The sequence below is a fragment of the Streptomyces sp. NPDC031274 genome, from assembly GCF_055570235.1.
This window is the reverse complement of the sequence record NZ_JBVIHP010000002.1, coordinates 184,968-242,638: the sequence shown is the minus strand read 5'-3', so window position 1 is coordinate 242,638 and position 57,671 is coordinate 184,968. Positions and strand designations below refer to the sequence as shown.

The following is a 57,671-nucleotide window of genomic DNA, read 5'->3' as shown; positions in this document are numbered from 1 at the left end:
CGATCTCCTGCTCCACCGGCAGGAAAAGGCCGCCGAGCCGGTCGGGGTGGCGGGAGACCAGGTACAGGTAGCGCAGACATTCGCGCACCTGGTGCTCGACATGGGTGCGTTGGTGTCCCGTCTTCGCGGTGAAGTACGCGACGACCTCCCCGTGCAGCGCGCTGCCCAGGAGGTCTTCAGCGGTGGGGGCGGGAACTGCTGACGTGGCTGAGGTGGTCACGAGGCGGAGTCCTGTTCGGGCGTGAGGGGGACGGTAGTCGGTGGAGGCGGATCGGAGGGACCGGTCTGCCCGGTGCGGGCGGCCGCACCGCGTCCCTCCTGACCGCCGCCGGTCAGGAGGGACGCGCCAGCCAGACATATTTGCCGGAACGGCCGATCGGCAGGTCGGTCCGGTGCTCCAGGGTGCAGGGGCGACCGGTGAGTTCCCCGACGAGCCCTTCGAGGTGCTCGGCCGGAGCCGCGTCGAGCGGGGTGCCGTCGAAGGTCGAGTAGCGCAGGGTGACGTCGTCGGACGTCTCGGACAGGCGCAGTTGGGCGAGGAAGACGCGGTCGGACGCGTCGTGGACGCGGGCGTCGAGGTCGGCTTGGGCGACCGGTCCGCCCGGCGCGTCGAGCAGTTCCTTCTCCCGGCCGCAGAAGGCCGCGATGCGCTCGGGGTCGGTGGAGCCGTCGAAGGTGCGCACACAGTCGCCGGAGCGGTAGCGCACGAGCGGCATGAAGGGGTTGCGCAGGCTGGTGACGATGAGGCAGTGGATGCCGCTGCCGGGGGCGACGGGGATGAGCTCGACGCTCATGTCGTCCAGGTGCGGCCGGTAGCGGCCGGTCTCGGGGTCGCTGGAGAAGAGATAGCCCAGTTCGGTGCTGCCGAAGAGGTCCACGACGGGGCAGTCGAAGTGCCGGTGCAGCAGGGCCCGTACGTTCAGCGGCGTGTACTCGTAGGCGTGGACGATGCTGCCCGGCTGCGGGAACTCGTCCCAGAGCCCCCAGGCGTCCACCTTCTGTACGAGGTGGGCGAGGTGATAGCCCGAGCAGTCCAGATGGTAGGTGCCGGTGGGGTGGGCGTCGCTGACCTCGCGGATCTCGGCGAGCATGCGGCGGACCTCTACCCGGTCCCAGTCGGCCGGGTCGAGGGTGTTGTTGAGGTAGAGCGTGCGGTCGTCGAGCCAGCGCTCTCCCGGGGTGGCGCCCGGGTTCTTGGCGTTGACGCGGGCGACGTGCTCGGTGGCGAGCACGGTGGTCAGGGAGATGCGCTTGGCGCCCGCCTCCCAGGTGGCGCGCAGGTCGGGGTGTTCGCTCCAGAGCCGGTAGTACGAGCGGAGCAGGAAGTACGGCGGCCGGATCAGCTGCATCCTGGCGTGGTTGGTGCCGGTCGACAGGACGAACTCCGCCTCGCCCGACTCCAGGGCCGCGGCGAGGTCCGGCGTCATCCAGTTGTCCGGGAAGCCACGGGCGATCTCGGGCTTCTCCAGGATCGGGAAATCCCGCCGGGCGACGGACGCGCGGTAGATCGGGATGTCCCGGACCCGGTCGACGACGTGCGGGCTTGGCAGCGGGCTCATGTGTTCTCCGTGAGGGCGGGAGGGCCGGGGCCGCCGCCGAGAAGGGACGGCGGCGACCCCGGCGTGGGGGGATGCGGGTCAGGAGATACAGCCGCTCTTGCCGGCGACGCTGATGCAGCCGGCCTTCGGGGTGGCGCTGATGCAGCCGTCCTTGGCGCCCTGCGCCGAGTTGGCGGCCACCCACTTCGACCAGTTGGTGTCCTGGGTCATCTGCTTGATCAGCTTGTCCATGACGGACCTCCTCAAGTGCCTGGGAAATGCGGAACGGGCAACGAAATGGATCTTCATCGACCGTCGATCGAAGGTAAAGACATGGTCAATCGCGTGTCAAGGGATGGTCAAGCCGAGTGGCGCGAAATGGTTACTCGAATCTCTCGAACGAATAGGGGAACAGCGAGGCGATCCGTCGCGAGCGACCTCCCGACGCGCCTTTCACCTGCGATTTCGAACTCCGGAGTGCGGTAATCCTGAGATCGGTCGCGTCTTCCGTCAGATCGATCCGCCGGATCGACGTGGCTTGACTGCCTGCGTCCGGCCGCCGGATGGGCAGTCGCGAGCAGTTGTCAGCAGTCGCGAGCACCGCGCAGATACTCGCGTCGGCAGAGCCCGCGTCGCCTGACCACGCCGACCGGGCGGAGGGCCCTCGGCAGCACGGCGCTCACGCTCCCGCTCGGCTCAGACCGGCTCGGACCGGACCGGCTCGGACGGGACAGGCCTGGCTCGGACGGGACAGGCCCGGCTCGGAGGTCGATCCAATCCATCCGATCCACCCCGCCGTCTCGTTCCCATGCTCTCTATGTGAGACGGCGTTCCAGGATCTCTGCGGGATGCCTAAGGTGATGCGCATGTTCGGACCCGCACGTCAGCTCGCTCTCGCGCTCTTCGCGGCCACGCCGTGGAGCGTCGACGACGCGCTCTGTCGCCGCTGACGCCTCGCTCCGCGCTCACGCGAGCACCGCCTGTCCGATCCCCTCTGCCGTTCCCGGAGACCCCCTTGACCACCGCTGCCGATGCCGGGGCGCCGCCCCGGTCCGCCCTGCTCGCCCCTGCCCCCACCTCTGCCCCGGCCCCTCCGAGCGAGGCCTTGCCACCGGTCCGGCGGATACCGCTGGCGGTCGCGGGCGCCATCGGCGTCGCGCTCACCGGCTACGTCTTCGCGGAGCACGGGGCCAAGCCCGGCGTCCTGCTGCTGCTCGGCATCGGACTCGGGTTCGCCCTGTTCCACTCCCGGTTCGGCTTCACCTCCGCCTGGCGGCAGCTGGTGGCCGTCGGCAACGGCACCGGACTGCGCGCCCACACCCTGCTGCTCGGCACCACCGCGACGCTCTTCGCCCTGATCATCGGCACCGGCAGCGGCCTGTTCGGTTCGGTACCCGCACCCAGTGCGGGGCCGATCGGAGTGGCGCTGCTCATCGGCGCCTTCCTCTTCGCCATCGGCATGCAGCTCGGCGGCGCCTGCGCCTCCGGGACCCTCTTCGCCGTCGGTTCCGGCCAGGGCACCATCGTGCTCACCCTCCTCGGCTTCATCACCGGCTCCACGCTCGCCGCCTGGCAGTTCGGCCTCTGGAACGATCTGCCCGCGCTCGATCCGTATGTGCTCTCCGACCACGTCGGCTGGTTCGGCTCCTGGGCGGTGACGATCGTGGCGCTCGCCGTGATCTGGTTCATCGCCCGCGCCGTGCAGGCCCGCCGCACTCCCCCGCCGGTCGGCACACCGCCGTCGGCGCGCGGTGCCCTGCGCCGTACGGTGCGGGGCTCCTGGCCGCTGGCCGCGGGCGCCGTGGTCCTTGCGGTGCTCGGCGCCGGCGTGCTGCTCGTATCGGGCGGCGCCTGGGGCGTCACCAGCGCGTTCGCCCTGTGGGGCTCGAAGGTCGTGGGCGTACTCGGCGGCGCCCCTGAGGCCTGGGCTTTCTGGCAGAAGCCCGATAGCGCGGCCCAGCTGTCGGGGCCGGTCCTCGCCGACAAGAACAGCCTCACCGACATCGGCATCATGGTCGGCGCGGCCGTCGCCGCGGCCGCCGGCGGCGTGTGGCAGCTGCACCGCGACATCCCCGCCCGCACCGCGCTCGCCGCGGTCATCGGCGGCATTCTGATGGGCGTCGGCGCCCGTCTCGCGGGTGGCTGCAACATCGGCGCCTACCTCGCCGGCATCGCCTCCGGCTCCCTGCACGGCTGGATCTGGGCCGTCGTAGCCATCCTCGGCACCTGGGCCGGCCTGCGCCTGCGCCCGCTGTTCGGCCTGGGCAACCCGAAGCCGACGGACAGCGTCTGCTGACTCTTCGACGCACCCCACCTCGTGGGGTGCGTACGCGGTGGACCGGGCTGAGTTCGTACGCGGTGGGGACCGGGCTGAGCACGTACACGGTGGACCAGGCCACGGGTTCGAGCGACCCGGACCACCTGCCTCGGCTCAGCCCAGAGCGTCCATCAGAGCGGTGACATAGGCATCCAGCCGCTCCCCCACGGCGCGTGTCGTCAGCTCTGCCCTGCCTGCCTCACGCCACGGCCGCGCCACCCACTGCACTTCTTCCGAGAACGCCAACGCGTCCCGCACCTGCCAGTACAGCCGCTCGCTCGCGGCCGCGGCCAGCACCCCGCCGGCCTCCTCATACGCCTCAGCGAACCGTAGACCCCACGCCGGGCCGTGCAGCAGCGCCAGATTGGTGGAGCAGTGCGCCACATCGAGATCCGCGGGGCCCCAGGAGGTCGCCGCCCAGTCGACGACTCCGGCGATCCGGGCACCGCCCGGCTCTGAAGGCGGCACGTCGAACAGCACGTTGCCGGGCTGGAAGTCCCGGTGCAGGAATCGCCCTTCGTAGGGCGGTGTGGGCTTGCGGATCACCTCGATCGCCGAGGCCCATGCCGCCGCGTCGGCGCCCTTCGGCACCACGACCGTGTCGGCAGTCGTCAACGCCACATACTTCCGGGGCCGTGTCGCGGGCCGCAGCGCGTGGATCGCCACGAGCTGACGAGCCAGCGCAGGAACGCGTCTCTCCACTCCCTCGTCATCGAGGACCGTCCGGCCCTCCAGATGTGTCATCAGAAGCGACGGATACTCGCAATGCGCGGCGGTCAGGTCAACCGCGATCAGCCCAGGAGCCGACACACCGCTCCCCGCGAGCAGGGTCAGCGCGCCCGCCTCCCGGTTCAGCCAGTCCTCGGCCTGCCTCACGTAGAACGGGTCGACGAAGCTCCGCAGCACCACGTACCGGGTGCCACCGTCCCGTGTGGCGACGGTCAGCCGTCGCATTTCGGCCGTGATGCCTCCGTGCAGGGCCTCGGTTCTGACGACCCGTTCACCGACCTCCAGGTGCCGACTCACCCAAGCCAGGGTCAACGGCCGGACAGCCACCGCCTCATCGTGGTTGCTCACGGTGCCACCTCATCATCCGGACAGCTGCGCACGAAAGTCATTTAGGAGGCGGCACCAGCGCCGAGGTCCTGGCGGAGGAAGCCCGCGAAGCCGGGCACCCGGTCCAGCGATCCAACCGAGGCCGCCTTGCGATGACAGGATGTCCGTCGGGGAATCGGGGAGCCGGGAGTCGGGTATCCGATTCGCGAGATCATGGGGGCATGAGTGGCGGGAACAGCGCTTGAGGCGTTGGACGATCTGCCGTGGGAGCGGCTGGAGTCGGCGCTCGCGCACCACCCTCCCAAAGAGGTGCGGAGAGCGCTGCGTGGCCTGGCACTCAAGGGCGCGGCGGCGACCGAGGAAGACTGCTATTCCCTGTACGACTGCTTCGCGCTGGGCACCGGACGCGTGACTTCCGTCGCAACTGCCTTGCTGCCGTTCGTCGTTGCCCTCGTCGGCGATCCGGACATGGGCGCCCGGGTCACACTCGTCCAGCTACTGACGAGCTTGTCCGAGACGGCGGCCGAAGCCGACCCGGACCTGGTGGACGCGGGGTGGCACGAGCAATGGCGGCTCCAGCGCCCCCAGGTCAGTGCGCTGCTCGCGGACCCCCTGCCCGAGGCGCGCAGGGAAGCCCTGCCCCTCGCAGAGAATGTCGGCGTGCTGCTGGAGCGGTGGCACACCGAGACGGACCCGACGGTGCGGCTGCCCGTGCTGCTCGCGCTGGGGACCGCCGCAGCCGGCTCCGCCCACACCGGGCAGGTGGACCGGGTGCGGGCGGTGGTGGCCGAGGCCCTGCGGACGGACGGTCCCGTCATGCGGGTCGCGGCCGTGCACGCCTGGGCAGCGTTCGATCCCCAGGCGGCGGTCCGTGAACTGGACCTGCTGGTGGAGGCTCTGTCCGACCCAGCCACGCGTCCGCAGTTCGAGGCGATCTGGTACGTGCCGGACGTCGACGCTGTCTTCACCCGTGAGGATGTCGTCTCCTGGACGGCCCACCTGTTCGAGGGCGCTCCGCGGACGGCACTCGCCTTCGTCGTGCGGCTCATCGGTGCGGCGCGCCACAACGGGGACACCCTGCTGTGCCGCGCCGCGTTGGACGAGGGGTGGCAGCTGCTGGTGGTCCGTCCGTCCGCGGCGTCCGCGCTGTTGCCGCTCGCGGGCGCGCTGCTCGCGGAGCCGGACGACGGCGTACGGTACCGGGCAGCACATCTGCTGGCCGTACTGGGTGCGCGGGCGGCTCCGTACGCGGACGAGTTGGCCGCGCTCCTCGACGACCCGGGCGAGGCCGAGTTCCTTGAGGGGACCGTCGGCGACCACGCTCGCTGGGCCCTGACCCGCATCGGCGACGAGCGCGCCCTGCCCGGCCTTGTCGAGCGGCTGTACGCGCCCTACCGGGGCCAGTACTCACGCGCGTACGTCTTGGGCGAACCCCGCCTGCCAGAGGTCGAGGACGTCCTGACCCCACTGCGGGGGCACGCGCGGGCCCTGCTGCCCGCGGTGCGGAAGCTGCTCCGGGACGACGGCGTGGACGGCTTGCTGACCTGCTGCTTCCTGGCCGTCCTCACCGCGTGGGGGCCACCCGCGGCGCCCGCGCTGCCGGAAGTGGTGGCCCTGCTGGACGACACCCGTTACTCGCTGCACGCCGTCGACGCGCTGGTGGCGATGGGACCGGCTGCCGAGTCAGCCGAGCCCGCGGTGCGCCGCTGCACGGTCCTTGACCACCCAGGCAATCACCACAAGGTGGCGTGGGCGGCCTGGCGCCTGGGCGGCGACCGCGACGAGGCACTTCAACTCATCGGTGAGGCGGTGCTGACCGCGGAGGGACCGCTGTACGGTCCCGTGGGCTTCCTCGGCGATTTCGGACCGGCGGCCGCGCGCCATGCCGACCGGGTGCGGCATGTGATGGAGCACGGTGACAGCTGGCTGCGGCTGCGTGCGGCGGTGGCACTGTGGTCGATCACCGGCGAGCCGGAGCCGACTCGATCCGTCATCGAGGAGTACCTCCTTCCTCTCGCCGATGGCGGCGACGCCTACGGCTCGTACTTCCTCGACGCGCTGCGCGCCCTCGCCAGGATCGGCACAGTCTCGCCGGTGGCGCGGGCAACTCTGCGTACGGCGCGGGGATCCGACCGGCGGCTGTCGACGCACCGGGACTACCGCGCGTTCATGCGGGACGAGGAGATCCGGTCCGCGATCGACGACGTCCTCGCCCTGCCCTGACGACCGGGCCGGAGGGACGCCCCGTACACCTCGCCCGCGTGTCGACACGCGGGGCGGGATGCCTGCGTCGCGGTCGCCACATACGTGGAGGAGAGGCAGGCCGGGGCCCGCCCCGCCCGGCGCGAGCGGTGGCCGCGCGAAACCGGGCGGCCACGCCGGGAACATCCGGTCCGGCCCACACGGTTGCATCGACCGAGGCACCGGCGCCGCACGGGCGGGAGTACGGAGACCGCCAGGTCGTCCGCCCGCCGGGATCCGGGCTCTCGCTACACCCGCCACGCACTCGGACCAAGACGTATTCCTGCAGGAGGACTGTTTTATGACTGACCGGCCCTTGACGCTCATGGCAGTACACGCCCACCCCGACGACGAGGCCACCGGAACCGGAGGAATCCTCGCGCGGTACGCCGCGGAAGGAATCCGTACGGTTCTCGTGACGTGTACCGACGGCGGTTGCGGTGACGGACCGGGAGGTGTCAAGCCGGGCGAGCCCGGGCATGATCCGGCGGCCGTCGCCTTGATGCGCCGTCAGGAACTCGAGGCGAGCTGTGAGGTCCTGAAGGTCAGCGATCTGGAGATGCTGGACTACGCCGACTCCGGGATGATCGGCTGGCCGAGCAATGACGCCCCCGGATCTTTCTGGCGTACCCCCGTGGAGGAAGGCGCCGCCCGACTCGCCGAACTCATGCGGCACTACCGGCCCGATGTGGTCGTCACCTACGACGAGAACGGCTTTTACGGCCACCCCGACCACATCCAGGCCCACCGCATCACGATGGCGGCGCTGGAGATGACCGCGCTGACACCGAAGGTGTACTGGACGACGATGCCCCGCTCGGCGATGCAGAAGTTCGGGGAGACCATGCGCGAGCTCGGGGACATGCCGGAACCGGATCCTGCCGAGGCCGCCGCGCTGGCCGAGATCGGCCTCCCCGACGACGAGATCACCACGTGGGTGGACACCACCGCGTTCAGCGGTCAGAAGTTCGATGCGCTGGCCGCACACGCCAGCCAGGGCGAGAACATCTTCTTCCTCAAGATGGGCAAGGAGAGGTTCGGCGAGTTGATGGGCATGGAGACCTTCGTACGGGTCAAGGACGCCACCGGCGCGCCCGCGTCCGAGGACGATCTCTTCGCCGGACTGCGCTGAGCCGCCGCCCGTCAGGCCGGGGCCCGGGACTGCTCATCGGCCGCACGGGCGCGATCCAGCGGGCCGCACGCCCGAGGGTGCATGCGGCGATGTACTTCCGGTTCGACGGCGGCCTCATCGACCGCATCGGGGAATACTTCAACGTCGTGCCGCTCGGCGAATCCATGCCGCCGTCCGGATCGCCCGACCGGCGCTGACCGCGGCCGCTCCGGGCCAGTGCGTGACGTCGGCCTTCAGGACCTGATCGTGGTCCTGAAGGCCGACGCTGTCGTACGGCCGGGGGCGCCCCGGTAGGGCTTCGCACTGTTGCTCAGTCCTTGTTATTCAGTCCTTGTTGTTCAGTCTTTCGAGGTGGCTGCCCGGTTCCGCCGACCTGCGGGACGTCGGGCCGTACACGGGGTAGCCGGTGGTCGAAAGGTGGGGGTAGCACTGTCGCCGCGAGCTGTCGGACGCCGCTAGCTTCATGGCTGACCGCCACCGTTCAAGGACTTGGAGTCACCGACATGACGATGCGCCTACGCCCACTCTGGGTTGTCCTCGCAGGCGGGTTGGCTGCAACAGGGCTCAGCGCTTGCGGGCCCGGGGAGACCTTCGAAGACGACGCGTCGCTGAAGGAGCGGATCACATCGGTGCGGCTGGACACGGGCACCGGCAGCGTCACACTCCGCGGCCGAAAGGGCCTCGACAAGATCTCCGTGCACCGCGAGATCACGTATCACGGGGACAAACCCGATGGCTCGACCCATCGGGTCGATGGGGGGCGGTTGACCCTTGAGGGCTGCGGCGACGACTGCAAGGTGGACTACACGGTGGAGGTGCCCGCCAAGGTGGCGGTCGACGGAGAGACGTCGAGGGGCGACGCCGATCTGTCCGACGTGGGACCAGTGGACCTGAGGACCGACTCGGGCGACATCACGTTGGAAGGAGCAGCGGGAGAGGTGAAGGCCCGGACCTCCAACGGAAACATCAACGGGAAGGACCTTCGGGGCAGCCGGATCGACGCAGAGACCTCCAACGGCGAGATCGACCTGGCCCCCGGAAAGGCGCAGGACATCCGCGCCAAGACCTCAAATGGAGAGTTGACACTCAATCTGCCCGACAGCAGCTACCGGATCTCGGTGAAGACCGGCAACGGGGACAAGGACATCGGCGTCCGCAGCAATCCGTCCGGCGACCACCGGATCGAACTGACCAGCGGCAACGGAGACATCTCCGTCAATCCCTCGTGAGCGCCCAGGCGGTGCCTGACTCTCCCGGATGGCTCGCCGCGGCATGGTGATGAAGCGCCCCGTCCCCGCACGCGAACGGCGGGTGCCCCGGCCGGGACACCCGCCGCCCATGTGCAGGGTGGGCCGCCACGCTCGCGGAAGATCAGGCAGCGAGCCCGTTGTCCACGGCAGCGGAGAAGCCGAGCTTGTCCACCGCCTGGTAGTACGTCCAGGCGGTCGCGTCGCACGACGTCTTCTTCGCGCCGCTGTAGGCCGCGCACACTCTCTTCAGGTCCGCGTAGAAGGCGCTGTCGATGCGTGCCTTGTTCGCGTCGAAGGTGCCCGCCTCCTTGTAGTTGCGGTAGCCGAAGTCGTGCCGCGCACAGGATGTCTGGAAGGGGAAGCCGAAGGGGTTGTCGGGGGACGAGGAGCAGTAGTCCGTGGACCAGTTGAACTTGTACTCGCTCCACGCGCCCTGGTTGGCACGGGCCGCGACCCAGGCGTTGTAGCTGCCCGCGTCGGTCTGGGACCAGCTGCTGAGCACCTTCGCTTTGTCGGCCGGCACGGCGGCAGCCGGCGCGGCAGCGACTCCGAGCGCGAGGGTGAGGGAAGCGGCGCTCACGGTGAGAGCGGAGAGTAGACGACGCATGAGGTTTCCTCCGGTGGGAGTTGTCGGTAGTGATCGGTAGCGCTACGGACAGCGAAGGGGTGTGTTAACTCACCTGAGTTCAGGGCGAGTTCGAGAGGTTCAGGGACAGTTGTGTTCTTGCCATACGACGGACACGACACACCCGGACTGCCGGGGCGTGTCGACGTACCGAACAGCCCGTGCCACACCGGCCGTTCGCGGCTCGGCGCACGGACCGCGGGCGAGAGCCCCGGCAGCCGCCGCGAGCCGGGCCGGCTTGTGGGCAGCCAGCAGCGCCTCACGGCCGTGTCCGGCGGGAATCGCGAGGCCGAGGCCGACCGGGGTCTCCGCCAGCGCGTGGACCGCCAGATCGCCGTGCGCGACGGACGCGAAGTGGACGGGAGTCGCATGGCCGCCACGCCGCACGGCCGCCGTGCGGCCATGGACGACACCGCAGTACGGGCACGGTCCGTCGTCGATCACGACGCATTCCGGCCCGGCGGCCCCCAGCGCACCGGCCAGCAGCAGCCGCAGTCCGGCGCGGCTGTCCCGCTCCCTCCCGGGCGGGAGCGGGTCGAGCCACTGGGTGCGCAGCTCGACCACGGCGATGGGGCGGGTCACCGCGGGTGGCGGCGCCATGAGGTCGAGCGCGGGCGCGGGCAGCAACGTATGCGCACGTGCCCAGCCGCCGTCGGGGTTGGTGGACGGCAACCGGCATCCGCTCTCGTCCATGGCGTCGCACCTCCAGTCGTGCCGTGGAATCAGGGCCGATCAGGGCCGGGCGGCGGCCATCTGCTCCATGAGCGCGACGAACTCACCCGTCCTCGCGTCGAAGCGCGGGGACGCCATGAAGCCCCGGGTGTCGGACATGCTGTTGAGGCCGCCGATGTAGCCGGATCCGGTGTCGTAGTCGTAGTCGAGAAGCCAGGGCGAACCGCTGGAGCCCGGCGTCATGTTGGCGCACTCCACCTGCCACAGGTTCAGCGGCGGGACGGTGGGTTCGATCAAGTCCGCGCAGAATTCCTGGTGTTCACCGTCGTAGGGCGGGCCCGAGTAGCCCATGACGGAGACCTCCTCGCCCGTGCGGGCGTCAGGCACGATCTGGTAGCCGCCCGCCGCGTCGACCACCGTCTGGCCCTTGGCGTTGTCGTTGGTGATGACCATGCCGTAGTCGTGCTCCCAGTCCGGCTCGGTACCGCTGCTCCACAGCGGCGACGTGGCGATGTTCCAGGCCGTGAACCTGCCGAACGGCTCGCCGCCGTCCTGGCGCGCCGGAATGAAGACGACGTTCTTCATCCATGTGCCGCCCGGCCCTTCGTGGAGGCAGTGGGCGGCCGTCAGGACGAGGAACTCGGAATCGCTGTCCACAGCGGTCGCGGTGCAGTAGTCCGGCTTCCCGTTGGCATGCTCGAAGACGAGCTTGCCGACGGCGGTGGAGTACGGGCCGTCCACGGCGGCGCTGATGCGCGGATCGGCGCGTTCGCCGGTGGCCGCCGCCTGCGGCCCGTCCTTCTCCTCGCCGGTGGCGCGGCGCACCCGCTCCGGCGTCCAGTAGTCGAGGAGGGCCTGTTGCTTCCGCGCGGCGGTGCCGCCGTGCGCGCCGGGTACATCGATCACAGCGGCACGGCTGACGACGCCCGGGTCGCCGGGGGTCGACGCCTGGGCCGGCGAGCCGACCACGAGCCCGGAGGCGGCGACGGCCAAGGCCGCCAGCAAGGCCCTCAGGCGGGTTCTTCGGCGGGGGCCGGGCCGGGGCCGGGCACTGCTGTGACCCTCAGACACAGTTGAGTTCCTTTCGTGGCGTGTCGTGGACGAACCGCTCGGCGGACAGCGCCGAGACGTCGACGAACGGCTCGCGCCCCAGGTAGAGATCGCGCATCACCTCGCCCACCGCCGGTCCCTGCAGGAAGCCGTGGCCGGAGAAGCCGGTCGCGTACAGGAACCGGCCCGGCCCCGGAGCCTCGCCGATGAGCGCGTTGTGGTCGGGGGTGACTTCGTAGAGTCCGGCCCACCCGGTGGCGATGTCCGCGTCGAGGAGCTGCGGGGCTCGGACGGACATGGCCTCGGAGAGCCGGGGAAACCAGGTGTCCGAACGGGACAGGTCGAACCCCGGGGCCTGATCGGGGTCGGACATGCCGATCAGCACGCCCGGCCCCTCTCCGTGGAAGTAGAAGCTGGTCGAGAAGTCGATCGTCATGGGGATGCGCGAGGGTGCGTCCGGCAACGGCGCGGTGACGAGGATCTGGCGCCGGTAGGGCACCACGGGAAGGTCGACCCCGGCCATCGTCCCGAGCGCCGCCGACCAGGCACCGGCCGCGCAGATCACGGTGTCCGCCGTGACCGTGCCACGGTCGGTGACTACCCGGGTGGCTTCTGAAGCAGTCACTCCCCGTTCCACGCCAGTGACCTGACACCCCGTCACCAAACGGGCGCCGAGCCGTCGAGCGGCCGTCGCGTACCCGAGCACCACCGACTCCGGTGAGCAGTAGCCGTCGTCGGGCGAGTACGCCGCGGCCAGCACGCCGTCCGTGGAGATCAGCGGGGACAGCTCGCGGGCTTCGGCGGCGTCCAGCATGCGGCTGGGCACGCCGAGTCCGTTCTGCACGGCTACGTTGCGTTCGAACGCGACGACGTCCTCCGCTCGCGTGAGCAGGAAGAGATAGCCCTCCCGGTGCAGGTCGATCTCCTGGCCCGGGCGGCGCCCGAAGTCCTGGAACAACTCCAGACTCCGGGCCCCGAGGCGGATGTTGACGGCATCCGAGAACTGGGCGCGGACACCGCCCGCCGCTTTGCTCGTGGACCCCGATCCCAACGCGTCCCGCTCAAGGAGCAGCACGTCGTGGACACCGGCCTCAGCGAGGTGGAAGGCGATGCTGGTGCCCATGACGCCGCCGCCGACGATCACCACCTCCGCGGCGGAGGGGAGTTCCGGCGCGCGCTCTGCGACCCCCATCAGCTGGCCAGCCCTGCGGTGGCGTCCGGGGCGAAGACAGGCATGTGGCGTGGCAACGCGCCCCATACCTGCGGCGTGAAGAAGTGCCCGCCGGGCAGGACCTCCTGTGAGAACGGCCCGTCCGTCAGGTCCGCCCAGCCCTCGTGCAAGGGGCTCAACTCGGCCTCGCCCACCATGAAGTGGATGCCGGCCCGCAGCCGCTCCCCGGACTCGTACCGGTAGGAGGCGTAGGCAGCCATGTCCATGCGCAGCAGATCGACGGCCAGAGACCGCAGATCCGGGTCGGCGAGCACGGCGCGCGGGGCGCCGCCCGTCGCCTCGAGCCAGGACCCCAGATCGTCGTCCGGGGCGGCGGCCAGGGCGGCCGAGCGGGTTCCGGTCCAGTTCTGCGGGGCGATGTGCCCGGAGAGGACCAGGCTCTCCGGCCCTTCGGCGCCCCGGGCCTGGAGCGCGCGGGCAGCCTCGTAGGCGACCAGCGCACCCATGCTGTGCCCATAGAGCACGTAGGGCGCACGCACCTCGTTCTGGAGAGCCGAAACGCAGTCGTCGACCAGGCCCTGCCAGCCGCCGACGATCTGGTCGCCGAACCGGGACTCGCGGCCCGGGTAGCACAAGGCGCGCAGCTCTATGTCGACCGGCAATTTCCGGGCCCAGGGCCGGAATCCGACGGTGCCGCCACCCGCGAAACTGAGGCAGATCAGCCGACGCGATGCCCAGGGGCGCGGGTGCGGCCGGGTTATTCGGTTCATGATCGCTCCTCAGCTGCCGACTCTTCCTTGAGTACGTCGCGCAGCGCCTCCAGGGCGGTGGCGAGTTCGGTCTCCGACACCGAAAGCGGCGGCCGCAGACGCAGTTCGCGCTCGCCGGACCCGAGGAAGATCACCCCGTGCTTGTCGAAGGCCCGCGCGAGGATCCGGTTGCGCACCTCCTGGTCCGGCAGGGTGATGGCGCACATCAGGCCGCGACCGCGCGGGGCGCTGACGAGTTCCGGAAGGTCGGCGGCGAGTTCGCGCAGCCCCTTGAGCAGATACGCGCCGGTGGTGCGGGCCGCGGTGAAGAGCCCCTCACGCTCGACGACTTCCAGGATCCGGGTGGCCCTGACCATGTCGGTCAGGTTGCCGCCCCAGGTGGAGCTGAGGCGGCTCGATGCGCGGAAGGCGTTGTTCTCGACCTCCAGGACACGTCGGCCGCCGAGGACGCCGCACACCTGGGTCTTCTTGCCGAAGGCGATCAGGTCGGGCTGCAGGCCGAGGGTGTCGCAGGCCCAGCGGTCCCCGGTGAGGCCGAAGCCGGACTGCACCTCGTCCGCGACGAAGAGGGCGTCGTGGGTGCGGCACAGCTCGGCCATGGCGGTCAGGAACTGCGGGCGCAGATGACGGTCGCCCCCCTCGCCCTGGATGGGCTCGAAGATGAAGCAGGCGATCTCGTCGCGGTAGCGGCGGAAGGCGGCCCCGGCGGCGGCGAGCGCCTGCAACTCCTCGTCCAGGAGGTCCGGCTCGTCCCAGCGGTCCATGTCGTTCACGGCCGGGCTGGGGATGCGCGGCCAGTCGAAGACCGGGAAGTCCCGGATCTTGGACGGGTCGGTGTTGGTCAGCGACATGGTGTAGCCGGTGCGGCCGTGGAAGGCGAGTTCCAGGTGCAGGGCGCGCGATCCGCGCACCGCGATGCCGCGTGCCGCGTTGTGCTGGGTCTTCCAGTCGAAGGCGACCTTCAGGGCGTTCTCGACGGCGAGCGCGCCGCCGTCGATGAAGAAGACGTACGGCATGTCGTCCGCGGCGAGCGCCTTCATGAAGGCGGTGGCGAACCTGATCTGCTCGCCGGTGCCGAAGTCGGGGTTGGCCGGCTTCATGCGGGAGGCGGCGAGCAGAGCCTCGTCGAGTGCCGAGTCGCCGTGCAGTCCTGGATGGTTGTGGCCCAGCGGAGCGGACGCGTAGAACATCGACATGTCGAGGTAGCGGGAGCCGTCCCGCTCGTCCACCAGCCAGCAGCCGTTGCTGGCACGGACGTCCACGAGGACATCGGCGAAATCACCGGTGACATGAGTGCGGAGATAGTCGAGCGTGGTGTTGCTCATGGGGTGTTTCTCCCTAGGAGTGTCGGGTAGCCGGCTGGATGTCATGCGTGACGGGCATGGCGCTCGCGGACGCTGAGCGGGCGGATGTCGGTCCAGACCCGGTCGATGTGCGTGAGGCACTCCTCGCGGGTGCCCCGGGTTCCCTCCCGGTGCCAACCGGCCGGGAGTTCACGCTCGGCGTCCCACAGGGAGTACTGCTCCTCGTCGTTGCGGACGACGTCGTAGAGAGTGGCCTCGGACATGGCTGTGCTCCTCAAGGTGTGCGGACGTGGTTCGGGCAGGTGCTGGTGGCGCGAGGTGCTGTGCGGGTTCAGGAGGCGGCGGGTGCCGCCACGGCCGCGGGGTCGACGACCATGCCGCGGTCGAGTTTGAGAATCCGGTCGGCGACGTCGAAGAAGCGGTCGTCGTGGGTGATGGCGATCACTGTCTTGCCCTGTTTGCGCAGGGCGGGCAGGACTTCGGTGTAGAAGAACTCCCGGAATTCCGGGTCCTGGTCGGCGGCCCACTCGTCGAAGAGCAGCACGGGCCGCTCGGAGAGCAGGGCGCAGACCAGGGCGAGGCGTTTGCGTTGGCCGGTGGAGAGCGCGATGGTCGAGAACTCCCCGTCGCGCACGGTTACTTTGCTCTCCATGCCGAGCTGCGCGAGCAGCCGGTTGGCCTCGCTGTCGGCGTTCGGGTGGGCCGGCAGGGTGCGGAAGAGGTGGACGTCGGAGAAGACCCCGGCGACGCTCTGCCGCAGCTCCGCGATCCGGTCCCCCTCCACCGGTGTGCCGTTGAGGCTGATCTCGCCGCCGCTGGGCGGGTAGAGCCCGCAGATCATCTTGGCCAGCGTGGTCTTGCCGCTGCCGTTCCCTCCGACCAGGCAGGTGATGGTGCCCGGCGTGAAGTCGGCGTCGATCGGGCCGACCCGGAATGCGGTGTCGTCAGCGCCGGAGTCGTAGTGGAAGACCGCACCGCGCAGCCGCACCTCCGCACCGGCGGCCCGCTCGCCACCGCGCGGTTCGGGTACCCGCAGGCCGCTCTCGTCGCCCAGGTCGAGGGCGTTGAGCGAGCGCAGTGCCGTTCCCGCCCGGCCGATCGCCGGGATCAGGTTGAGCACGGTGACCAGCGGCGTGTTGATGTAGGTGACGGCGAGGGTGAATCCGGTCAGGTCGTCCGCGGGGATGTCGAAGCGGGGACCGGCGAACAGCATGATGCCGATGCAGGCGAGAAAGAGCAACTGCCCCCAGGAACCCGCGACGGTGTACAGGGAAACACCCCGGGTGGTGTCCCGCACGAGGAGCCTGCCGGTGGCACCGACCCCGCCGTCGAGGACCGCCGCGCGGCGCTCACGGTCGAGCTTCAGCTCCTTGGCGCCGCGGGTGACGCTCTCCAGGTGGGCGTGCATGACGTCCTGGTGCTCGCGGGCCCGGCGCAGATGGGCGCCTGCCCGGCGCACCGGGAGTTGGTAGAGCACCAGGCCGACGGCGAGCACCGCGACCATGCCCAGCAGCATCTTGAGTGAGAGCACCCCGATGTACACGAAGGCGCCGATCACGATCGCGCCGTTCATGGACAGCAGGGGCACGCTGCTGACCGCGCTCGTGATCACTTGTACGTCGTCGGTGAGGGCGGACTGGAGGCGGGCGGGGCCGATGCTCTCGATCCGCCGCATCCCGCTGTCCAGGATCCGACGGCACAGCTCCATCCGCAGCTCCTGGATGGAGCGTTGTGCGAGCCGGATCAGCAGGACGGAGGAGAGCGCCCCGGCGAGCAGGACCGTGACCGCCGCCGCGGCGAAGGCTGCGATCAGCCGGACACCCGGGTCGTCGAGCCGCTCCAGGACCCGTTGGAGCACGGCGATCAGGCCCACGGTGGCGGCGCCGGACACCAGTCCGGCGACCAGCGCCGCGATCACTGTCGCCCGCGACCGGCTCACGAGCAGGGAGAGGAACTTCATCGCCGCCCTTCCTGCGTCGCCGTGGTGTCGGGGGCCGCGGTGGCGGGCGCCGTGGCGGTCTCCTGGGACGCCTCCCTGATCAGGTCGGCGAGCCCGGCCACGGTGAAGTCCGCCATGGCCTGCTGCACCCGCAGCGCCACCCCGAACTGACGCCGGATGCGCAGCAGCAGCCTGGTGGCGAGCAGCGAGTGGCCGCCGGCCTCGTAGAAGTGGTCCCGGACACCGAGCCCTTCCAGGCCGAGCAGTTCCTGCCAGAGCCCGAGCAGCGCCCGTTCGGTGTCGTCCCTGGCGGACTGTGTGCTCCCCGAAGTGCCCAGGAAGTCGTCGGCCGTGGGCGCGGGCAGGCGGCGCCGGTCCAGTTTGCCGCTGGCGGTCTGCGGGATCTGCTCGATCAGTCTGATCGCCGCGGGCAGCGCGTACCGCGGCAGCCGTCCGGCCGCTCGGGTCCGCAGCTCCGTGCGGTCCAGGTCAGGCCCTTCGGGCACCACGTAGGCGACCAGGCGGGGCGAGGCTCCCGCGGCCCCGTGCACCACGACGATGCAGTCGGCCACGCCCGGGTGGTCGAGCAGTACGGACTCGACCTCGCCGAGTTCGATGCGGTGGCCGCGGAGTTTGATCTGGTTGTCGAAGCGGCCGAGGAACTCCAGCTGGCCGTCGGCCCGGTGGCGGGCGCGGTCGCCCGTCCTGTAGAGACGCGCACCGGGCAGGCCGGAGAACGGGTCGGGCACGAAACTCTCGGCGGTGAGGCCGGGGCGCCGCCAGTAGCCCCGCGCCACTTGGACGCCGCCGATGAACAGCTCGCCCGCGGCGCCGGGCGGCACCGGTCGCATCTGCTCGTCGAGGACCCAGATGGTGGAGCCTGGCACCGGCCCGCCGATGGGCGCGCGCTGCCTGCGGGTGACGTCGACGGTGAGTTCGGCGACGGTCATCAGGACGGTGGCCTCGGTCGGCCCGTACCAGTTCAGGACCCGGCAGTCGCGTGCGGAAGGCCCCGCGAACCAGTCGGCGAACCGAGCAGGCACCACCTCCTCGCCGGCCAGGAGCAGCGCCCGCAGCCCGATCGGGGCGCCACCCGTGTCGGGAGTGCCGTCCACCGCGGCCAGCTCCTGCGCGATGGTCGGCGTGGTGGCCAGCATGGTGACGCCCGCGGCGCGGAGGTGGGCGTGGAGCTGTTGTGCGTCGGCCGCCACGTCGCCCGGTACGAGGTCGATGCGGGCGCCGGCCACCAGACCGGCGAACAGCTCCCAGACCGACAGGTCGAAGGTGAAGGTGGAGCGGACCGCGACCACGTCCTGCCCGGTGGGCTCGACCACGGTGGCGGAGGCCCGCAGGTAGGCGAGGACGTTGTGGTGGGTGACGCCCACGCCCTTGGGGGTGCCGGTGGACCCGGAGGTGTAGATCAGATAGGCGAGATCGTCGCCGTCGGCCCGCTGGGGGGCCGCGCCCGTGGTGGCGGCGGCGTCGGCGACGGTGCGCACGGTGACGTTCTCCTCGGCCAGGAGCGCGAGCACCGGGGCGTCGTCGTCGGTGAGGTGCGCGGCCAGCGCGGTCCGGCAGCCCGAGTCGCGGATCAGGTGAGCGATCCGCTCAAGGGGCAGCTCCGGGTCGACGGGCACGTACGCGGCGCCCGCCGCCATCGCGGCGAGCAGTCCGGTGACCAGGTCGACGCCGCGCCGGGCGACCACCGCGACCAGGTCGCCGCGGCGCACTCCGGCGGCGGCGAGGCCGGTGGCGGCCGCCGTGGCCCGCTCGGTCAGCTCACGGTAGGTGAGGGCGCCGCCGGGGCCGGTGACCGCCACCGCGCCGGGGCGCGCGCCGGCGACGGCGGCGATGGCCTCGTCCAGGGTTCCGGCGGGCACGTCGAGCGTGCCGCCGTCGGCTCTGCGGGCCGCGGCATCGGCGTCGTACGGCAGCAGGCTCGCCACGTCGTGCGAGGCGTCGGCGTCCGCGGCGAAGCGGCGCAGCGCCTGCGCGTACATCTCGGCGAGGTCGGCGGCGCGCTCGTCGGAGACCCGGTCGCTGTCGAAGGCGAGGATCAGGCCGAGCTCGTGTGCGGGCGGGTGCACCGAGTAGGTCGCCATCACGGCGTAGTTGGTGTCCTCGGCGGATGCCGGATGGTGGTCGACGAGTTCGACGACGCCGGTGTCGAGGACCTCGCCGAGCGCGTGGAAGCGTACGAAGTTCACTCCCACGTCGAACAGTGGGTCGTTGCCGAGCGCCTGCTGCACGCTGATCAGCGGGGTGTGCCGGTGCTCGAGGAGGGAGCGCTCCTCGTCGAAAGCGCGCCGCGCGAGATCGCGCCAACTGCCGCCGGGCACCGTCACCGAGGTCGGCAGCATGTTGATGAACAGGCCGCGCAGGTCCTTGGCGCCGGGCAGGTCGGGGCGTCCGTGCATCACCATGCCGGTGACCGGATCGGTCACGGCGAGGGCCTCGGCGAGCACCTTGAAGTGGACGCCCACGGCAAGGCTCTTGAGGGGCAGGCCCTCCTCCTTGGCGAGCAGAGCCAGGCGCTGGGAGGTCTCCGCGTCGATGTCGACCTCGATGCGGCGCACCTGGGGCGTGCCGACCGGGCGCAGGTCCTCGATGGCCCGCGGTTCGGCGTCGGCAAGGCGCTCGCGCCACACCGCGGCGGTGTCCGCTCCCCCGGCCGCCGCTCGCTCCGTCTTCACGAAGTCGGCGTAGGTCAGCGGGAGTTCGGGCCAGCGACTGTCGTAGTCGGGGGCATCGTCAAGGAGCGCCGACTGGCGGCTGAGGATCTCCGCCAGGGTGGAGGTCCAGCTCCAGCCGTCGAGGATGGCGTGGTTCTCACTGACCGTCAGCTGGAACTCGCCGTCGCCGACCTGGTGGACGGCGAGCCGCTGCAACGGGGCAGACTCCAGTTCGAGGTGCTCGGCGCGCTCGCGGGCGACGAACGCGTCGATCTCGGCACGCTGTGCTTCCGCGTCGAGGCCGGACAGGTCGAAGCAGGTGAGGCGCGGCTCCACGTCGCGGTGCACGATCTGCAGCGGCTCGGAGTATCCGTCCATGGAGATGCTGGTGCGCAGGACCGGGTGGCGCTCCATGGTGTCGGCGAGGGCCCGGCGCAGCAGTTCCGCGTCGAGGCGGCCACGCATCCGCACGCTCACCGTGTTGTGGTAGATGCCCGCTTCCGGGTGCAGATGCAGGTGGTACAGCATGCCCGACTGGGTGGCGGTCAGCGGGTAGGCGTCCTCCGCGTCCGCGGGGAGCGCGGCGTGGTCGTCGGCGCCGATCATCTCGAACGGCTCGGCGCGGTCGAGGGACTCGACCCGGGCCTCGGAGAGGTGGGCCGCGAACTCGGCGACGGTCTGGTGGCGGAACACGGCGTGTACGCGGGTCTCGTGGCCGAGGGCGCGCAGTGCGCCGGTGATCTCCACCGCGCGGATCGAGTCCCCGCCCAGTACGAAGAAGTTGTCGTGCACGCCGACCCGCGGGACGTCAAGGACGTCGGCCCAGACACCGGCGACGGTCTCCTCGAGCGGGATGCGCGGCGCCGTGTACTCGGTGCCGGCGTCGAGCCTGACCTGCGCCGGGTCGGGCAGCGTGCGCCGGTCCGCCTTGCCGTTGACGGTCAGGGGCACCTTGTCGAGGGCGGCGAAGACCGCGGGCACCATGTACGTCGGCAGCAGTCCGGCGGCGTGTTCGCGCAGCTCGGGCACGGCGGGAAGCTCCTGGCCCGCGGCAGGCACCAGCCACACCACGAGCTGTTCGCCGCGTACATCGGCGACCGCGGCCGTGATGCCCGGGTGGGTCGCGAGGGCGACTTCCACCTCTCCCAGTTCGATCCGGAAGCCACGGATCTTCACCTGTGCGTCGGCGCGGCCCCAGTACTCGAACTCGCCGTCCTCGGTGACCCTGGCCAGGTCCCCGCTGCGGTACAGACGGGCGCCCGGGGTGCTGGAGAACGGGTCGGGCACGAACCGTTCGGCGGTGCGCGCCCCCCGGCCGCAGTAGCCGAGGGTGACTCCCGCCCCGCCGACGTGGAGTTCGCCGACCATGCCGGGGGGCAGCGGGTTGAGGCCCTCGTCGAGGACGTACAGGGACAGGTCGTCGATCGGCACACCGATGGGGCTGCCGGTGCGGTCGCCCAGATCGGCCGCGGTGATGACGCGGAACGTGGAGTGCACGGTGGTCTCGGTGATGCCGTACATGTTCACCAGGACGGGGGCGCGGTCGCCGCGTTCCTCGATCCAGGGCCGCAGCGTGTTCACGTCGAGCCGCTCGCCGCCGAAGACGACGTGCCGCAGGGCGAGTTCACGCGTGGAGCCCTCGGCGATGTCGGCGGCCACCACGCCCTTGAAAGCCGACGGCGTCTGGCTGAACACGGTGACGCCGAGCCGCTCGACGAAGGCGAGCAGGTCCTGCGGCGACTTGGCGGTCTCGTCCGGCACCAGGGCCAGCTCGCCGCCGTGCAGCAGCGCGCCCCACAGCTCCCAGACGGACACGTCGAAGGCGTACGAGTGGAAGTAGCTCCACACGTCGTCGGCACCGAAGCCGAAGCGCCGCGCGGTCGCCGAGAACAGCCGCAGCACCTGGGAGTCGGCGACCTCGACGCCCTTGGGGCGGCCGGTGGAGCCCGAGGTGTAGATCACGTAGGCGACATCGCCGGGGTGCCGCTCGGGCAGCTCGGTCCCGGTGGTGTCCAGGTCGGTGCGGGGGCGGCCGTGCTCGTCGACGGACACCTGCCGCAGGCCTTCGCCGAGACCGGCCGCGCCCTGCTCGCCGCAGACCACGACGCGGCCGCCGCTGTCGGACAGGACGTGACGGATGCGGTCCGCGGGGTTGCTCAGGTCGATCGGGACGTAGGCCGCGCCCGCTCGCAGGACCGCGAGGATCGCCACCACTTGGGCGGGCCCGCGCTCCAGGTAGAGCGGCACGCGCTCGCCCGGCCGGACGCCGCGCGCCACCAGGTGCCGTGCCAGGGTGTCGGCGCGGTCCGCCAGTGACGCGTAGGAGATGACCTCTCCCTGCCAGTGCAGGGCGGTGCGCTCGGGGTGGCGGGCGGCCGAGCGCAGGAACGCCTGGTCGAGGGCGTGCTCGACCGCGGACTCGGCCAGTGGCCCGGACAGCGCGCCTGGTTCGGCGACGGGCAGCAGCCGCACGCCGCGGTCGGGGGCGGTGAGTCCCTCGGCCAGCAGCCGGAGGTAGGCGCTGAGCAGTGCGGCGGCGGTGGACTCGCGCAGCACCTCGGTGTCGTACTCCAGCATCAGCTCGAAGTCGTCGCCGCGGTTGACCACGCTGAGCGTGACGTCGGTCTTGGATGTGGCGGTCTCGGCGGTCACCGGCGTCATGGCGGCCTCGCCCAGGCGCAGCCGGGAGCGGTCCTCGCCGAGATAGGCGAACATCGCGCCGAACAGCGGGGATCCGGTGCTGCCGCCGACGGCCGCGGTCACCTCCGAGGTGAGCACGTGCTGGTGGTCGAGGGAGTCGGCGATCGTGCTCGCCGACTCCTGGGCCAGCGTACGCAGCGTCGCGCCGTCCCGCAGTCGGCTGCGCAGCGGCAGCGTGTTGATGAACGGGCCGACGGTGCCGCGGAGTTCGGGGCGTACCCGGTTGGCCACCGGGACACCGATCACGAGGTCGTCGGTGAGGGCGGCGCGGTGCAGCACCGCACGCCAGGCGCCGTACAGGACGGCGAAGACGGACACACCGCAGCCCGCGGCGAACTTCTCGACACTGTCACGCAGCACGGGCCCGGTGTTGCGCACCAGGTGGCGGCCCTGATGACCGGGGGTGTCCGGGCGCGGATGGTCGAAGGGCAGACTCAGGCCGCGCGGAGCGCCCTCGAGCTGAGCACGCCAGTGGGCCAGCGACGCCTCCCGGGCGGGTGCGTCCTCGCTGTGCAGCTCCCACCAGGCGTAGTCGGTGTACGAGGGGCCTTCGGACGTCGGTGGCGGAGTGCCGCCGGTGTGGAACGCCTCGTAGGCCGCGGTGAGTTCCTGGATGAGGACGCTCACCGACAGGCCGTCGACGACGAGGTGGTGGAAGGCGACGACGAGCCGGTGGCGGTCCGGCGCCAGAGTGATCAGCAGACCGCGCGCCAGCGGCCCGCCGCCCTCCAGGTCGAAGGGCGTGCGCGTCTCGGACTCGGTCAGCTCGTCCCGGCGCCGCTCGGCGGCGTCCCCGTCGGTGCTGTTGATGTCCGTCAGATCGGCGCGGCGCAGCGGGGGCGCTTCGGGCAGGAGCCGGGCGTGCACCTTGCCGCGTACGTCATCGGTGACCAGGCGCAGCCCTTCGTGCCGGGCGAGCATCCAGTCGAAGGCCCTGGTCAGCGCCTCGGCGTTCAGGGGGCCTTCGATGTCGAGGGCGGCCGGCACCGTGTAGGCGCTGCCGGTCGGGTCGAGGGCGTGTGCCGTCCACAGCTGGAGCTGGCTCTCCGAGAGGACGACCTGCGCGGGATCCGGCCGCCGGGGCACACGCGAGGTGTCGGTCTGCTGCTGGGGGCGTCGGGCGGCCAGGGCGCGCCGAGCTCGCTCGAGACGTTCGGAATCGGTCATATCTGTTCCTCGGTGGCGTCGTCGGTGGAGCCAGCGGTGGTGGTCGCGTCGGCCGGGTCGTCGAGGGCGGCGAACGCCTCGGCGAAGTCGCGGACCGAGCCGTCCTGGTCGTGTGCGAGCAGCAGGTTCGCCTGGTCGGCGACAGTGGGTGCGCCGAGCAGCTCTCGCAGGGGGAGTTCGGCTCCCATCAGCTCGCGGACGCGGGCGACAGTGTGCATGGCGCGGATGGAGTCGCCGCCGAGCGCGAAGAAGCTGTCGTGGGCTCCTACGCGGCCGACGCCGAGGACGGTGCGCCAGATCTCGGCGACGACCATCTCTACCGGGGTGCGCGGGGCGGTGAACTCGCCGCCCTGCTCCAGGTGTCCGTCCGCCGGGTCGGGCAGCATGCGCCGGTCGGTCTTGCCCTGCGCCGTCAGCGGTATCCGTTCCAGGGCGACGAAGACCGCCGGGACCAGGTACGCGGGCAGGACCGCGCAGTGTTCGCGCAGCTGCGCCACGGTGGGCGGGCCGTCCGGGCCCGGCACCACCCAGGCGACCAGGCGGTCGTCGCGCGCGTCGGCGACGGCGGCGGTCACGGCGGGGTGCCGCAGCAGGACGGCCTCGATCTCGCCGGGCTCGACGCGGTGGCCGCGCACCTTCAGCTGGCCGTCGGCGCGCCCGCAGAACTCCGGCAGGCCATCGGCGCCGGTACGGACGAGGTCGCCGGTGCGGTAGAGCCGGGCGCCCGTCGCGCCGGAGAACGGGTCGGGCACGAACCGTTCGGCGGTCAGCCCGCCCCGGCCCGCGTACCCCCGAGCGACCCCGGCGCCGCCGACGTACAGCTCGCCGATCACACCGTGCGGCACAGGTGTCATCGCCTCGTCCAGTACGTGGAGCGTGGTGGCGCCGACGGGGCCGCCGAGGCTGACCCGGTCGCCGCCGGTGACGATCCCCGCGCTGGCGTTGGCGGTGGTCTCGGAGGGCCCGTACAGGTTCCAGAGGCGTGCTCCGGGCAGGAGCCGCCGGGTGCGCTCCACCAGGTCGGCGGTGAGGGCCTCGCCGCCGAGCAGCACGTCCAGGCTTCGCTCGCGCGGGCCGGTCGCGTCGTCGGCGGTCTCCAGGGTCCGCAGCGTCTCGTCCCACAGCCGCGGGACGGTGTTGACGGTGGTGACGGCGGCGCCCGCTCCCGTGCCGGTGAGCGCCGCGGCGAGGGTTTCGGCGGGCCGCTCCCCGGCCGGTGGCAGTACGACCGTGCCGCCGAGCACCAGCGGCCCCCACACCTGCTTGACAGAGGCGTCGAAGACCGGGGCGGCGGTCGCGGGCAGCACCGTGTCCGGCCCGATCAGGCCCGCGTCGGCAAGCCAGCCGAGGTAGTTGACCACGTTGCGGTGGGTGACGGCGACGGGCTTGGGCCGCCCGGTGGAACCCGAGGTGAAGAGCAGGTAGGCGAGGTCATCCGGGCCGGATGCCGTATCGCCCTCGTGGCGCTGCCCGGCCCCACTCAGGGCGGGGCCGTCCCCGCTGTCCTGCGCGCTCTCCTCGTCCTCCGCCACCTCCTCGACGAGGATCAGGGTGGTACCGCTGCCGTCGCCCAGCAGGGGTGCGGTGTCCGCCGTGACCACACAGTGACGGACGGACGCGTCGGCCAGCAGGGCGGCGATCCGTTCGGCCGGGTCGTCCGGGTCGATCACGAGATACGCGGCTCCGGCGCGCAGCGCGGCCAGCTGGGCCACCAGGCGGGTGACCGGGTCCGGCACGATGACCGCGACGACGTCTTCAAGAGCGGCGCCGATGCGCGTTGCCAAACGGTCGGCTGAGGTGAGGAGTTGACCGTATGTCAGCTCCAGTTCCGCGCAGCGCACCGCGACGGCCTCGGGGGCCCTTCCGGCGGCGCGGGCGATCAGGCCTGCCAGGGTGGCGTCCCCCCAGGCGACGGCCGTGGAGGTCGCGGGCGCGGTCGGCGGTGCGGCGGGGTCGCCCAGCTCCACCCGCCCGACCTGGGTCGTGGGCTTCCGCATGCCCTGCTCCAGGACCGCGGCGAGGGCATCCAGGATCCGGTCGGCCACTTCCGTGCCGAGCCCGGGCGCCTGGGCGCCGTCGAGGCGGAGTTCGACCAGCTCGCCGCGGCGCACAGCGGTGAGGCGGAGCCCCGGCCCAGTGCCTCGCGCCGAGAGCGACACGACGGACCAGTCGCCCACGCGCTCCGGCACCTCGAGGTACGAGAAGCCGAGCGGCGCGTTCACCGCGGACAGGTCGCTGATCAGCTCGGCGACCTCGCGCTGTGCGGCTCGCGCCGCCCGCACCTCGGCCACGACGTCGTCGAGGGTCCGTCCCGCGTCGAATTCCTGCCTGATCACGGGCCAGGCCGTCAACGGGCCCAGCGCGGCACCGAGTTGGGGCACCTCCCGCAGTCCGGTACCGACCCGGACGGCGAGCGCCTGCGCGCCGCCGAACCGTTGCAGGACCACCAGCCAGGCGGCGAGAAGCACCGCCTCGGTGTCGGCGGCCGGGTACAGGTTCGGGAGAGTGACCTTCCGTACCGCCCCGCGTACCGCCTCCGCCGTGGCACCGGCGCTCACCGCCGGCTGTGCGGGCGCCAGCGAGCGTACCCGCGCCACCGTCTCCTCGGCGTCGTCGAATCCGTTGTGCGCCTTCTCCTGGCTCGCGCGGGCACCGGCCGCGTCGGGGTCGGCGAGCACCTCGTGCAACCACTCGGCGACATCGGCGTACTGGAGGAGTACGTCCTCGTCCGGTCCGGCGTCCTGGCCCGCTTCGGCCGGCCCGCGTTCCAGCTCGCGCTCCAGCTCGCCCGCGAGCAGCATCAGGCCATCCGCGTCCAGGACGCGGGCCGATGCCGTCAGTTCGACGCGTCCGTCGGCGGCGGGTGCCGCGGTCCAGAGTCTCTCCGCGCCCTCGGGGCCTTCGGACAGTGGCCCGGCGAGGACGCGCTGGGTGGGCGCTCCGCCTGCCGGGGACGGCACGAGCTCGGTGCGAAGCACCTCGTACCGTCGCGTCACGGTCTCGACCGCGGCGGCCAGCGCTGATCCCGGCACCGCGGCCGGGGCTTGGAGCACGAGCGTCGTCACCGTGTCGTCCTGCGTGGCGTCGTGCTGGTGCGGTCCCGCGCGGAAGGTCTCCGCGGCGGGAGCGGACGCCGTGGCGGCCGCTGTGGAGGTAGCCGTGTTCACCGTCTCTCCCCGTTCGTCTGAGTGATCGTGCTGTCCTGCGTGGGGGTGCCTGCCTGTGCGGGCCGGGCCTCCACGTCCTGCCAGTTCGCCGCGGCCGACATGGCCACGCGGATCTCCCGTTTGCCGGTGAAGGGCGCCCGGCCGTGCGAGGCCAGCAGGTTGTCGACGACCAGTACGTCGCCGAGCCGCCAGTCGAAGGCCGTCGACTCCGCGGCGACCGCGGCACGGATCGCGTCGAGTTCCGCCCGGGTGAACTCGCTGCCGTCTCCGGCCCTGCTCGTCTTGGGCACCCGCTGCGGCCCGACCTGGCCGAGCACTTCGGCGGCCAACTCGTCCCCGATGGTGGTCAAGTGGAAGCTGGTGGCCTGGTTGAACCAGACCCACTCGCCGGTGTCCGGGTGGCGCGCGACGGCGGGTCGCACGGCCTCGGTGCGCAGGTGGTCATCCGCAAGGCGCTCCACCCGCACCCTGGTCCGCTCGGCGTACGCGTCCAGGCCGCTCTCGTCACAGCCCAGCGCGTCCCGCCACGGGATGCCGACGCCGGGTGTGTAGTTGCGCACGTAGCTCACCCCGTGCCTCTCCAGCCGGGTGACGAGGTCGGCGGGCAGCCGCCGCAGCACCTTTCGGGAGTCGGCCAGCGGGGTCTGCCCTCCGGTCTGCGAGGGCAGCGCGCAGGCGAAGCCGAGGACGCGAGGCCAACTCCAGCTGTAGCAGGCCTCGTTGTGCATCTCGATGGTCTGGTCGGCGGGGTATTCGGTGGAGGAGTAGATGCCGTCGCCGAGCTCGCTGCGCGGTGTGGCGCCGTCCTGGTAGGAGAGGGCGTCGTCCCCTCCGACGGCTTCCACGACCGGGCGCAGTGCGTCGGCGCCCTCGTCGAAACCTCTGAAGAGCACCGCGCCGTGTCGATGCAGCTGCTCGCGTACGAGGTCCCCGTTGGCCCGCACCCACATGGTCAGCGGGACGCCGGGACGCTGCGGCGTGGCGAGGACGGGCAGGGCCGCGGGCTCCAGGGAGCCGAAGGTGACGACCGAGGCATCCGTCAGGGACCGTCGCCTGAGCGGCTCTTGAGGCATGCGGGACGTACGAAGTGACATGTGTTCTTTTCTCCGAAGGTCGTCGGTGGCCCGCTAGGGCTTGCGCGGAATCCGGGCAGGTGGAGTCGGACCAGCCGCACGGAACCATTGCCACCGGTCCGGTGGCGGTGGGACGGATCGCCCCGGGGTGGCGCGAGGGATCGATACGAGTTGAGGGCGCGCTCAGTCGCGCGAGCGGACGGACGGGCCCAGGCGCGCGGCCCGGCGGGCTCGGCTCACGGCGCGCTCGCCCCGAGCCCGTTCCCGCAGATCGGCGCGGACCTCGCCGACGGTGGCGGTGCCGTCCGCGAGTGCCGTCAGGGCGAGACAGAGCCGGTCGGCGAGGGCGGCGGCCCGGTCGGTGGGTACGCGAACGGTGTCGTGGTTCAACGCGATGACGAGCCGGTCCCCCTCGGGGGCGGCGGAGACGGTGAGGGGAAGTTCGGTCTGCTCCAGCGCCTCGGAGCGCGTCACGGACAGGCCGGGAAGTCCCTTGCCCAGATCGGCGAAGGGAAAGTTCGCCACGATCACGGATGTGTCGAAGAGCCCGGAGGAGCTGGTCCTGCCACTCCACACGGCGATCTTGGCGAGGGGCGTCTGGATGTGGTCCTGGGCCTGGTTCAGGGCCTGCTGCACGTCCCTGGCCCAGGTGCCGACCGGCAGGGCGGCAGGTAGCCGGGTACGCAGCGGAACGGTGTTGATGAACATCCCGACCATGCGGTCCACGTCCTCAAGGTCCGTGGGCCGCCCTGAGCCGACACTGCCGAACGCCACGTCGTCGGTGTCGGTCTCGGCGGCGAGGGTGAGTGCCCACGCCGCGTGCACCGCGCCGCCGAGGGTGACACCGAAGCGCCCCGCGGTCTCCCGCAGCCGTTCGGTGTCCTCAGCCGGCAGCCGCACCACGTGGTCCCGGTGGACCGCGGGGCCGTCCGCCTGCGGGGCGATCGGCGCCGGGGTGAAGTCGGCCAGGCCGCGCGTCCAGAACTCCCTTGAGGCATCGGGGTCCTGACGGGCCGCCCACCGGGCGAAGGAACCGAAGTCCGCCGCGGGCTCGAGTGCCGGAGTCTCGCCTCTGCGGCTCGCGGTGTAGTGATCGAGCACCTCGCCCAGGAGGATGGGCAGCGACCAACCGTCGAACAGCACATGGTGGTTCGTCCACACGAAGGCCCAGCGGCCGTCCGCGAGCCGGATCACCGCGAGCCGAGCGAGTGGCCCTTCGCGCAGATCGAAGCCGGCATGCCGGTCCTCGCGCACGAAGGCGTCGAGCCGCGCCTCCGGATCCGCTGAACCGCGCGGGCCCCCGGCGGCCGTATCGCCTTCCGCGCCCGTTCCGTCCGCGGTGAAGTCCAGGCAGGCGACGGGCAGTTCACGAGCTCCGGGCACCACGAGCAGGGGGCGCGGCACGTCCTGCCACACGCACACGCCACGCAGCACGGCGTGCCGGTCGACGGCGGCCTGCCAGGCCCGCGCGAACGCCTCTTGGTCCAGGTCACCTTCGAGCACGCAGACGAGCTGCTCCACATAGACCCCGCTGCCCGCCGAACCGTCCTCGGCCAGGCTGCGGAAGAGCATGCCCTCCTGCGTCGGCGTGAGCGGCCACACTGCCGTCAGATCGCCCCAGCGTGCGGCCCAGTCACGTACGGCGGCGACCGGAGCGGCGCCGGACCGCAGTCCGGAGGTGAGGGCGGGCACCTCCGGCTGGGCGGTCAGCGAGCGCAGTTCGTCCAGGACGGCGTCCACGAGCGCGTCGGCGGCGGCCTGCCCGGTGTGTTCGACCTCGACGGCGAGGCGCCCGTCGGTGACGAGGCTCTCCACCACGATCGCGGACGGTCGTGTCCCCCGCGGGTCGCGGACCTGCCCGAAGCCGGGCTCTCGGAGTTCGAGCGGTGCGTCCGGGTCGGAGCTGGTGCTGACCCGGCCCAGGTAGTTGAAGTTGAGGTGGGGTTCGGGCATCGCCTCCAGGCGGCGTGCCAGCTCCTCGTCGTGGGCCAGGTGCCGGACCACACCGTGGTCGATGCCCCGGTGCACCAGCTCCCGCAGCCTGTCGCGGACCTCCCACAGAGTGCTGAGCGGGCTGTCCTGCGCGACTGTCACCGGCAAGGGGGCCAGGGTGGTGAACCAGCCGACCGTGCGCGACAGATCGAGGTCCGGGTGCAGGTGCTGGCGACCGTGGCTCTCCAGCTCCACGACGACCGTGTCGAGCCCGGCGACCCGGGCCTGGGCGCGGGCCGCCGCAGTGATGAGCCCTTCTTCGAGGGTGCCGCCGAACCGGTGCACGAGGGCACGCTGGAGCCCCACGGTCTGCTCGACGGTCAGTTCCCGGCGGGCGTGGCGTGCGGCGCCCTCGGTCCCGGGTGCGGGCCCGGTCGCCTCCGGCTCCGCGGCCCCGGTGAGTTCCGCGATCTCGGCGAGGTCCGCGCGGACCCGGCCGAGGATCTGCGGGTCGAGGGCCCTGCGGCGGAGCTCGGCGGTCCACTGCCGGTGGGTGGTGCCTTCGGGCTGGAGCTCGGGGGTCCGGCCGTTCCGTACGGCGTCGAGCGCGAGCTCCAGGTCCTCCAGGACGATCCGCCAGGAGACCGCGTCCATGACCAGGTGGTGGGCGGCGAGCAGCAGCCGCTGCGGGGCCCCCGGGCCGAAGTCGGCCAGGTGCGCCCGCAGGAGCGGTCCGTGTGCGGGGTCGAGCCGGGTGTGCAGTTCGTCGGCAAGATCGCGCAGCCGCCGCTCGGCCTCGGCGACGGGGACGGCGGACAGGTCGGTGCGCTCCACCGGTACGTCGACCGCGGTGTCGACCACGGCCCGTACGCCATTGCCGTCGTCCTCGCCGTCCACGAAGCGGGTGCGCAGCGCCTCGTGCGCGCCGATCACGGCGTCGAGCGCGGCGGTCAGCTCGTCGTGCCCGACCCGGGTGCGGACGTCGAGGAGCACATCCATGTTCCAGTGCTCCGGTGCGGTCAGCTCCAGGTCGTAGAACCACCGCTGGATCGGGCTGAGCGCGTCGGTGCTGTCTCCCTGGGTGCGGATGCCCGCCGCCACGCCGGTCATGATGTGCGGGGCGAGGCCCGCGATGGTCGGGTGCTGGAACATCTGGCGCGGGGTGATGTGGATTCCGAGCCTGCGGGCTTTGGCGACCACCTGGATCGAGAGGATGGAGTCCCCGCCGAGCGCCAGGTAGTCGTCGTGCACGCCGACCCGTTCAAGGCCCAGAACCTGGCACCACACCTCCGCCAGACGCCGCTCGACCTCGCTGCGGGGCGCGACGAAACCCTCGTCGGCCGCTTCCCAGACGGGGGCGGGCAGGGCGCGCCGGTCCACCTTGCCGTTCGCCGACAGCGGCAGCACGTCGAGGGTCACGATGGCGACGGGGACCATGTGCGCGGGCAGCCGCTCCCCCGCCCACGCCCTCACCGTCTCCGGGTCGCAGACGACGCCGGCACGAGCGACGACGTACGCCACCAGTCGCGCCTCGCCACCGCCGGGTGGCGGCACGGCGGCCACAGCGGCGTCGGCCACCCCGGCCGCCCCGCGCACGACCGCCTCGATCTCGCCCAACTCGACGCGGAATCCACGGACTTTGACCTGCTCGTCCACGCGGCCACAGAACTCCAGCGCACCATCGGCGCCGAAACGTACGAGATCACCGGTGCGATACAGACGCGCACCCGGCACCCGCGAGAACGGATCCGGCACGAACCGCTCGGCAGTCAACCCACCCCGGCCCGCATACCCACGCGCCACACCCGCACCACCCACATACAACTCACCCACACCACCCGCCGCCACCGGCCGCAGAGCCCCGTCAAGCACAAACACGGTGCGGCCGGGAAGCGGCCGCCCGAGCGGAACGGTCCCGGCGGTACCGGTCCCCACCGCGTCGTCGGCGGCGACCTCGTGGACGGTGGCGGTGATGACGGTCTCGGTGGGGCCGTAGGCGTTGACGACGCGACCGCCGACCGCGCGTTGCCAGCTGCCGGTCTCGAAGGCAGGCATGGCGTCACCGCCGACGACGGTGAGCCGGATGTCCAGTGCCGCGGGCACGACGGCACCGTCGGCAAGGGCGGTGGCCATCTGCCGCCACAACCCGGTCGGCGGGTTGAAGACGGTGACCTGATGGTCCGCCAGGAAGGCGAGCAGCTCTTCGGTACCGAGGAGCCCGTCGGGCCGGATCACGGCCGCGCCGCCCCTGATCAGCGGCGCGAACAGCTGCTCGGTGCTGACGTCGAAGGAGAAGGAGCCGAAGACCAGGACCCGGTCACGGGCGGTCAGCCCGAAGACCCCGCCGATCTGCGCGAGGTGAACGGCCAGTTGACCGTGTGTCACGGCCACGCCCTTGGGCCGACCGGTGGAACCCGACGTGAAGACCAAGTAGGCCAGGTCGTCCTCATGTGCCGCGTCCAGACCCGCCCGATCGACCTGCACCGTCAGATCAAGACGGTCGACCTCCAGAACCGAAGTGACGCCGGACAGTGCATCGTCGAGCAACTCCGACTGAGGACCGCCACGTACAACTACGGCACAACCGGCCTCACCCACCATCAGCCGCAACCGCTCAGCCGGATACGAAGGGTCAAGGGCGAGCCAGGCACCACCGGCCCGCTGCACCCCCAACATCGCCACCGCCATCAACGCACCACGCGGCAAGCACAGACCCACCACGGAGTCCGGCCCCACACCCAACTCCCGCAAACGCACCGCCACTACAGCCGACGCACGCTCCAACTCCCCATAACTCCAACCACCTTCACCATCCACCAGAGCCACACCATCAGGCGCCGAACCCGCGCGCGCCACCACCGCCTCGAACACCGGCCGCCCACCACCCACAGCCTCGACCCCGGCACCCGACCACGACGACACCACCTCGGAACCACCGGCACCCAACTCGCCCAGGGTGGTTCCCGGATCGCCGGTGAGTGCGTCCAGGGTGCTGTCCAGGTCGTCGAGGAGCCGCTGCGCGGCGGCCGCGTCGAAGGCCGCCGTGTCGACGCACAGCCGAAGCTCCAGGTTCTCGCCGGGCATGACCTGCAGACTGACCGGGTAATTGGTCCGCTCGACGAGGCGACCGCTGTCCACTGTGAAGCCGTCGGTGGCGAATCCCTCGAAGGGGTAGTTCTCGACGACGACGATGGAGTCGAAGAGCGGGGCCCCCGCAGGGGCGCCACCCCAGGAGGTGACATCGGCGAGTGGGGCGTGCTGGTGGTCGGTGAGGTCCTGGAGACCCTGGTGGACGGAGGCGAGCCAGTCGTCGGCCCGCACCTCGTCAAGGATCCGCACACGCAGCGGCAAGGTGTTGATGAACAGGCCGACGGTGCGCTCGATGCCGTCGATCTCGGCGGGGCGTCCGGAGAGCACGCTGCCGACCGCCAGGTCCCGGGCGCCGGTGCGCCGGGCGACCACCAGGGCCCACGCGGCGTGGACCAACGCGGCCACGGTGAAGCCCCGTTCGCGGGCGATGCCGCGCAGGACCCGGGAGCGTTCGCCGGACACCCGCAGGGCGGGCCTGTGTTGGCCGGAGCCGCCCTCGGCGGTCGCGGCTCGGGCGGGGGCGAGCAGTGCCGGGGCAGTGAAGCCGGTGAGCTGTTTGCGCCAGAAGGCCTCGTCCTCTGCACGGTCACGGCTCGCGTTCCAGCGCACGAAGGCGCCGTAGTCGGGAGCGGGTGCGAGATCGGTGTCGGCGCCGGTGCGCAGCGAGGTGTAGAGCGCGAAGGCGTCGCCCGCGACGACCGGCAGCGACCAGCCGTCCATCAGAATGTGGTGGCTGGTCCATACGAAGGTCCACGCGTCCGCGGCGGTGCGGAAGAGCGCGATACGCACCAGGGGGCTGCCGCTCAGCTCGAAGCCTGCGCTCCGGTCATTCGCCAGGAACTTCGCGAGGCGCTCCTCCGTGGTCCTTTCGGCGTCGCCGTCCGCAGCCGTCCAGTCCTCGTACACGGTGGGTACGTCGATGTCCCGCGGCACGACGAGCAGGGGTGTGTCGACCTCCTGCCAGGCGCAGTGGGCGCGCAGCGCGGAGTGTCGGGTCATGGCGCGGCGCCAGGCATCGAGGAAGAGCCGCGGGTCGAGTGCACCGCTCAGGGTGCACACCAATTGCTCGGTGTAGGCGTCCGACCCCGGCTCGGCGAGGGCGTGGTACAGCATTCCCTGCTGGAGGCCTGACATGGGCCACACGGCGTGCAGCGGGCCGTGGGCGCGTTCCCAGGAGGCGAGCAGACCGGCGGGCAGACCGGCGGGCAGGAGCCCGGCAGTGATGTCGTCCGGCGACGCACCGACGGCGTCCTCGCCCCGGTCGCTCCCGCCCCCGGGGAGCAGGAGTTCGGCCTGCTGGGCGAGGGCGGCGATCGTGGGGTGCTCGAAGATCTGGCGCGGGGTGATACGGATACCGGCCCTGCGGGCTTTGGCAACCACCTGGATCGAGAGGATGGAGTCCCCGCCGAGCGCCAGGTAGTCGTCGTGCACGCCGACCCGTTCGAGGCGCAGCACCTGGCACCACACCTCGGCCAGACCTCGCTCGACCTCACCGCGGGGCGCGACGAATCCTTCGTCGGAGACCTCCCAGCGGGGGGCGGGCAGGGCACGCCGGTCCACCTTGCCGTTCGGGGACAGCGGCAGTGCGTCAACGCCCATGATCGCGGCGGGCACCATGTGCGCGGGCAACCGCTCCCCCGCCCACGCACGCAGACCGGACGCGTCCACGGGTACGCCGCTCGGGGTCACCACGTAGGCGGCGAGGCGCAGTTCGCCGCCGCCCGGGGGCGCCACGGCGGCCACCACGGCGTCGGTGACGTCGGCGGCGGACCGGAGTACGGCTTCGATCTCGCCCAACTCCACGCGGAATCCACGGACTTTGACCTGCTCGTCCACGCGGCCACAGAACTCCAGCGCACCATCGGCGCCGAAACGTACGAGATCACCGGTGCGATACAGACGCGCACCCGGCACCCGCGAGAAGGGATCCGGCACGAACCGCTCGGCAGTCAACCCACCCCGGCCCGCATACCCACGCGCCACACCCGCACCACCCACATACAACTCACCCACACCACCCGCCGCCACCGGCCGCAAAGCCCCGTCAAGCACAAACACGGTGGTGCCGGCGATCGGGGTGCCGATGGGCACGTTGCCGGGGCTGCCGTCGACGCAGAAGTGGCCGGTGGCCCAGACGGTGGCCTCGCTCGGGCCGTACTCGTTGACCAGCGCGCAGTCCGGCAGCGCGGTCCGGTGCTCGGCGACCAGGTCGGCGGGGCAGGCCTCGCCCGCGACCACGACGGTGCGCAGGGAACGGCCGGGGCCACCCGGCCGGTTGAGCAGGGCGCGGTAGAACGAGGGCACGGTCAGGGTGTGGGTCAGCGCGTGCCGCTCCACCAGAGCGGCCAGTTGGTCGGCGTCCTTGACCTGCTCGGCGTCGGGCACGACCAGGGTGCCGCCGAACGTGAGGGTCCAGAAGATGCCCGCGTAGGAACTGTCGAAGGCGAAGGGCGACAGCAGAAGGAAGCGTGGTGGCTGCGGGCCGTAGAAGGTGGCGCGTGCCGCGGTGGAGCAGGAGAGCGTGCGGTGTGTCACGGCCACGCCCTTGGGCCGACCGGTGGAACCCGACGTGAAGACCAAGTAGGCCAGGTCGTCCTCATGTGCCGCGTCCAGACCCGCCCGATCGACCTGCACCGTCAGATCAAGACGGTCGACCTCCAGGACCGGAGTACCGACGGGCAACGCGTCATCGAGCAGCTCCGCCTGCGCTCCACCACGAACGACTACGGCACAACCGGCCTCACCCACCATCAGCCGCAACCGCTCAGCCGGATACGAAGGGTCAAGGGCGAGCCAGGCACCACCGGCCCGCTGCACCCCCAACATCGCCACCGCCATCAACGCACCACGCGGCAGACACAGACCCACCACAGAGTCCGGCCCCACACCCAACTCCCGCAAACGCACCGCCACTACAGCCGACGCACGCTCCAACTCCCCGTAGCTCCAACCACGTTCACCGTCCACCAGAGCCACACCATCAGGCGCCGAACCCGCACGTGCCACCACCGCCTCGAACACCGGCCGCCCACCACCCACAGCCTCGACCCCGGCACCCGACCACGACGACACCACCTCGGAATCGCCGGAACCGAGAGCGGCGACGGTCACCGTCGGATCGGCGACGGCCTCGTTCACCAAGGTCTCGAAGAGCCGGGCGTAGCCGGCGACGGTTTCCGCGTCGAGCCGGGCCGGGTCGTAGTGGAGGACACCGCGCACTTCACCGTCGATCTCGCCCGCCTGCATCCGCAGCGGGAACTGCGCCACCTGTTGGCGCATCGGCACAGGCTCGGTGTCGTATCCGGCGAGGTGGACGGTGCCCAGACCACCGAGAATCGACCTGGTGCCGTAGGAAAGCCGGTCCGATTCGAACTGGAAGCTCACTTGGTAGAGCGACTGCCCGGAGAGCGCCGACCCCGGCGCCAAGCGCCCCAGGACCGTCGGCGTGGGCAGGGCCCGATGTCGTACGGCACCGACGTGTGCGGTGCGCGTGGCGTCCAGAACGGAGTCGAAGGTGGCGTCGGCGGTGACCGGGGTGCGCAGCAGCAGGGAATTGGCGAAGTGACCGACAGTTCGCTTGAAGGCCTTCTTGCGGCCCTCCACGGGGAAGCCGACGACGATGTCGTCGCTGCCGGTGAGCTTGTGCAGCAGCACGTTGAAGGCGGCGAGCAGCACGGTGGCGGTGGTGCTGCGGTTGGATTCAGCCACCTCACGTATTCGCTCGGCGAGTTCCCTGTCGAGCTGGAACGGCACGTGGGCGGGGGCATCAGAATCAGCCACCGGCCGAGGGGCGGTCATGCCGGGCAGGTCGAGGGCGAACCGGCAATTCTCCAACTGCTGGGTCCAGTAGTCGCGTAACCGCGCCGATCCGGGACCTTCCAGAAACGCGCGCTCGGCGGCCACGTGACGCGCGTAGGAGGTGTCGGCTTCAACAGCCGGACTCGGCGTGCCGTCCCTCTCGGACCGGTAAGCCGTGAGCAGGTCCTCCAAGGTGATGAAGAGGGAGCTCATGTCCCCGGCGACGTGATGCAGAACGAGGTTCAGGGTGGTGGCGTCGGTGTCCTGATAGACGAAGAGCCGGGCAGGCGCCTCGCGGTCCAGAGCGAACGGGCGCTCATAGTCGCGGGCGGCGAGCACGCGCAGCTCCTCGGCGCCGATTCCCGGCGTCCGGCGGACGGTGAAGGGGGCATCGGCCGCGTGCCAGCGCTGCACATACCCTTCGGCCCTGGGCGCGATGACGCCAGTGAGCACCGGGTGACGAGCGCAGACGGTGGCCCAGGCGCGACGCAGCCGCTCGGCGTCGAGACGATCGTCGACCGTCACGCATCCGGCCACGTGGTAGGCGGGCGATTCGGGTGCAAGTTCTTGGAGGAAGAAGAGGGAGGCCTGCCCCACCGAAAGTGGTACCTCTGACCCCTGCGGTCTCTGCTCGGTAGCAGAGTTCTCCCCAGCACGCATGACATCCATTGCGACGCCCTCCCCGTAAGCTGTCACATATGTGACAGCACTCGTCACATGTGTCACGACTGTAGACAGCTACCTGTCACAGTTCAAGCCACATTTTGCACGCGGATTGCCGGAAGCTCTTGACCTGCAACGCCTTCAGCTTTTTGCTCGCACCGCGCCGAGTACTGGCCACAGTTCGACAGCTCCACCAAACGAGCTCTACGCTGCCGCCGTAATAACCGGTGACAGTGCTGCAAATCCCATGCGGCACTTGACCAAGAGCGATGGCCACGAGGCCGGGCCTTGTGGCAGTCGCTTGCCACCCCCCGGCAAGCCGAGGCGATCCCGGAGGACGATGATGATCGAACAGCCCGCGTTCGGACGCAGACTGAGACAACTGCGGGTGCAGCGCGGCCTTTCCCAGAGCGAGCTAGCGGGCGACGAGGTGTCGGCCAGCTATGTCTCACGCGTGGAAAGCGGGCAGCGTTCGCCCAACGATTTGATCGCGGCCTTCTTCGCTCGCCGGCTCGATGTGCCCCTGGAGTCCCTGGCGAGCCCCGGTTCCCAGGACGAGGGCGAACTCCGCAGTCGACGCCTCGACATCGCCGGCAGGCTGCTCGAGGCACGCGCCCTGCGCAAGGACTGCGAGCTGGCCGATGCCGCGGAGCTGCTGCGCGGCATCGGCGCGGAGGTCGGCGGGCACGCCGAGGAGGATGTGCTCTGGGAGGCCGCCTGGGATCTCGCCGACATTCTGCGGGAGCTGGGCAACGCCGCCGAGGAACACACCGTCCTCACCGGTCTGGCCGAGGCCGCCCTGTCACAGGAGACTCCCCGGCTTGCCGCTCGCGTCGCCACCGCGCTCTCCAAGAACCTGCACCGTCAGGGGCGACTGGGCGAAGCCGTCCGCACCGCCGAGCACGCCGTGTCGGTCACCGTCGCACTGCCGCCCACCGCACACGAGCGGGTGGGCGCGATGCTGGCGCTGGTCAACTCCTATGCCGACAGTGGAGAGCTGGAGAATGCTTCGAGCCTCGCCGACACTCTCCAGGAGATCGCCGAGGACATCCCGTCCCGGCAACTGCGCGGCCAGGTGTACTGGGCGGTGGGCAGTGCCCGCTTCCTGTGCGAACGGCCGCGGGACGCGACGTGGCTGCACGAGCAGGCATTCAACTGCCTGCATCCGGACGCGAATCTGGCGGCCTGGGCCCGGCTGTGCCGCGCGTCGGCGGCGCTCCGTCTGGAGTACGACCCCTCGGACGACGCCGCGAAGGAAGCGGCGCGGCTGCTCGCCCGCGCCCGCCAGGCCCTCGAACTCGTCGGCCGCGATGACGACATGGCCGACCTGATGCTGGCCGAGGCCCAGCTGGCGCTGCGTCTGGAACAGCCGGAGCGGATCCTGGAACTGACGGCCAAGGTACGCGAGGGCGGCGCCGAGCTCCCGCTGGCGGGACAGGGGCAGTGCCATCTGCTCGCGGCCCGGGCGCACACGCTGGCCGGGGACATCGAGGCGGCCAAGGACTGCTACCGGCACGCGGCCGAGACTCTGGACCGGGCCGGTGCCTACCGCAAGTCCTCCGAAGCCTGGCGGCAGTTGAGCGAACTGCTCGCGACCGGCCCCTGAAAGGGGCCGGTCGGAGCCAACCGGCTGACCGGACGGGCGCGCCGGGGGAAGTCGCGCCGGTCCGATCAGCCGGAGTTCAGTGGGCAGAGCGCCTGCCATACGGAGTTCAGTGGCAGTGCGCCTGCTGGAGGGACGGATCGAACATCCAGGTGTGCAGGGCGCTCACGGGCCCGGCGACCGCGGCGGCGGCCACCGTGCCGCGCCCGCCGGGCAGGTCGCACACCTGCACCTCGGCGACCCCCGCGCCGTCCGGCAGCGGCACAGCCACGGCGCCCACGCCGTCCTCGACGAGCACGTCCACCTCGTCCGGCGGCACGCGCAGCCCGTAGCCCGCCGCGCGCAGCACCGCCTCTTTGCGGGTCCACAGACTGAGGAAGAACATCTGCCGAGCAGACGGCGACAGCCTGCGAAGCAGCCGCTGTTCCCACTCCGTCAGGGCCAGATGAAGGTTCTCGCCGTACGCCACGTCGCCGTCCTGGACGTCGACACCGACCTCGCTGTCCAGAGACACGGCAACCAACTGCTGGCCACCTCCGTAGGCGGCGCTGAAGCACACCTCACGGTCCACCAGAGCGAGCCGTCCGTGCTCCGAGCGGCAGAACTCGATGTCGACCGGGCTGCGCCCGAGAACCCAGCCGAGCACTTTGCGGGTCAAGGCTCGAGCTCGTAAGAAGGCCGATCCGTCGCCGACACGGCCCAGCACCTCCGCCGTGTCGCGCTCCTCATCGGTGACCAGGTCCAGCGCTTCCTCGACGTCTTGGCCCGACGGACCCAGAGGCGCTCTGAACACGTGGAGTTCGCCCGACCTCACCACCAGACCGGAAGGAACCGCGGCCCACCCACCCATATCCCTGATCTCCTTAGTTCGCTGGCCGCCGGGTTGGGGAGGGGAGGTCCCGGGCAGGGGCCCGGGCCCTCCCTCCTCTGAAGTCCGATCAGTCGTGGGAGACAGCCGGGACCTTGCGCATCGACCGCGGCTCGTGCCATGCCCGTGCGCCCAGCAGTGTCAACGCGGCAGGCAGCAACACACCGCGGATCAAGGTGGCGTCAAGGAGGATGGCGACGGCCAGGCCCACACCCAGCTGCTTCATCTCGAGGGTCGACAGCGTCGCGAACACCGCGAACACCGCGACCATGATCACGGCAGCTGTGGTGACCACGCCGGCGGAGGTGAGAATTCCGTGCCTAACCGCCGCATGTGTGGAGCCCCCCAGCTTTACACCCTCGCGAATCCGGCTCAGAACGAAGACGTGATAGTCCATCGACAGGCCGTACAGAACAACGAACAGGATAAGCGGAAGCCAGGAAACGACCGCTCCATTTGAGTCAAAGCCCAAGATGTTTTCGGCCCACTCGTTCTGGAAGACCAGAACAAGTACACCGTAAGCGGCCGCAACGGAGAGGACGTTGAGCAGCCCGGTCAGGATCGCGAGGGCCACCGAGCGGAACGCGAGCAGCATGATCCCCAGGCAGAGCACGGTGACGAACCCGATCACCATGGGCAGCCGGTCCTCCAGGGTCTGGGAGAAGTCCGCCGAGAAGGCCGTTTCGCCGCCGACGGCCCACTTGTCGACATCGGCATCCTCCAAGGCCTCCGGCGCCAGCTGCGAGCGCAGCAGCGTCAGCGTCTCCTTGGCCTCGGAGCCACCCGCGTCGCCGCTCACGTGCAGTTCGAGCCTGGACACCGTCCCGTCCTGGGACACGGCGAGGTCCGGCTTCTCGGAGTCGGCGAACCTGCCGGTCGCCACCGCCTTCTCGTGCAGCCCGGTCAGTACCCGGGCCACATCGCCGGAGCTGGCCTTGTCGGCCTCGACGGCCACGTCGTGGGACGTGCCCTCGCTCGGGAAGGCCTCGACCACCCGATCGTACGTCTTCATGATCGCGTAGGAGCGGGGCAGATCCTCGTCACCGGGCATCTTCAGCTTCATGCCGAGGGCGGGCGCGGCCAGCGCCAGCATCGCCACCAGGCCGATGACCAGGCTCACGCCCGGCGCCTTCAGGACGGGACGCAGCACGGCGGCCCACAGCTTGCTCTCCTTGCCCACCGCGGTGGTGCGCCGCCACAGCAGCGGGATCCTCGGCCGGTCGATCTTGTCGCCGAGGCCCGCGAGTACGGCCGGAAGCACCGTCAGGGAGCCGAGCACGGCAACCAGGACCACCAGGACAGTGCCCAGGGCCAGCGAGGAGAAGAGCATGCTGCCGGAGAGGAACATTCCGGCCATGGCGATCGCCACGGTCAGACCGGAGACCAGGACGGCCCGCCCCGAGGTGGCCGCCGCGATGCGCAGCGCCGCGTCCGGAGATTTGCCGAGAGCCCGCTCCTCGCGCCGGCGCCGGATGTAGAAGAGTGAGTAGTCGACCCCTACCGCGAGACCCATCAGCAGGATCAGACTGGCCTGGTTCTCGTTCACGGGGACCAGCAGCGAGGTGACTCCGGCCAGGCCGAACGCGAAGACCACCGAGGTGATGCCGAGCAGTACCGGAATTCCCGCCGCGAGCAGCGCGCCGAAGGCCACCAGGAGGATCACCAGCGTCAGCGGCACACTGATGAATTCCGCCCGCTGGAAGTCGGCTCCCAGCTGCGTGCTCAACTCCTTGGTGACGGAGCCCTTTCCGAGCTGTTCGACGCGCAGGTCGGCATGGGCCTTCTGCTCGGCCTCGGTCGCCTTCAGCATGGGGCCGACCACGCTCTTGGGCTTCTTCTTGTCGTCGCCGCTGCCCAGTTCGAGGGTGACCGGCAGCAGGACGCTGCGCCCGTCCTTCGAGGCGACGGGGTCACCGACCCGGGTCACGTCCTTCACGGTGTCGTACCGCTCGCGCAGCGAGCCGACCACGGTCTCGGCCGTCTCTGCCGACAACTTGCCGCTGCGGGCCTGGATCAGCACTCGCTCGACACCGTCGTCGGCGAAGTCGGCGCCGTCCAGCATCCGTTCGGCGACCGCGGCCTGACCGGTCAGGTTGTCGGCGTCCTCCTGGTCCTGGACGCCGGTGACCATGCTCGCCGCGTACGCGAGGATCACCGCCACGATCCACAGCAGGATGGTGCTCTTGCGGTGCGCCATGCTCCAAGCGGCCGTGCGCTCCACAAAACCGCGTGGGGGCGGTGTCCCCGACGTTCCGGGGCGCTTGTGCGCGGTGTCCTTCTCTTCGGTGACTGACATCGTCAAAGCTCCTCGTCAAGGGGTACGCCGTGACGCTACTCAGCGGCCCCTGGCGCCGTCGGGCGTGCAGCCACCCGTCGGCAGGTAGTGCTGCCACTACCTCAGAAGGGCGCGCCTGCACGCTCGGAACGCCCCAACTCCCGTGCCTAAGATCCTGGTAGTCAATCTGAACCGGAGGGCCCCATGCGGCTGAGGCCACCGCGGATTCGAGTCGCCCTGTACCGCGTGGCACGGGGCCTGCTCTCGAAGGACGCACGCAACGACCTGTTGCAGTTGCTGACCACCCTCGCGATGTCGCCGCTGTACGTCATCCCCATCGTGCTGTTCACGATCGGTGTGTCCCTGACCCCGCTGCTCCTGCTGGGACTGCCGCTGGTGCCCCTGGCCATGAAGCTGGCGGCCTGGATCGCCCGGCTCGACCGCGAACGGCTCTACGTGTTGCGTGAGTTCGCCATCGACATGCCCGTCGCCACCCCCGGCAAGGGCTGGAAGGACCGCCTGGAGCGGCTCTTCGGGCGACGCGCCTGGCGCGAGCTGGGCTTCACCGCGGTCATGACGCTGTGGGGGCTCGGCGCGGGCGGACTGGTGATGATGGTCCTTGCGGCGGGCCTGCTGCTCGCCCTGTTGCCCTTCATCGGCCCCTTTCTGCCGGACGGCTCCGCACTGCTGGGCCTGGACGTGGCGAGCATGCCCGGCGCGATGGCCGGCGGCGTCGTCGGCCTGGCGCTGCTCTCCGGCGGCCTGTGGCTCGGCGGCCCGCTGGCCCGTACCGAGTCCACCCTGGTCGCCCGGATGCTCGGCGCCAACCGCGTCGACCACCTCGTACGCCGGATGATGGACCTGGAGGACAGCCGCTCGCGGATGGTGGACGCCGCGGAGCTGGAGCGGCAGCGCATCGAGCGCGACCTGCACGACGGAGCACAGCAGCGCCTGCTCTCGGTCGCCATGAGCCTGGGCCGTGCCAAGTCCCGCTTCGCACGGGATCCGGAGAAGGCGCAGGCGTTGGTGATGGCCGCGCACGAGGAGGCCAAGGCCGCCATGCAGGAGCTGCGGGACGTCACGCGCGGCCTGCACCCGGCCATCCTCACCGAGCAGGGCATCGAGCCGGCCCTGACCACGATCGCGGCCCGCTGCCCGATCCGCGTCGACCTGGCCGTGCGGCTTCCGCAGCGCCCCAGCCCGCGGGCCGAAGCGGTCGCCTACTACGTTGTCTCCGAGCTGCTCACCAACATCGCCAAGCATGCCGCGGCCGACCGGGCCACGGTCACCGTCCTGCGCGACGAGGATCTGTTGCGGCTCACCGTCAGCGATGACGGTATCGGCGGCGCCGACCCCGCCCGGGGGTCGGGCATCAGCGGGCTGCGGGACCGGGTCCGGGCGGTCGACGGACATCTCACGCTCTCCAGCCCCGTCGGCGGACCCACCGTCGTCGACGTCACACTGCCCTGGAGGGCTTAGCAGACATGTTGCGCGTCGTGATCGCCGAAGACTCCGTCCTGCTGCGGACCGGCCTCGCCAAGCTGCTCATGGACGAGGACATCGACGTCGTGGGGCAGGCCGGAGACGGCGACGAACTGCTCGCGCTGGTCGCCGACCTCGCCCCCGACCTGTGCCTGGTGGATGTACGAATGCCTCCCACGCACACCGACGAAGGGCTGCGCGCCGCTCTGTCGATCCGTGCCACGGACCCGGCCCAACCCGTCCTCGTCCTCTCCCAGTACGTGGAGGCCCGCTACGCCTCCAAACTCCTCGCGCACGGCAGCCTGGGGCTCGGCTACCTGCTCAAGGACCGCGTCGCCGACGTGGACGAGTTCGTGGCCACCCTGCACCGCGTCGCAGAGGGCGGCACCGCCCTCGACGCCGAGGTGATCAGCCAGATCTTCGCGGGCAATCAGAAGCAGGACGGTCTCGCACCGCTCACCGCGCGCGAGCGGGAGGTGCTCGCCCTGATGGCCGAGGGGCTCAGCAACGGTGGCCTCGCGGAACGCCTGTTCATCACCGAGCGCTCCGTCGAGAAGCACATCCGCTCCATCTTCACCAAGCTCGACCTGCTCCCGGACGACCAGGGAAACCGCCGCGTCCGTGCCGTCCTGCAGTACCTCAGCTCCCCATCGACCGACCATCCCACCGAACCGCGCTGACCACCGGACACGGGAGTAAGACATGCACCAGACCATCAGCTCGACCGGTTCGGCACCGCGTCTTCCGGGCCCCTCCCGGCGCTCCGGCCTGCGGCGCGTCATCCGCATCCTCGCGATCCTGACCGGCATCACACTCGTCGGCGGAGGCGCGTGGTACTTGTTGCTGTTCCTGGTCACCCGGACGGACACCGGCTCCGCGGCGATCGACAAGTCGGTGCGGACCGTGGAGGTCGCGATCGACAGCGGCGACGTCCGGGTCGATGTGGCCGGGCAGGGCGAGAAGACGGAGCTGCACAAGAAGCTGACGAAATCGCTGCGCTCTCCCGACGAGAAGATCGAGCGGGACGGGGACACCCTGCGCATCACCACCACCTGCGGGGACGGCATGGGGCAGTGCGGGTCGGACTACACCCTGACGGTGCCAATCGGCACCCGGGTCAAGGTCGATACACGGCTCGGTGACGTGTCCGTGACCGGCGTACGGGCCTCAGTGGAGGGACGCACGCGGATCGGCAGCGTCAACGTCGAGCACGTGAGCGGCGAACGGGTCGTCGCCGCCAGCAAGACCGGCGCCATCACGCTCAAGGACGTCGACTTCGAGGTCGCCGAGGCCACGTCCAAGATGGGGGACATCCGCGTCGATGAGGTCGAGCCGTTCAAGAAGCTGAAGGCCGTCAGCAAGATGGGCGACGTGGAGCTGCATCTCCCTTCGGGCGCGGGCCCGTTCGCCGTGAACGCCGTGACGAAGATCGGCGACCGGAAGGTGGCGGTGGACCAGGACTCCTCCTCCGGTACGGCGGTGGAGGCCCGCACGAAGATCGGCGACGTGACGGTACGCGACGACTGAGGATGGTCAGCACTGAGGCACCGCCCGGAGGGCCCTCCGGGCGGTGCCTCAGTGCTGTGCCTACGTGCGGTGCCTCTGTGCCGTGCCTCAGTGCTGTCCGCGTGGGGCGTTCAGGACAGCCGGAAACCGAAGTCCGCGTCGATGTCCCGGACGTCCATCTGCGCGCGCTGCAAGGTGCCCGCGTAGTCCCAGTTCATCGACTGCCACGAGGTGAACTGGTCGATGACCCAGATGCCCGACTGCCGACTGCCGTTCCCGGAAAGACCGTTGCCACCGAACGGCAGATGTGCCTCCGCGCCCACCGTCGAGTTGTTCACGCTGACCATGCCGGCCGAGCAGCGCTCGCGGAAGGAGAACGCTGTCCGCGCCGATCCGGTGTACACCGCCGCCGACAGCCCGTACCCGTGTCCGTTGGCAAGCGCGACGGCCTCGTCGAAAGTGTCGTACGCCATGACCGACACGAGCGGCCCGAAGGTCTCGGTCCGGTACAGCTCGTCGTCCGGCCGCACCCCGGCCACGATGGTCGGGTGCGCGAACACTCCGGTGTCCGGGTCACCCACGAAGCCCTTGCGCGGGCTGTCGGAGGTGATCCGACCGGTGGCGCCGGAGCCGGAGAGCTTGTGGTGCGGTCGTACGAGCTCCAGGGAGCCGAGGAAGTTCTCCAGGTACCGCTCGCCGATGAGCGGCCCGTAGAAGACCTCGTCCCGTCGGGGATCCCCGATGGCCAGATCCTCCACGGCCGCGCTGAAGCGGGCGAGGAACTCGTCGTGCACATCGCGGTGGGCGATCACGGAGCCCAGCGAGGTGCAGCGCTGCCCGGCTGTGGCGAAGCCGCTGAACACCGCGCCCTGGACGGCGAGCTCGAGGTCGGCGTCGTCCGCCACCACGAGGGGGTTCTTGCCGCCGAGCTCCAGGCACGGGGACTGCAGGTGCCGCCCCGCCAGCTCGCTCACCCGGCGCCCGGCCGCGGTGGACCCGGTGAAGCCGATCTTCTGTACGAGCCCCTCGGCCAGCGCCCGTTCGAGCCCGGCGTACGTGGTCTCGCCGTCGGCGTGCACCAGGCGCAGCACATCCTGCGGAACCCCGCCGGCCCAGAACAGCGCGGCGAGCGCCTCCGCGACGGCGACCGCGGACTCCGACGGCTTCCACACCACGGTATTGCCGCAGAGCAGCGCCGGTACGAGGTACCACGCGGGTACCGCGGCGGGGAAGTTCGCCGCGGTGATCACCGCGGCGGTGCCCAGCGGTCTTCGGTAGGTGAACAGCTGCTTGTCCGGCATCTCGCTGGGCACGGTCTGGCCGTACAACCGCCGTCCCTCCCCCAGGAAGAAGTCGCAGGTGTCGATGACCTCCTGCACTTCCCCCAGGGACTCGCCGTACGGTTTGCCGACCTCCCGGGTGATCAGCGCGGCCAGCGCCTCCTTGTTCTCCGCGACGAGTCGGCCCACGTTCTGCGCCACCCGCCCCCGGAGCGGTGCCGGCCACGAGGCCCACGCGCTCTGCGCCTCGTGGGCGGCACGTGCCGCCTCGGCCAGGCCGTCCGCGTCGCTCAGCGTCCGCTCCGCGACGACATCCTTCAGATCCGCCGGGTTGCGCGACACGGTGAGCCGCTCGTCGGCCACGTTCTTCAGCTCGGCCACGTTGGAAAGCCCTCCCCCTCGGTGTGAAAGACAACACACGGCCGTTCGGACACTCGGCCGCTTGTCAAAGCTGCTGTCATTTCTTATGAATGTGCTGTCACAGTTGCTGTGCCATCAGGCCGTTCTCGCCCGCTCCTCGCGTTCCGCCAACAGGAACTTGGCGAGCTGGGCGATCGTCGGGTGGTCCCACACGGCCGTAGGCTGCACACGGATCCCGAGCCAGTCCTCCACATCCGCGGTGAAGGCCACGACCGCGACGGAGTCGAGGCCGTACTCGCCGAGGTCCTGGTACGGGTCGACCGCCTCTTCCAGGTCGGGCACGTACTCACCGACGCGGGCGACGAGCCAGTTCTCCAGTTCGTCGAGGGTGATCGGGTCAGATACGGGGTTGGACATCTGATTGCTCCTCAAGAGTCGGGTGCTGCTTGTCCGGGGTGACCGGTCTGGGCTGACTGGTCCGGGCCGGCTGCTCTGTTCTGTCTCGCGTCTGTCTCGCGCGGTCACCGGTACCTGCGCGCGGAGAGACCGAAGCTCACCGTGCGGTCGTCGCGGTCCAACAGCTCCTCGACGAGCGCGCCTTCCACCTCGATCGGCACGTCGTCGGGCCGCCCGGAGTCGATGCCGATGAGCCGGGTCAGCGCGGCGACGAGCCACTCCGGCCGGGCCAGGAAATCGCCGGTCGGTGCGTGCCGCCACACACCGATGCACGCGGCGGCGGCCAGCACGGTGGTGTACCGGGCCGCCAGATCCCGCACCTCGACCGCGGCGGCGATCGACAGGTCCCGGGGCCTGAGGCCGGCACACGACTCCGTGAGCGATTCAAGGCGCCGCACATGGGTCTCGATCAGCGGCCGCAACGCCTCCGGGACATCGTCGTCGAGCGCGGCGTTGAGGGCCTGGGCAAGCCCGTCCTGCCCGCCCGTGACCACCTGGAGCCCGGCCAGGTCGAGCGGCGGCAGCTCGGCGTCCGGGACGAACAGCGCGGCCGGAGCGGGTGCGGCGTCGGACCACGCCCGGCGTGCGAGCACCGGAAGCTGCGGAAGTATCGCGGACAGACAGGCCGCGCGGGCGATGTGTCCGAAGCCGACCGGCTTGATGTCCCGTGCCATCTTCTGGAACACCGCGTGTTCCCCGTCGCGGCGGTAGAACTCGGCCCCCATCACCAGCGAGAGCTGCTCCAGCGCGTCGAGCAGCACCCCGGCCAGGAGATACTTCACAGCAGGTGCGTACACGCTGCCGGACGCCGGCAGCACGTGCAGCGACCTGGCGGCGACCGTCGCGAACGCCTCGCACAGCAGCTGGTCGGCGAACGCGTTGGCCAGTGTGGTGCGCACCATCGGAATGGCCGCGACGTCCCGGCCGTAGAGCCGACGCCTGCGTACGTGGTGCAGTGTGACGCGCAGCGAGGTGTCCAGCATCGCGGTGCTCATGGCAGGCATGGCGATGCGGGTCAGCTGGAAGGCACGGGCCACCGTCTCGATCCCGGTGCCCCGGGCGCCGACAACCGCGTCCGCGTCCACCGGGCAGTCCCGCATCTCGATCCCGCCCAGGCGCACGCCGCGCATCCCGACCGAGCGGAACCGCGGGAGGAAGCGGAAGCGTTCGGGATCGAGCTCCGCCACCGGTACGAACAGCTGCGAACAGGCACGCGGGCCGCCGGTGGGGTCGGAGCGGACAAGGAACACCACGCCGTGGGCCCGGTCCAGGTTGGTGATCGACTCCTTGCGGCCGTTCAGCGCCAGGCCGCCGTCCGTGGATGTGGCCGAGAACTCGACGGAGCCGATGTCGTTGCCGTGCGCGAGCTCATGGAACGCACAGGAGATCTTCTTGCCCGCAAGCAGCAGCTCGGCCGCGTCGCGGCGCTGGCCGGGCGATCCCGAGGTCCATATGTTGACCGCGCCGAGCAGCGAGCTGGAACAATGACCGAGGCCGAGGCTCGGGTCACGCCGGTAGACGGAACGCATCAACTCGACCAGGTGGTCCACGCGTTCGAGGCGACCGCCCAGCGAGCCGGGCACGAACTCGGCGAGGATCCCGAACTCGTCCAGCGCGTCGGTACCGCCTTGAGGAACCTCCTCGCGTTCGTCCGCGGCCACGACGGCGGCGAACCCCGCCGGGTTGTCCGGGTCGAAGGGGTCACCGAGGCGCTCCTCCAGCGCTTCCATGCGCGTATGGATGTCGCTCATGCCGTCACCTCCGCCGGCGCGGCGAACAGCGAGACGCGGTCACCCGCGTCACCGAGCAGAAGGCTGCCGAGTTCGTCGAACGTGCCTGTCGCCTCCGGCGGCGGCGCGCCCAGGCCTTCCAGTACCAGGGCGAGACAACCGCGCAGCCAGAGACCGTCGCGCCACCAGTCACGGTCGTGGTGCTGCGGGTTCGCGACCCACAACGCCAGGGCCGCGGCGCCGGCGTGGCACCACTCGTAGCGCTCCGCCAGGCGCATCGCCGCCGTGGCCGGAGGCCCTGCGACTGGCCGCAGGTCGGCGATGCGCTCGCTCAACTCGGCCTGGGCTTCCAGGAGTCGGGCGGCCAGATGTTCGGCGCCGGTCGGCGGATCCACCGCAAGTCGGGCCACGAGGTCTCCGAGACTCCTCAGCACCGTATTGTCGCGCGCCATCACCTCCAGCCGGAGCGGATCGAGGGGCGCGGGCTCGTGGTCCTCCCGCAGCCACTCGTGTACGGGAGCGCCGACCGGCGTGGCCTGGCGGCGGCCGGGCCGGAGCACCGGGAGGCTGGAGGCGAGTGCGCTGCGGTTGACCCAGGTGCTGCCGTCGAAGATGCCGACGATCTGGTGGTCCCGCTCGATCTTCGCGAAGCCGCCGTAGCCCTCCACGCCGGTCAGGAAGCCGCGCGCGCCGAGCAGTTCACCGACGAGACGGAGCTGCCCCTGGATGAGTGTCGGTACGAGCGCCTTGGTGATCGCGGACACGGCGCTCAGCTCCTCAGGCACCTCGTGCGCCGACCGCGCCGCCGTGTACGCGACGGCCTCGGCGAGCAGAAGACGCGCCACCGACCGGCCGGCGACGGTGCGCGCGTGCGGCAGTTCGGAGAAGCGCCGACCGTGCAGTCGTCGCTCGGCCAGGAACCGGCGGGCGATCCTCAGGGCGTGGTCGCCCGCGCCGAGCGAAAGCGCCACACAGGCGACACGGGTCAGTTGCAGCGACTTGAGCACCAGTTCCAGGCCCCCGCCGACCGTGCCGACGAGCGCGTGAGCGGGCACCCGGGCGTCGAGGAATTCCACTCCACTGATATCCGCGCTCCGGATGCCGTGCGTCGGCATCTTCGGCAGGTGCCGCACGGTCCCGGGCGACGTGGCCCGCTTGTCCACAAGGAAGACGCTGAATCCGCGCGGCCCGCCACCGGGGTCGGTGCGCGCGAGTACACAGACGAAGCGCCCGCGCGTCGCGTTGTTCACCGGCCATTTGCGGCCGGACAGACGCCAGCCGGAGCCCTCCCGGGTCGCCGTGAGTTCACCGGCGAGCAGGTCGCTGCCGCCGCCCGGCTCGGTGAGCCCCCAGGCCACCGGCTCCCCCGCCATGACGTGCCGGGCCAGGGAGGCGGCCGCTTCTGTGTCGCCCGCGGCCCACACCGAGACCGAGCCCAGGAACGTCTTGCCGTGCGCGACCGCGACGGTCAGGTCCCGTGACGCCACCGTGCGCAGCAGGGCATGCATCTCGTCGACGCGCGCGAGGCGCCCGCCGGACCGGCTCGGCACGTAGTGGTCGGGCAGCCCCCACTGATCGAGCGCCGCACACGCCTCGGCCGGGAAGGTCTCGGCTTCGTCGTGTGCGGTCAGCAGCGCCGGATCGAAGGGGCCACCGGGCCGCGCCCAACTCTCGACTTCCCTGGCGAACTCGTGCGTTCTCAACTCGCCTCTCCCGTCCGCGCGGTGACCGGCTCGGCCTGCGGCCGGTAGCCGTCCGCCCACAACGGCTGCAACTCGCCACTGACGTACAGCGAGCGCATGGAGGACCGCTGGACCTTCCCGCTCGTGGTGCGCCGGACCCCGCCGCGTCGCATGATCAGCACGGAGTGGGCCCGCAGGCCGAACTCGCGGGACACGGTCTTCCTCATCTGTGCGGCCAGTTCGGCCAGTTCCTGCTCGGGGGACCGGCGGCGCACCTCATGAATCACCACGAGGTGCCCGTCGTCGCCGTCGTCAGTGGGTATCGATACGACCGATCCCACGGTGTCGCGCAGCGGTTCGTGGTGAAGGCGCAGCTCGTGCTCGATGTCGTGCGGGTAGACGTTCCGGCCGCGGATGATCATCATTTCCTTGATGCGGCCGGTCACGTACAGCTCTCCGTCGACGAGCGCGCCGAGGTCTCCGGTGCGCAGGAATCCGCCCTCGTCGCCGAGCCCGCGGCCGAATGTCGCATCCGTGGCTTCCTCGTTGCGCCAGTAGCCGCGCACGACCGAGTTGCCGCGCAGCCAGATCTCGCCGATCCGGCCGGGCGGGAGTTCCTGGAGTGTCCGCGGGTCGACGATCCGTGCGTCCATGTCGAGCAGTTCACCGCAGCTGACGAGGGTGCGGCCCGCGCCGTCGGCGGTCGGCTCCACCCGGCCCTGCTCCAGCGCGTCGGGGGTACAGGACAGGACAACGGGCTTACGGCGCGGGGTACTTGAGACGAGCAGCGTCGCCTCCGCCATGCCGAAGCACGGTGCGAAGCTCTCCGGCCTGAACCCGGCCGACGCGAAGCGTGCGGCGAAGTCGTCGAGCACGCTCGCCTTGACCGGTTCCGAGCCGCTGACGGCGTACTTCCAGCGCGACAGGTCGAGGCCACGGACATCGTCCTCGGACACCCGCGTGACGCAGAGTTCGTACGCGAAGTTCGGTGCGGCGGAGAGCGCGATGTCGAAGTGGTCGATCAACTGGAGCCACGTCCGAGGACGGCGCAGGAAGGCGGCGGGGCTCATCAGAACCGTGCCGTGTCCGGCGAGGAGCGGCGACAGGATCAGCCCCATGAGGCCCATGTCGTGGTAGTTCGGCAGCCAGCCGCCGAACCGCTCGCCCTCCGCCAACGGGAACGTCGCGGCTGTCGTCGCCGCGTTCGCCAGCAGGTTTCCGTGGGTGACCACGCTGCCCTTGGGGTCGTTCGTGGAGCCGGACGTGTACTGCAGCACGGCGGTGGTCTCGTGGTCGGAGTCGTGCACCTGAAGGTCATCGGCACGGAGCGCGAGATCGAGCTGCGGAGAAAGCACCGGCGCGGTGAATCCCTGCTGCTCGGCCCAGGCGACCACCTCTTCCCTCTCGTCCGGCGCGGTCAGCACACAGCCGACGTCGGCATCGTGGGCGATGCCGAGCACCCGTCGCTGGTCCTGCTTGTAGCGTCCGGGCATCGAGGAGGGCACCGCGACCAGGCCGGCATAGAGGCAGCCGAGCACGGACGCGACGAACTCGGCGGACGTCGGCTGGAGCAGCAGCACGCGGGAGCCCACTGGGCACACCTGCAGTAGCTGCTGCGCGAACACGCGTGCTGCCTGGTCCAGTTGGGCATAGCTGAGCAGCTGGGCCGACGCCGGATCCGAAGGGTCACTGACGAGGGCGACCGCCGGCTGGTGACCGCGTTCGCGAGCGTGCAGTTCGAAGATCTCGGACACGCTTCTCGCGCCGAGGAGATCCATCATTCTCGTCTACTCCTGGTATCGAAGGGATCGAGGACTTTGTCGGCGGGCTCACGAGTCCTGCGAGATGACGGGTTGGCCGGATGACACCGGGAAGCCACCGGACGAATGCGGCGGGAACGGCTTCGCCACCCCTGAGTCGGGGAGAGAGGCCGGGAAGGATGTACATACTGATCGTGCGCTGACGCAGGCCTACAGTTCGCTGGTCCGGCGGCGTACTCCGCCGTTCACGACAGCCATTCCGACTCCCCCCTGAGTCGTCACAGAACTTGACTTCACTTCGTCACGCGAGTCACAACTCTAGACAGGGAATGCGTCAAACCTCAAGAAAATAATGGCAGGTTCCTTGCTATCCCGACGTGACCTGCGGCGATGTGGAGGATTCGCGCCGCGGCGGGCCCGGAGCCATGAGTCCGTCCCACAAGTACGTTGGCGGACAGGCGTGTTCATGCTAGTAAGCGCTGGACCACCGCGAGTCGACCGACGCTATGGTTGCGGCATGTCCTCCGTGCCAGAAAACTTGCCGTCGCGGATCTCCGAGGTTGACCGCGACATGACTGTAGAACGCCTCCAAGAGGCCTTCGCCGAGGGGCGCATCCCCCAGGAGGAGATGGATGCGCGTCTGCACGTCGCGCTCACCGCCGAGACACCCGGCGAGCTGGCGTCGGCCCTGGCCTCGCTGCCCGCCAGGGACGAGGGCCCGACCGTCGTCGTCGACTCCGTCGGCGGGCTGATCCAGCGGCGCGGCGGATGGCACGTGCCGCAGGTCTTCAGGGTCACCTCCAAGATGGGCAAGGTGTACCTGGATCTGTCACGAGCCGTCATCAAGCACCCGGTGGTCGACATCGAGCTGCGTCTGGACTACGGGTGGGCCTGGATCGTCGTGCCCCGTGACGCCACGGTCGACTACGAGGGCCTGACCGCCAGTTGGAAGCAACCTGCCTACAAAGCCCCGCTGCGCGGCGGATCGAGCGGGCCGCGCATCCGGATCTCCGGGAACATGGGGTACGGCCGGTTGCGGATCAGGCACCGCCGCAGCTGATCGTGTCGGCCGTCAACCGCGCAGGACACGGCCCTCGGCGTCGGTCTTGCCCCTGACGGTGAGCAGGACGATGCCGTCGATCAGCGTCCAGACGCCGAGGCCGCCCAGGGTGAAGAGCTGACAGAGCGCCATGCCGTTGTGGCCGGTGTAGAAGCGGCCGAAGCCGAGGGGGCCCAGGAAGATGGAGAGCACTCCCGCGATGTTCCTGGACTTGTCGGAGTACGGCCGTCCGAACGGGTCGTAGCCGTAGGGGGCTTTGGTGTCGGCCGTGTGACCGGCGGGGCCGGGGCCCGGCGTCGCGGCGGGGCCGGGCGTCGCAGCGGGGCCCGGCGCCGTGGCGGGCCGGGTCTCACCGAGGTAGCCGTCATCGGGGTGGTCGTACGGGGGCTCGGCCTGGCCGGTCGGCAGCGAGGGCCGGTCGTGCGGGCTGTTCGGGATCTGGTGGCTCACGAGCGAGGTCCTCCGAACGGACGTGGTGCGGGAACTGGGGCGACCGCGAGGGGAATCACCGTTCAGAGCTTCCGTGCCACAGCGTCAGCGCCCGTCCCAGACTGACCAATGGGAGTCATCGGCGTCCAGTCCGGTTCCAGACGTTCGTCCCAGGCCTGGCATACGCGCCGGGACGAGTTTGTGACCGAAGGCAGCGAAGGCGATACCACCGATGAGTCACTTCCTTGTCATTTCTCGTCATGATTCTGTCATAGTAAGGACCCGTCAGGCGGCCGCAAGGTTGCTCGCGTCGGCGACGAGTACAACTCCCCACCTCTGACTGCCCCTTCACCGGATTCGAGCAGATCCATGCCGGAGTCGCCGAGCGATGCGGCGCATGGCCGAAAGACTTCCCGCGCTCGATGCGGCCGGGAACGCCGAACCCTTCAGCCGGAGCGCAGGGGCGGCGGCGCACACCGAAATGCAATCCGACAGCCGAAAGGAAGTGCCATGAGCGACAGAACGACTGAGGGCGAGCAGCAGGTCAACGAGGTCTACGAGCCGCCGATGCTGACGTCGGTGGGTGAGTTCTCCGAGGACACGCTGGGGTTCGGCAGCCGGTACACCGACGTCCTCGGCGAGCAGGGCTGGGGCTGATGTAGATGCCCACCGGGTTCTTCGTCCTGCCGGACGTGCGGCGCAGCGCTCTCCCGTTCCAGGCGTCCCGGATCCTGACGCACCGCTCGGGGCTGCCCTGGGTGGCGGGCAATTGGCCGTCCGACGAACTCGTCCAGGCGGACGCGGGCCCGGTGCGGGTGGCGGTGATCGGGTTCTGCCCGGTCACCCCCACCCGGCTGGCACAACTGGCGGAACGCGTACGCACCTTGTCCGACGTGGGCGCCCTGGCTCGGGCTCTGCCCGGCAGCTTCCACCTGGTGGCCCTGGTGCACGGCCGGATACGGGTGCAGGGCAGCGTGACGGGTCTGCGGCAGATCTTCCACACCAGCGTCGACGGCCTGCCGGTCGCAGCGGACCGGGCGAGGCCGCTTGCCGCGCTGGCCGGTGCCGACATCGACGAACAGGCGCTGGCCACCCGCGTCGCCTGCGGCGGCATGTTGCCGCCCCCGCTGAATGAACGCAGCATGTGGTCAGGGGTGTCCGCCGTACCGCCGGACCACTGCCTGATCATGGATGAAGGCACCACCCGAGAGGTCCGCTGGTGGCAACCGCCTTCTCCGGACGTCTCGTTGGAGGCGGGCGCGGCCCACGTACGCGATGCCCTGCATACGGCGACGGCCACCCGACCCGGTACGCGGGGCGGGCTCAGCGCGGATCTGTCCGGAGGGATGGATTCGACCACGCTCTGCTTCCTGGCCGCACGCGACGACCCTGAGCTGATCACCTTCCGCTGGGAGGAGGCCGAGACAGGCAATGACGACGCCGTCTTCGCCCGCCTGGCCGCTCAGTCCTTGCAGAGGGCCAGGCACGTGGTCGTGCCTCAGCGTGAACTCCCCACGGTCTTCGCGGATCCGGACGAGGCAGCCGACACCGAGCAGCCCTATCTGTTCGGCCGAACCCTGGCCCGCATGCGCTTCACGGCCGACACCCTGGCGGCACACGGATCACGCCACCACCTGGCCGGGCACGGAGGTGACGAGCTGTTCTACGGGTTCCCCGGATACCTCCACCGGCTGCTGCGCCGACGCCCGCTCACCGCACTCAGGCACCTGCGCGGTTACAGCGCCCTCCACCGCTGGCCGTTGGCGCCCACCGTGGCCGAACTGGCACGCGACGACAGCATCGCGACCTGGTGGCGAGACCAGGCGGACCACCTCACTGAGCCGTATCCACAGGGCCGCCGCCCGTCCCTCGGCTGGGGAGTGGCACCCCTGCGGGCGCCTGCCTGGGTGACGCCCCACGCCGCGGACACCGCCCGTGAGGCACTTCGGCGGACGGCCCAGGAGATGACCCCCTTGGCAGCGGACCGCGGACAGCACCAGACCCTCCTGGCGCTGCGCACCACCGCCCCCGCGTACCGGCAGTTCTCCCGCCTGTTCACACCGGCCGGGATCCAGCTGCACCAGCCCTTCCTCGATGACCGCGTCGTGGAAGCGGCGTTGGCTGTGCGACCGCACGAACGCACGTCCCCGTGGCGCTACAAGCCACTGCTCGCCGAATCGATGCGCGGTATCGTGCCGGACCCCATCCTGAGCCGTTCCACCAAGGGCGACTTCAGCGCGGACCTCCGCGTCGGCTGGCGGCACAACCTCGGCACGCTGGTGGAGCTGTTCGCCGATTCGGCCCTCGCGGACCTGGGCCTCATCGACCCCGGCCTGCTGCGCGCCCAACTCCTCTCCTCCCAGGCGGGCCTGACCAGGGACATCGCCGTCGAGCACCTGCTCGGCTGCGAGACCTGGCTGCGCACCGCACGGGCCACCCGCACCCCTTCGGGAGAACCATGCGTCTGACCCTGGACCCCGATGTCGCCGTTGCCGAGACCGACGACGGCGCCGTCCTCCTTCACCAGCTCACCGGACGCTACTGGCAGCTCAACCGCACGGGCGCCGATGTACTGCGTCTGTTGCTCGACGGATGTGGGAGCGAGGAGGTGGCCGACCGACTGGCCCTGCGTCACGCCATCGATCCGGGTGATGCCCACCGCGACGTCGTACGCGTGACCGACGAGCTGACCACTGCCCGGCTGTTGAGGACCACATCATGAGCGCCCCCGTCGCACTCGACAAGCGACACCGACTTGTCATGCACCGAAGGCTCGTACCGCTGGTGGCCGTCGCCGTCGCCCGCATCCTCGCCAAGCTGCGACCGGCCCGGCTCAGAGCGGTACTGGAGTTCGTCCGCCGCGGCGCCGCCCCCGCCACTGCCGAGCAGGCGATCGCCGCACGACAGGCCGTGGTGTCGGTGAGCCTGCGCTGCGCCGGACAGGCGTGCCTGCAGCGTTCGATTGCCACCGCTCTGCTCTGCCGCGCACGGGGAACATGGCCGACCTGGTGCACAGGCGTACGCACCAGACCCTTCATGGCCCACGCCTGGGTGGAGGCCGACGGTCAACTCATCGGTGAGCACTTTCCAGTCGGCCACTACCACCCGCTCCTGACGATTCCACCCACGCCACGCAGCGTGAGGCGCTGACCGGCGTCGGCGGGAACGGCCATCAGACTGCGACGGAGAGCAGGTCCACCACGAAGACGAGTGTCGAGTGCGCCGGAATCAACGGCGAGGGTGACTGTTTGCCGTAGCCGAGGCGCGGGGGAACGATGATCTCGCGCCGACCACCGACCTTCATCCCTCTGACCCCGCGGTCCCAGCCCTTGATGACCTTGCCACCGCCCACGGCGAACTTGAACGTCTGGCCCCGGTCCCAGGAGGTGTCGAATTCCTTCCCGGACTCGAAGGTGACCCCGACGTAGTGAACCCGGACAACCCTGCCCGGCTTCGCCTCAAGCCCGTCCCCGACAACAAGGTCGCGGATGGTCAGTTCGATGGGAGCGTCACCCTCCGGAAGGTCGATCTCGGGCTTCGTCAGTTCACTCATCACAGCCTCATTCGCTCGCCGCCGGAAGCCTCATACAGACCAGCCAGGCGCATGGTCACTCTATGCGGTAGATCGAACACCCCGCCCCACCCCGCCCGCAGCCGTACACCAACCTGTACCGGGCCGTGGCAGGGACCGTGGCAGGCTCCCCCCGGGCGGCTCTGGGGGGGGGCGGGGGGGGGGGGAGGGGGGGGGGAGGACGGGGGGGGGGGGGGGGGGGGGGGGGGGGGGGGGGGGGGGGGGGGGGGGGGTGTTCTCTACGGAGCATATGGAGCAGAAGTACGTCGCCGCAGGGATGAC

38 protein-coding genes (1 of these 38 only partly in view) are annotated in these 57,671 nt (G+C 70.7%); 13 read left to right on the top strand and 25 right to left on the bottom strand.

Features of this window, described 5'->3' with window-relative positions; genetic code table 11:
* From ACZ5CR_RS04010 to ACZ5CR_RS04000, 3 genes are all read right to left on the bottom strand, one after another.
* A protein-coding gene (locus ACZ5CR_RS04010) for a glycine-rich domain-containing protein (RefSeq protein WP_468853328.1) crosses the window boundary here: on the bottom strand, positions 1-220 show its 5' end (the start). The gene continues 329 nt to the left of window position 1, outside the view; only the first 220 of its 549 coding nucleotides appear in the window; it begins with the start codon at positions 218-220; the stop codon falls past the left edge of the window.
* A 112-nt stretch (positions 221-332) separates the two neighbouring features.
* Positions 333-1,559, bottom strand: a complete 1,227-nt coding sequence (locus ACZ5CR_RS04005; protein ID WP_468853325.1) for a hypothetical protein — start codon at positions 1,557-1,559, stop codon at positions 333-335.
* Positions 1,560-1,637: 78 nt separating this feature from the next.
* A complete protein-coding gene (locus ACZ5CR_RS04000) occupies positions 1,638-1,790 on the bottom strand; it encodes a hypothetical protein (RefSeq protein ID WP_202120919.1) in 153 nt (50 codons plus the stop codon).
* A gap of 763 nt (positions 1,791-2,553) precedes the next feature.
* On the opposite strand from ACZ5CR_RS04000, the gene ACZ5CR_RS03995 reads away from it, so the two are divergent.
* The gene (locus ACZ5CR_RS03995) at positions 2,554-3,834 is read left to right on the top strand and encodes a YeeE/YedE family protein (protein ID WP_468853324.1); all 1,281 of its coding nucleotides are present in this window, start codon (positions 2,554-2,556) and stop codon (positions 3,832-3,834) included.
* 135 nt (positions 3,835-3,969) lie between these two features.
* On the opposite strand, the gene ACZ5CR_RS03990 is transcribed toward ACZ5CR_RS03995, so the two are convergent.
* Positions 3,970-4,932: a phosphotransferase family protein gene (locus ACZ5CR_RS03990; RefSeq protein WP_468853323.1), complete on the bottom strand. Its 963-nt coding sequence runs from the start codon at positions 4,930-4,932 to the stop codon at positions 3,970-3,972.
* Positions 4,933-5,136: 204 nt separating this feature from the next.
* Here ACZ5CR_RS03990 and ACZ5CR_RS03985 point away from each other — a divergent pair, with 204 nt between their 5' ends.
* From ACZ5CR_RS03985 to ACZ5CR_RS03975, 3 genes are all read left to right on the top strand, one after another.
* Positions 5,137-7,134, top strand: coding sequence for a hypothetical protein (locus ACZ5CR_RS03985; protein ID WP_468853322.1), 1,998 nt, complete (start codon positions 5,137-5,139; stop codon positions 7,132-7,134).
* Positions 7,135-7,453: 319 nt separating this feature from the next.
* Positions 7,454-8,284, top strand: coding sequence for a PIG-L family deacetylase (locus ACZ5CR_RS03980; protein ID WP_468853321.1), 831 nt, complete (start codon positions 7,454-7,456; stop codon positions 8,282-8,284).
* A gap of 629 nt (positions 8,285-8,913) precedes the next feature.
* On the top strand, positions 8,914-9,513 hold the full coding sequence (locus ACZ5CR_RS03975; protein ID WP_468853319.1) for a DUF4097 family beta strand repeat-containing protein: 600 nt from the start codon (positions 8,914-8,916) through the stop codon (positions 9,511-9,513).
* 142 nt (positions 9,514-9,655) lie between these two features.
* On the opposite strand, the gene ACZ5CR_RS03970 is transcribed toward ACZ5CR_RS03975, so the two are convergent.
* The 12 genes from ACZ5CR_RS03970 to ACZ5CR_RS03915 form a co-directional block, all read right to left on the bottom strand.
* Complete coding sequence (locus ACZ5CR_RS03970; RefSeq protein ID WP_468853318.1) at positions 9,656-10,141, bottom strand: phospholipase; 486 nt, start codon at positions 10,139-10,141, stop codon at positions 9,656-9,658.
* A gap of 99 nt (positions 10,142-10,240) precedes the next feature.
* Entirely contained in the window at positions 10,241-10,852 is a 612-nt protein-coding gene (locus ACZ5CR_RS03965) for a hypothetical protein (protein WP_468853316.1), read from the bottom strand.
* A 39-nt stretch (positions 10,853-10,891) separates the two neighbouring features.
* The gene (locus ACZ5CR_RS03960; RefSeq protein ID WP_468853314.1) at positions 10,892-11,836 is read right to left on the bottom strand and encodes a trypsin-like serine peptidase; all 945 of its coding nucleotides are present in this window, start codon (positions 11,834-11,836) and stop codon (positions 10,892-10,894) included.
* A gap of 58 nt (positions 11,837-11,894) precedes the next feature.
* Positions 11,895-13,073 carry an NAD(P)/FAD-dependent oxidoreductase gene (locus ACZ5CR_RS03955; protein WP_468853312.1) on the bottom strand — a complete coding sequence of 393 codons (1,179 nt, stop codon included), beginning with the start codon at positions 13,071-13,073 and terminating at the stop codon, positions 11,895-11,897.
* Positions 13,073-13,822, bottom strand: a complete 750-nt coding sequence (locus ACZ5CR_RS03950; RefSeq protein WP_468853311.1) for a thioesterase II family protein — start codon at positions 13,820-13,822, stop codon at positions 13,073-13,075. The genes ACZ5CR_RS03955 and ACZ5CR_RS03950 overlap by 1 nt, the downstream gene beginning before the upstream one ends.
* A complete protein-coding gene (gene lat / locus ACZ5CR_RS03945) occupies positions 13,819-15,147 on the bottom strand; it encodes an L-lysine 6-transaminase (RefSeq protein WP_468853309.1) in 1,329 nt (442 codons plus the stop codon). The genes ACZ5CR_RS03950 and lat overlap by 4 nt, the downstream gene beginning before the upstream one ends.
* A 41-nt stretch (positions 15,148-15,188) precedes the next feature.
* Positions 15,189-15,389, bottom strand: a complete 201-nt coding sequence (locus ACZ5CR_RS03940) for an MbtH family protein (protein ID WP_389900310.1) — start codon at positions 15,387-15,389, stop codon at positions 15,189-15,191.
* A gap of 68 nt (positions 15,390-15,457) precedes the next feature.
* Positions 15,458-17,086, bottom strand: a complete 1,629-nt coding sequence (locus ACZ5CR_RS03935) for a cyclic peptide export ABC transporter (RefSeq protein WP_468853307.1) — start codon at positions 17,084-17,086, stop codon at positions 15,458-15,460.
* On the bottom strand, positions 17,083-23,604 hold the full coding sequence (locus ACZ5CR_RS03930; protein ID WP_468853304.1) for an amino acid adenylation domain-containing protein: 6,522 nt from the start codon (positions 23,602-23,604) through the stop codon (positions 17,083-17,085). The genes ACZ5CR_RS03935 and ACZ5CR_RS03930 overlap by 4 nt, the downstream gene beginning before the upstream one ends.
* A complete protein-coding gene (locus ACZ5CR_RS03925; protein WP_468853303.1) occupies positions 23,601-26,771 on the bottom strand; it encodes a non-ribosomal peptide synthetase in 3,171 nt (1,056 codons plus the stop codon). The genes ACZ5CR_RS03930 and ACZ5CR_RS03925 overlap by 4 nt, the downstream gene beginning before the upstream one ends.
* Positions 26,768-27,865, bottom strand: a complete 1,098-nt coding sequence (locus ACZ5CR_RS03920) for a TauD/TfdA family dioxygenase (RefSeq protein WP_468853302.1) — start codon at positions 27,863-27,865, stop codon at positions 26,768-26,770. The genes ACZ5CR_RS03925 and ACZ5CR_RS03920 overlap by 4 nt, the downstream gene beginning before the upstream one ends.
* Before the next feature lie 162 nt (positions 27,866-28,027).
* Positions 28,028-37,324 carry an amino acid adenylation domain-containing protein gene (locus ACZ5CR_RS03915; RefSeq protein ID WP_468853301.1) on the bottom strand — a complete coding sequence of 3,099 codons (9,297 nt, stop codon included), beginning with the start codon at positions 37,322-37,324 and terminating at the stop codon, positions 28,028-28,030.
* A gap of 343 nt (positions 37,325-37,667) precedes the next feature.
* On the opposite strand from ACZ5CR_RS03915, the gene ACZ5CR_RS03910 reads away from it, so the two are divergent.
* Entirely contained in the window at positions 37,668-38,933 is a 1,266-nt protein-coding gene (locus tag ACZ5CR_RS03910; RefSeq protein WP_468853300.1) for a helix-turn-helix domain-containing protein, read from the top strand.
* Positions 38,934-39,039: 106 nt separating this feature from the next.
* On the opposite strand, the gene ACZ5CR_RS03905 is transcribed toward ACZ5CR_RS03910, so the two are convergent.
* Positions 39,040-39,780 carry a 4'-phosphopantetheinyl transferase family protein gene (locus tag ACZ5CR_RS03905; protein WP_468853298.1) on the bottom strand — a complete coding sequence of 247 codons (741 nt, stop codon included), beginning with the start codon at positions 39,778-39,780 and terminating at the stop codon, positions 39,040-39,042.
* A gap of 88 nt (positions 39,781-39,868) precedes the next feature.
* Positions 39,869-42,094 carry an MMPL family transporter gene (locus tag ACZ5CR_RS03900; protein ID WP_468853297.1) on the bottom strand — a complete coding sequence of 742 codons (2,226 nt, stop codon included), beginning with the start codon at positions 42,092-42,094 and terminating at the stop codon, positions 39,869-39,871.
* Positions 42,095-42,319: 225 nt separating this feature from the next.
* Here ACZ5CR_RS03900 and ACZ5CR_RS03895 point away from each other — a divergent pair, with 225 nt between their 5' ends.
* The 3 genes from ACZ5CR_RS03895 to ACZ5CR_RS03885 are packed head-to-tail and all read left to right on the top strand — an operon-like array spanning position 42,320 to position 45,082.
* On the top strand, positions 42,320-43,552 hold the full coding sequence (locus tag ACZ5CR_RS03895; RefSeq protein ID WP_468853295.1) for a sensor histidine kinase: 1,233 nt from the start codon (positions 42,320-42,322) through the stop codon (positions 43,550-43,552).
* Between the two features lie 5 nt (positions 43,553-43,557).
* Positions 43,558-44,235: a response regulator transcription factor gene (locus ACZ5CR_RS03890; RefSeq protein ID WP_389900320.1), complete on the top strand. Its 678-nt coding sequence runs from the start codon at positions 43,558-43,560 to the stop codon at positions 44,233-44,235.
* A 22-nt stretch (positions 44,236-44,257) separates the two neighbouring features.
* Positions 44,258-45,082 (top strand): DUF4097 family beta strand repeat-containing protein, encoded by an 825-nt coding sequence (locus ACZ5CR_RS03885; protein WP_468853292.1) that lies wholly within the window; start codon positions 44,258-44,260, stop codon positions 45,080-45,082.
* 110 nt (positions 45,083-45,192) lie between these two features.
* On the opposite strand, the gene ACZ5CR_RS03880 is transcribed toward ACZ5CR_RS03885, so the two are convergent.
* The 5 genes from ACZ5CR_RS03880 to ACZ5CR_RS03860 all read right to left on the bottom strand — a co-directional run bounded on the left by ACZ5CR_RS03880 (position 45,193) and on the right by ACZ5CR_RS03860 (position 52,350).
* A complete protein-coding gene (locus tag ACZ5CR_RS03880) occupies positions 45,193-46,722 on the bottom strand; it encodes an aldehyde dehydrogenase family protein (RefSeq protein ID WP_468853291.1) in 1,530 nt (509 codons plus the stop codon).
* A 114-nt stretch (positions 46,723-46,836) separates the two neighbouring features.
* Positions 46,837-47,118, bottom strand: coding sequence for an acyl carrier protein (locus ACZ5CR_RS03875; protein ID WP_468853289.1), 282 nt, complete (start codon positions 47,116-47,118; stop codon positions 46,837-46,839).
* Positions 47,119-47,222: 104 nt separating this feature from the next.
* Positions 47,223-48,908 (bottom strand): acyl-CoA dehydrogenase, encoded by a 1,686-nt coding sequence (locus tag ACZ5CR_RS03870; protein ID WP_468853287.1) that lies wholly within the window; start codon positions 48,906-48,908, stop codon positions 47,223-47,225.
* Positions 48,905-50,590, bottom strand: a complete 1,686-nt coding sequence (locus ACZ5CR_RS03865; RefSeq protein ID WP_468853285.1) for an acyl-CoA dehydrogenase family protein — start codon at positions 50,588-50,590, stop codon at positions 48,905-48,907. The genes ACZ5CR_RS03870 and ACZ5CR_RS03865 overlap by 4 nt, the downstream gene beginning before the upstream one ends.
* Positions 50,587-52,350: a fatty acyl-AMP ligase gene (locus ACZ5CR_RS03860; protein WP_468853282.1), complete on the bottom strand. Its 1,764-nt coding sequence runs from the start codon at positions 52,348-52,350 to the stop codon at positions 50,587-50,589. Before ACZ5CR_RS03860 ends, ACZ5CR_RS03865 begins: the two co-directional genes overlap by 4 nt.
* A gap of 445 nt (positions 52,351-52,795) precedes the next feature.
* Here ACZ5CR_RS03860 and ACZ5CR_RS03855 point away from each other — a divergent pair, with 445 nt between their 5' ends.
* The gene (locus tag ACZ5CR_RS03855; protein WP_468853280.1) at positions 52,796-53,389 is read left to right on the top strand and encodes a DUF1707 SHOCT-like domain-containing protein; all 594 of its coding nucleotides are present in this window, start codon (positions 52,796-52,798) and stop codon (positions 53,387-53,389) included.
* A gap of 12 nt (positions 53,390-53,401) precedes the next feature.
* Here ACZ5CR_RS03855 and ACZ5CR_RS03850 read toward each other — a convergent pair whose 3' ends face one another.
* Positions 53,402-53,839 carry a TM2 domain-containing protein gene (locus tag ACZ5CR_RS03850; RefSeq protein WP_468853278.1) on the bottom strand — a complete coding sequence of 146 codons (438 nt, stop codon included), beginning with the start codon at positions 53,837-53,839 and terminating at the stop codon, positions 53,402-53,404.
* A 489-nt stretch (positions 53,840-54,328) separates the two neighbouring features.
* Here ACZ5CR_RS03850 and ACZ5CR_RS03845 point away from each other — a divergent pair, with 489 nt between their 5' ends.
* Genes ACZ5CR_RS03845 through ACZ5CR_RS03830 form a run of 4 tightly spaced genes read left to right on the top strand, consistent with a single transcriptional unit; the run spans position 54,329 to position 56,968 of the window.
* Positions 54,329-54,475: a lasso RiPP family leader peptide-containing protein gene (locus ACZ5CR_RS03845; RefSeq protein WP_468853275.1), complete on the top strand. Its 147-nt coding sequence runs from the start codon at positions 54,329-54,331 to the stop codon at positions 54,473-54,475.
* 5 nt (positions 54,476-54,480) lie between these two features.
* Complete coding sequence (locus ACZ5CR_RS03840) at positions 54,481-56,286, top strand: lasso peptide isopeptide bond-forming cyclase (RefSeq protein ID WP_468853274.1); 1,806 nt, start codon at positions 54,481-54,483, stop codon at positions 56,284-56,286.
* Positions 56,277-56,540 carry a lasso peptide biosynthesis PqqD family chaperone gene (locus tag ACZ5CR_RS03835; protein WP_468853272.1) on the top strand — a complete coding sequence of 88 codons (264 nt, stop codon included), beginning with the start codon at positions 56,277-56,279 and terminating at the stop codon, positions 56,538-56,540. Before ACZ5CR_RS03840 ends, ACZ5CR_RS03835 begins: the two co-directional genes overlap by 10 nt.
* Positions 56,537-56,968 carry a lasso peptide biosynthesis B2 protein gene (locus ACZ5CR_RS03830; protein ID WP_468853269.1) on the top strand — a complete coding sequence of 144 codons (432 nt, stop codon included), beginning with the start codon at positions 56,537-56,539 and terminating at the stop codon, positions 56,966-56,968. The genes ACZ5CR_RS03835 and ACZ5CR_RS03830 overlap by 4 nt, the downstream gene beginning before the upstream one ends.
* A 22-nt stretch (positions 56,969-56,990) precedes the next feature.
* Here the strand turns inward: ACZ5CR_RS03830 and ACZ5CR_RS03825 are convergent, their stop codons facing one another.
* Positions 56,991-57,371, bottom strand: coding sequence for an FKBP-type peptidyl-prolyl cis-trans isomerase (locus ACZ5CR_RS03825; RefSeq protein WP_468853267.1), 381 nt, complete (start codon positions 57,369-57,371; stop codon positions 56,991-56,993).
* Between the last annotated feature and the right edge of the window lie 300 nt (positions 57,372-57,671).

What these genes read in the sequence shown, in the direction of transcription:
- ACZ5CR_RS04005 (WP_468853325.1), bottom strand. Translation starts at nt 1,559, where the DNA reads ATGAGCCCGCTGCCAAGCCCGCACGTCGTCGACCGGGTCCGGGACATC.
- ACZ5CR_RS04000 (WP_202120919.1), bottom strand. Translation starts at nt 1,790, where the DNA reads ATGGACAAGCTGATCAAGCAGATGACCCAGGACACCAACTGGTCGAAG.
- ACZ5CR_RS03980 (WP_468853321.1), top strand. Translation starts at nt 7,454, where the DNA reads ATGACTGACCGGCCCTTGACGCTCATGGCAGTACACGCCCACCCCGAC.
- ACZ5CR_RS03970 (WP_468853318.1), bottom strand. Translation starts at nt 10,141, where the DNA reads ATGCGTCGTCTACTCTCCGCTCTCACCGTGAGCGCCGCTTCCCTCACC.
- ACZ5CR_RS03965 (WP_468853316.1), bottom strand. Translation starts at nt 10,852, where the DNA reads ATGGACGAGAGCGGATGCCGGTTGCCGTCCACCAACCCCGACGGCGGC.
- ACZ5CR_RS03955 (WP_468853312.1), bottom strand. Translation starts at nt 13,073, where the DNA reads ATGGGGGTCGCAGAGCGCGCGCCGGAACTCCCCTCCGCCGCGGAGGTG.
- ACZ5CR_RS03950 (WP_468853311.1), bottom strand. Translation starts at nt 13,822, where the DNA reads ATGAACCGAATAACCCGGCCGCACCCGCGCCCCTGGGCATCGCGTCGG.
- lat (WP_468853309.1), bottom strand. Translation starts at nt 15,147, where the DNA reads ATGAGCAACACCACGCTCGACTATCTCCGCACTCATGTCACCGGTGAT.
- ACZ5CR_RS03940 (WP_389900310.1), bottom strand. Translation starts at nt 15,389, where the DNA reads ATGTCCGAGGCCACTCTCTACGACGTCGTCCGCAACGACGAGGAGCAG.
- ACZ5CR_RS03935 (WP_468853307.1), bottom strand. Translation starts at nt 17,086, where the DNA reads ATGAAGTTCCTCTCCCTGCTCGTGAGCCGGTCGCGGGCGACAGTGATC.
- ACZ5CR_RS03930 (WP_468853304.1), bottom strand. Translation starts at nt 23,604, where the DNA reads ATGACCGATTCCGAACGTCTCGAGCGAGCTCGGCGCGCCCTGGCCGCC.
- ACZ5CR_RS03920 (WP_468853302.1), bottom strand. Translation starts at nt 27,865, where the DNA reads ATGTCACTTCGTACGTCCCGCATGCCTCAAGAGCCGCTCAGGCGACGG.
- ACZ5CR_RS03915 (WP_468853301.1), bottom strand. Translation starts at nt 37,324, where the DNA reads ATGCGTGCTGGGGAGAACTCTGCTACCGAGCAGAGACCGCAGGGGTCA.
- ACZ5CR_RS03910 (WP_468853300.1), top strand. Translation starts at nt 37,668, where the DNA reads ATGATGATCGAACAGCCCGCGTTCGGACGCAGACTGAGACAACTGCGG.
- ACZ5CR_RS03905 (WP_468853298.1), bottom strand. Translation starts at nt 39,780, where the DNA reads ATGGGTGGGTGGGCCGCGGTTCCTTCCGGTCTGGTGGTGAGGTCGGGC.
- ACZ5CR_RS03900 (WP_468853297.1), bottom strand. Translation starts at nt 42,094, where the DNA reads ATGTCAGTCACCGAAGAGAAGGACACCGCGCACAAGCGCCCCGGAACG.
- ACZ5CR_RS03890 (WP_389900320.1), top strand. Translation starts at nt 43,558, where the DNA reads ATGTTGCGCGTCGTGATCGCCGAAGACTCCGTCCTGCTGCGGACCGGC.
- ACZ5CR_RS03885 (WP_468853292.1), top strand. Translation starts at nt 44,258, where the DNA reads ATGCACCAGACCATCAGCTCGACCGGTTCGGCACCGCGTCTTCCGGGC.
- ACZ5CR_RS03875 (WP_468853289.1), bottom strand. Translation starts at nt 47,118, where the DNA reads ATGTCCAACCCCGTATCTGACCCGATCACCCTCGACGAACTGGAGAAC.
- ACZ5CR_RS03870 (WP_468853287.1), bottom strand. Translation starts at nt 48,908, where the DNA reads ATGAGCGACATCCATACGCGCATGGAAGCGCTGGAGGAGCGCCTCGGT.
- ACZ5CR_RS03860 (WP_468853282.1), bottom strand. Translation starts at nt 52,350, where the DNA reads ATGATGGATCTCCTCGGCGCGAGAAGCGTGTCCGAGATCTTCGAACTG.
- ACZ5CR_RS03855 (WP_468853280.1), top strand. Translation starts at nt 52,796, where the DNA reads ATGCTAGTAAGCGCTGGACCACCGCGAGTCGACCGACGCTATGGTTGC.
- ACZ5CR_RS03845 (WP_468853275.1), top strand. Translation starts at nt 54,329, where the DNA reads ATGAGCGACAGAACGACTGAGGGCGAGCAGCAGGTCAACGAGGTCTAC.
- ACZ5CR_RS03840 (WP_468853274.1), top strand. Translation starts at nt 54,481, where the DNA reads ATGCCCACCGGGTTCTTCGTCCTGCCGGACGTGCGGCGCAGCGCTCTC.
- ACZ5CR_RS03835 (WP_468853272.1), top strand. Translation starts at nt 56,277, where the DNA reads ATGCGTCTGACCCTGGACCCCGATGTCGCCGTTGCCGAGACCGACGAC.
- ACZ5CR_RS03830 (WP_468853269.1), top strand. Translation starts at nt 56,537, where the DNA reads ATGAGCGCCCCCGTCGCACTCGACAAGCGACACCGACTTGTCATGCAC.
- ACZ5CR_RS03825 (WP_468853267.1), bottom strand. Translation starts at nt 57,371, where the DNA reads ATGAGTGAACTGACGAAGCCCGAGATCGACCTTCCGGAGGGTGACGCT.